Consider the following 56089-nt stretch of genomic DNA (forward strand, 5'->3'; position numbering starts at 1 on the left):
ATGTCCGCATCTATCAAAGTGATTTGTTCTCGAATGTTCATTCCTCAGCTGCTTTTGCCTCTATACTGACCAATCCCCCAATACGGGCAGGGAAGAAAGTTGTACATGCGATCTTTGAAAAAAGTGCTGATCATTTATTGCCGGAAGGTGAGTTGTGGGTGGTTATTCAGAAAAAGCAAGGTGGACCATCTGCGATTGAAAAATTAGAGCAGCTCTTTGAAGAAGTCGAGGTTGTGCTGAAAAAAAAGGGCTACTATATCATCAAAGCTAAAAAAGTTTGACGCAGTTTCCTAGCTGTGTTAACATTATAAAATGCCAATGTGTATATTTTGCTTGATAGGCTTAAAAAACAACTATTTTGTATAAATTATGCATACTTGGGAAAACTAATAAAATCGGTATTTGTTTTTGGATGTGGTTTTCTTATTTTAGAAACCCTTTTTTCTTTTGTCTTGTAAAAGTATTTCTTTACTGACATTTGAAAGACAGAAATACTTTTTACACATATAATACGCATGATTTGAGGGGTGAATCAGTTGACAGGTCAACTAGTTCAGTATGGACGACACCGCCAGCGCAGAAGCTACGCACGCATAAGCGAAGTGTTAGAATTACCAAATCTCATTGAAATTCAAACCTCTTCTTATCAGTGGTTTCTTGATGAGGGTCTTAGAGAGATGTTTCAAGATATATCCCCAATTGAGGATTTTACTGGTAACCTTTCTCTTGAATTCATTGATTACAGCCTAGGGGATCCTAAGTATCCTGTAGCAGAATCAAAAGAACGTGATGTAACTTACTCTGCTCCACTAAGAGTAAAAGTTCGTTTAATTAACAAAGAAACTGGAGAAGTAAAAGACCAAGATGTGTTTATGGGTGATTTCCCAATCATGACAGACACAGGTACTTTTATCATTAATGGTGCGGAACGTGTAATCGTTTCTCAGTTAGTGCGTTCTCCAAGTGTATATTTCAGTGGTAAAGTAGACAAAAACGGTAAAAAAGGTTTTACTGCGACTGTCATTCCAAACCGTGGCGCATGGTTAGAATACGAAACTGATGCGAAGGATGTAGTCTATGTACGCATCGATCGCACACGTAAGTTGCCGGTTACGGTTCTTTTGCGTGCTCTCGGCTTCAGCTCTGATCAAGAGATTCTTGACCTCATTGGCGAGAATGAATACTTACGCAACACGCTGGAAAAAGACAATACAGAGAATGCAGATAAAGCACTTCTCGAAATCTACGAGCGCCTCCGTCCTGGAGAGCCGCCAACTGTTGAAAATGCGAAAAGCTTGCTAGACTCTCGCTTCTTCGATCCGAAGAGATATGACCTAGCAAATGTTGGACGCTACAAGATTAATAAGAAGCTTCATATTAAAAATAGACTGTTCAATCAAAAATTGGCTGAAACGTTAGTTGACCCTGAAACAGGTGAAATTCTAGCAGAAAAAGGTCAAATTTTAGACAGAAGAGTTCTTGATAAAGTTCTTCCATACTTAGAAAACGGCATCGGATTTAGAAAGCTTTATCCTAATGGTGGCGTAGTAGAAGATGAAGTAGAACTTCAATCTATTAAGATTTATGCACCGACTGATCAAGAAGGCGAGCAAGTGATCAACGTGATTGGAAATGCATATGTAGAGGAAGCTGTGAAAAACATCACGCCTTCTGACATCATTGCATCAATCAGTTACTTCTTCAACCTTCTTCATGGTGTAGGTGACACAGATGATATCGACCACCTTGGTAACCGTCGTCTGCGTTCTGTAGGTGAACTTCTGCAAAACCAATTCCGTATTGGTTTAAGCAGAATGGAGCGTGTTGTTCGTGAAAGAATGTCGATTCAAGACACAAACACGATCACACCTCAGCAGCTGATCAACATTCGTCCTGTGATCGCTTCTATCAAAGAGTTCTTTGGTAGTTCTCAGCTTTCTCAGTTCATGGATCAAACAAACCCGCTTGCTGAATTGACGCACAAACGTCGTCTGTCAGCGCTTGGACCGGGTGGTTTGACACGTGAGCGTGCAGGAATGGAAGTTCGTGACGTTCACTACTCTCACTATGGACGTATGTGTCCGATTGAAACACCAGAGGGTCCAAACATTGGTTTGATCAACTCTCTATCTTCATTTGCAAAAGTGAATCGCTTCGGATTTATCGAAACACCTTACCGCCGGGTTGATCCTGAAACTGGTAAAGTGACACCGAGAATCGATTACTTAACTGCTGATGAAGAGGATAACTACGTAGTAGCACAAGCGAACGCTCAGTTAGCTGATGATGGTTCGTTTATCGATGATAATATCATTGCTCGTTTCAGAGGGGAAAACACCGTTGTTCCTCGAAACCGCGTTGACTACATGGACGTTTCGCCAAAGCAGGTTGTTTCTGCAGCGACAGCATGTATCCCATTCTTAGAAAACGATGACTCTAACCGTGCTCTAATGGGAGCAAACATGCAGCGTCAGGCTGTGCCTTTGATGCAGCCGGAATCACCGATTGTTGGTACAGGGATGGAGTACGTATCAGGTAAAGACTCTGGTGCTGCTGTCATCTGCCGCTATCCAGGTGTTGTAGAACGTGTAGAAGCAAAAAATATTTGGGTTCGCCGTTATGAAGACGTTGACGGACAACAAGTCAAAGGAAACCTAGACAAATACAGCCTGCTGAAATTTGTCCGCTCTAACCAAGGGACTTGCTACAACCAGCGTCCTATCGTAAGTGTTGGAGATGAAGTCGTTAAAGGAGAAATCCTTGCAGACGGACCTTCTATGGAAAAAGGTGAATTGGCTCTAGGACGTAATGTTATGGTCGGATTCATGACTTGGGACGGTTACAACTACGAGGATGCGATCATCATGAGTGAGCGCCTTGTAAAAGATGACGTCTACACGTCTATTCATATTGAAGAATATGAATCAGAAGCTCGTGATACAAAGCTTGGACCAGAAGAAATCACTCGTGATATTCCAAACGTTGGGGAAGATGCTTTACGCAACCTTGACGAGCGCGGAATCATCCGTATTGGTGCAGAAGTAAAAGATGGAGACCTTCTTGTAGGAAAAGTAACGCCTAAAGGTGTAACTGAACTAACAGCTGAAGAACGTCTATTACATGCAATCTTCGGTGAAAAGGCTCGTGAAGTTCGCGATACGTCACTGCGTGTTCCACACGGCGGCGGCGGAATTATCCACGATGTAAAAGTCTTCAACCGTGAAGATGGAGATGAATTACCTCCAGGTGTAAACCAATTAGTCCGCGTATACATCGTTCAGAAACGTAAGATTTCTGAAGGTGACAAAATGGCCGGACGACATGGTAACAAAGGGGTTATCTCTAAAATCCTTCCAGAAGAAGATATGCCTTATCTTCCAGACGGAACACCGATCGATATCATGTTGAACCCTCTAGGGGTACCATCTCGTATGAACATCGGTCAGGTACTTGAGCTTCATATGGGTATGGCTGCACGTTACCTTGGCATCCACATTGCGTCACCAGTATTTGATGGTGCGCGCGAGGAAGATGTTTGGGAAACGCTTGAAGAAGCAGGTATGTCCCGTGATGCGAAAACAGTCCTTTATGACGGTCGAACTGGTGAACCATTCGACAACCGTGTATCTGTCGGAATCATGTACATGATCAAACTGGCTCACATGGTTGACGATAAACTTCACGCTCGTTCAACTGGACCATACTCACTTGTTACGCAGCAGCCACTTGGCGGTAAAGCACAGTTTGGTGGTCAGCGTTTCGGAGAGATGGAAGTATGGGCACTTGAAGCTTACGGTGCAGCATATACACTTCAAGAGATCTTAACAGTTAAATCAGATGACGTTGTGGGTCGTGTGAAAACATACGAAGCCATCGTCAAAGGGGATAACGTACCTGAACCAGGTGTCCCTGAATCATTCAAAGTGTTAATCAAAGAACTTCAAAGTTTAGGTATGGATGTGAAAATCCTATCTGGCGATGAAGAAGAGATAGAAATGAGAGATTTAGAAGACGATGAGGAAACGAAGAAAGCAGACGGATTAGCGTTATCTAATGACGAAGATGCTGCAGACCTCGCACCTGTCGATCTTGAACGTGACGCAGTCACAAAAGAATAGCAGAAACGATTAGAGCAAGTGACTAGGGTATAACCCGAAGATTAAAAGGGAGGTAGGCCCCTTGCTAGATGTGAACAATTTTGAGTATATGAACATCGGTCTCGCATCACCTGATAAAATCCGTTCTTGGTCTTTTGGTGAAGTGAAAAAGCCTGAAACGATTAACTATCGTACACTGAAACCTGAAAAAGATGGTCTCTTTTGTGAACGTATCTTCGGACCGCAAAAAGACTGGGAATGTCATTGTGGGAAGTATAAACGCGTTCGGTATAAGGGTGTTGTATGTGACCGTTGTGGTGTAGAAGTAACACGGGCAAAAGTCCGTCGTGAGAGAATGGGGCATATCGAACTGGCTGCCCCAGTTTCCCACATTTGGTATTTCAAAGGTATCCCAAGCCGTATGGGTCTTGTTCTTGATATGTCACCACGTGCGTTAGAAGAAGTGATCTACTTCGCTTCTTACGTCGTGACAGATCCGGGCAACACACCGCTTGAGAAGAAACAACTTCTTTCTGAGAAAGAATTCCGTGCTTATTTAGATAAATACGGTAATACATTCCAAGCAGCTATGGGTGCAGAAGCAATCAACAAACTTCTTCAAGATATCGATCTTGTAAAAGAAGTAGATACACTGAAAGAAGAGCTGAAAACTGCTCAAGGACAACGCCGTACACGTGCGATCAAACGCCTTGAAGTATTAGAAGCCTTCCGTAACTCAGGAAACAAACCATCTTGGATGATTCTTGATGTACTTCCGGTTATTCCGCCAGAATTACGTCCAATGGTTCAGCTTGATGGTGGACGTTTTGCTACTTCTGACTTGAACGACCTTTATCGTCGTGTCATCAACCGTAACAATCGTCTGAAGCGTTTATTAGATCTTGGCGCGCCAAGCATCATCGTTCAGAACGAGAAGCGTATGCTTCAAGAAGCTGTCGATGCCTTGATTGATAATGGACGTAGAGGCCGACCAGTAACAGGACCAGGAAATCGACCATTGAAATCTCTTTCTCACATGCTGAAAGGGAAACAAGGACGTTTCCGTCAAAATTTGCTTGGTAAACGTGTTGACTATTCTGGACGTTCTGTTATCGTCGTAGGACCACATTTGAAAATGTATCAGTGTGGACTTCCGAAAGAAATGGCTCTTGAATTATTCAAACCATTCGTGATGAAGGAGCTTGTTGAAAAAGGATTAGCTCACAACATCAAGAGTGCGAAGCGTAAAATTGAGCGCGTGCAGCCGGAAGTATGGGATGTTTTAGAATCAGTTATTCGTGAGCATCCAGTCTTACTAAACCGTGCACCGACTCTTCACAGACTTGGTATTCAAGCGTTTGAACCTACACTTGTGGAAGGACGCGCAATTCGTCTTCATCCACTTGTATGTACAGCCTACAACGCTGACTTTGACGGTGACCAAATGGCGGTTCACGTACCATTATCTGCTGAAGCTCAAGCTGAAGCTCGTATCTTAATGCTTGCTGCTCAAAACATTTTGAACCCGAAAGATGGAAAACCAGTTGTTACGCCATCTCAGGATATGGTGCTCGGTAACTACTACCTTACACTTGAGCGCAAAGGTGCTATCGGAGAAGGTATGGTCTTCAAAGACACTGACGAAGCCCTTCTAGCTTATCAAAATGGTTATGTGCATCTTCATACACGTGTAGCTGTTGCAGCTAGCTCGTTGAAGAATGTGACATTCACTGATGAACAGCGTTCTAAATTGTTGATTACAACAGTTGGAAAACTAATCTTTAACGAAATCTTACCGGAATCATTCCCATACATGAATGAGCCGACAAAGAGCAATATTGAAGAAAAAACGCCTGATCGTTTCTTCCTTGAAAAAGGTGAGGATGTAAAAGCTGCGATCGAGAAACAAGAAATCAATGCGCCGTTCAAAAAAGGTATTTTAGGGAAAATCATTGCGGAAATCTTTAAGAGATTCCATATCACTGAGACATCTAAAATGCTTGACCGCATGAAAAATCTTGGTTTCAGATACTCTACTAAAGCCGGTATTACGGTTGGTGTGTCTGATATCGTCGTACTAGATGATAAGCAGAAGATCCTTGAAGAAGCACAAGCAAAAGTAGATAACGTCATGAAGCAATTCAGACGTGGTTTGATTACTGAAGAAGAGCGTTATGAGAGAGTTATTTCAATCTGGAGTTCTTCTAAAGATGTCATCCAAGGTAAACTGATGAAGTCCCTTGATGAAGTCAACCCAATCTACATGATGAGTGACTCTGGAGCGCGTGGTAACGCATCTAACTTCACTCAGCTGGCTGGTATGCGTGGTCTGATGGCCAACCCGGCTGGACGTATCATTGAACTTCCGATTAAATCTAGTTTCCGTGAAGGTTTAACCGTATTGGAATACTTTATTTCCACTCACGGTGCGCGTAAAGGTCTTGCCGATACAGCCCTTAAAACAGCTGACTCAGGTTACCTCACGCGTCGTCTCGTTGACGTTGCACAGGATGTCATCATCCGTGAAACAGATTGCGGTACAGACCGTGGAATCTTGGCGAAGTCCATTAAAGAAGGAAATGAAATTATTGAGAAACTTGAAGAACGTCTGATCGGGCGTTTTGCAAGAAAACCAATTGTTCATCCTGAAACAGGCGAAGTCATCGTAGCCGAAAACGAACTAATTGATGAAGATAAAGCACTTGAAGTAGTTGAAGCAGGAATTGAGGAAGTATGGATCCGTTCTGCATTTACATGTAACACGCCTCATGGTGTATGTAAACGATGCTACGGCCGTAACCTTGCAACTGGTACTGACGTTGAAGTCGGTGAAGCAGTTGGAATCATCGCTGCACAATCAATCGGTGAGCCAGGAACACAGCTTACAATGCGTACGTTCCACACCGGTGGGGTAGCAGGAGACGATATCACACAAGGTCTACCTCGTATCCAAGAGCTATTTGAAGCGCGTAATCCGAAAGGGCAAGCGACAATTTCTGAAATTGATGGTGTCGTTGCTGAAATTAACGATGTTCGTGACAAGCAGCAGGAAATTGTGGTTCAAGGCGAAGTTGAAACTCGTTCTTACACAGCTCCTTACAATGCACGTCTGAAAGTTGTTGAAGGTGACACAGTTACTCGTGGTCAAGTACTTACAGAAGGTTCGATCGATCCGAAAGAACTTCTTAAAGTGACTGACATGACAGCTGTTCAAGAATATCTGCTTCATGAAGTGCAAAAAGTATACCGTATGCAAGGGGTAGAAATCGGAGATAAGCACGTAGAGGTAATGGTTCGCCAAATGCTTCGTAAAGTGCGTGTCGCTGATGCAGGGGATACAGATGTATTACCAGGCACACTTCTTGATGTACATCAATTCACTGAAGCGAACAAAAAAGTACTATTCGAAGGCAAACGTCCTGCAACAGGCCGTCCAGTTCTTCTTGGTATTACAAAAGCTTCACTTGAAACAGACTCATTCTTGTCTGCGGCATCCTTCCAAGAAACGACTCGTGTCCTAACAGATGCGGCGATCAAAGGAAAACGTGATGAACTGCTTGGCTTGAAAGAGAATGTGATCATCGGTAAACTTGTTCCTGCTGGAACGGGAATGCCAAACTACCGTAAAGTTAAGCCGGTTTCGCAAGTGCAGCCGTCTGACGACATGGTTCCTGTAGAGTAATCTTTCTCGTGAGATTCCTATAAAATCATCAAAAAATGGTGAAGGATGTCAAGATAATCTGTCATACGATATTGACATCCTTCTGCCATGATGATAATATAACCAAGGTGCTCAAAATAAAACCTGTTACTTTGGAGGATATTCGATGTCTTATGATAAAGTATCACAGGCTCAATCCATTATTATTGGTACGAAGCAAACAGTAAAAGCTCTGAAACGAGATTCAGTTAAGGAAGTCGTCGTAGCGAAAGATGCTGATCCTGCTTTAACCGCTAGTGTATTGAAACTAGCGCAAGAGAAGGGTGTAGACATCTTAGTGGTAGATTCCATGAAAAAGCTCGGCAAGGCCTGCGGAATTGAAGTTGGGGCAGCAGCTGTTGCCATTATGTTATAGCGTACTTGTTTTGTTTTTGCATGTATAAAATGCAAAAGCATTGTTTTTTGCCTTTTGATGAACCACCTGGGTATGTGGGTTATAAAAAAAGTAATGAAGGGAGGAATAACAACATGCCTACAATTAATCAGCTAATACGCAAAGGACGCGTGAGTAAAGTTGAAAACTCAAAGTCACCTGCACTTAACAAAGGATACAACAGTTTCAAAAAAGAGCACACTAACGTAACATCTCCACAGAAGCGCGGGGTTTGTACTCGTGTCGGTACAATGACACCGAAAAAACCAAACTCAGCACTACGTAAATATGCTCGTGTACGTTTGTCTAACCTGATTGAGGTAACAGCTTACATTCCTGGTATCGGACATAACCTACAAGAGCACAGTGTAGTACTTATCCGTGGCGGACGTGTAAAAGACTTACCGGGTGTACGTTACCACATCGTTCGTGGTGCGCTTGATACTGCCGGAGTTGACGGTCGTATGCAAGGACGTTCTAAATACGGAACAAAACGCCCTAAACAAAGCAAATAATACAAACAAACATAAGGGTTTTTAGAAGTTGATATCAGATCAGTGGAGTCAGGCAGCTGACAATGATATTGAGATGAGAGACAGATAGAAATCCTTTTAAAAGAGAAGGGAGGCTATTCAGATGCCACGTAAAGGTCCTGTAGCAAAAAGAGACGTATTGCCAGATCCAATTTACAATTCTAAACTTGTATCTCGTTTGATCAACAAAATGATGATCGACGGTAAAAGAGGAAAGTCACAAACAATCCTCTACAAGTCATTTGATATCATCAAAGAACGTACTGGTAATGAAGCGATGGAGGTTTTCGAACAAGCCTTGAAAAACATCATGCCAGTTCTTGAAGTTAAAGCACGTCGTGTAGGTGGAGCTAACTACCAAGTTCCTGTAGAAGTTCGCCCAGACCGCCGTACTACTTTAGGTCTTCGCTGGTTAGTAAACTATGCTCGTCTTCGTGGAGAAAAAACGATGGAAGAGCGTCTTGCTAACGAAATCCTTGACGCAGCTAACAACACTGGTGCTGCTGTTAAGAAACGTGAAGATACACACAAAATGGCAGAAGCGAACAAAGCATTCGCTCACTACCGCTGGTAGGATTTATACCAAACTAAAAAAACTATTCCCTAATGAGGAAGGAGAAATTACCCAATGGCAAGAGAGTTCTCCTTAGACAAAACTCGTAATATTGGTATCATGGCTCACATCGATGCCGGTAAAACGACAACGACTGAGCGTATCTTGTACTACACTGGTCGTATCCATAAAATTGGTGAAACTCACGAAGGAGCTTCACAAATGGACTGGATGGAGCAGGAGCAAGAACGTGGTATTACAATCACTTCTGCTGCTACTACAGCACAATGGAAGGGTTACCGTGTAAACATCATCGATACACCAGGACACGTAGACTTCACTGTTGAAGTTGAACGTTCTTTACGTGTACTTGATGGTGCGGTTGCTGTTCTTGATGCACAATCAGGTGTAGAGCCACAAACTGAAACAGTTTGGCGCCAAGCAACAACTTACGGAGTACCTCGTATCGTATTCGTTAACAAAATGGATAAAACTGGTGCGGACTTCCTTTACTCTGTAAGCACATTAAGAGATCGTCTTCAAGCGAACGCTCATGCAATTCAATTGCCGATCGGCGCTGAAGATCAATTCGAAGGAATCATCGACCTTGTAGAAAACGTAGCATACTTCTACGAAGATGACCTTGGAACTCGCTCTGATGCTAAAGAAATCCCTGCTGAGTATAAAGACAAAGCTGAAGAGCTTCGCAGCAGCCTAATTGAAGCTGTTGCTGAGCTTGATGAAGAGCTTATGGAAAAATACCTTGAGGGTGAAGAAATCACAATTCCTGAATTGAAAGCTGCAATCCGTAAAGGAACATTGAATGTTGAATTCTACCCAGTTCTTGTTGGATCTGCTTTCAAAAACAAAGGTGTTCAGCTTGTACTTGACGCTGTGCTTGACTACCTTCCTGCACCAACTGATGTTGCTGCAATTAAAGGTATCCTGCCAGATTCAAATGAAGAGGTTGTTCGTGAGTCTACTGATGACGCACCATTCGCAGCTCTTGCATTTAAAGTTATGACTGACCCTTATGTTGGGAAACTAACTTTCTTCCGCGTATACTCTGGAACACTTGATTCTGGTTCATACGTGAAGAACTCTTCTAAGAACAAGCGTGAACGTGTTGGACGTATCCTTCAAATGCACGCAAACAGCCGTGAAGAAATCTCTACTGTATATGCAGGGGATATCGCAGCAGCTGTAGGTCTTAAAGATACATCTACTGGTGATACTCTTTGTGACGAGAAAAATCTTGTTATCCTTGAGTCTATGGAATTCCCAGAGCCAGTTATCGATGTAGCTATCGAGCCTAAATCTAAGGCTGACCAAGATAAAATGAGTATCGCTTTAGCTAAACTAGCTGAAGAGGATCCAACATTCCGTACACAAACAAACCCTGAAACTGGTCAAACGATCATCTCTGGTATGGGTGAGCTTCACCTTGATATCATTGTTGACCGTATGAAGCGTGAGTTCAAGGTTGAAGCTAACGTAGGTGCTCCTCAAGTTGCGTACCGTGAAACATTCCGTTCTGGTGCAAAAGTTGAAGGTAAATTCGTACGTCAGTCTGGTGGACGCGGTCAGTTCGGACACGTTTGGATTGAATTCGAACCAAACGAAGAAGGCGCAGGATTCGAATTTGAAAATGCAATCGTCGGTGGGGTTGTTCCACGTGAATACATCCCAGCAATTCAAGCAGGTCTTGAAGATTCACTTGAAAATGGTGTATTAGCTGGATTCCCATTAATCGACATCAAAGCAAAATTATTTGATGGATCTTACCACGATGTTGACTCTAACGAAATGGCGTTCAAAATTGCTGCATCTATGGCATTGAAAAATGCTGTCAGCAAATGTAACCCAGTTCTACTTGAGCCAATGATGAAAGTGGAAGTTGTTATCCCTGAAGAATACATGGGAGACATCATGGGTGATATCACATCTCGTCGTGGACGTGTAGAAGGTATGGAAGCTCGCGGTAACGCTCAAGTTGTTCGCGCTATGGTTCCACTTTCTGAAATGTTCGGATATGCTACTGCACTCCGTTCTAACACACAAGGACGCGGTACTTTCACTATGCACATGGATCACTACGAAGAAGTGCCTAAGAGCATCAGTGAAGAAATCATCAAAAAAAATAAAGGTGAATAATTGATTTTGCCTTTAAACTAAAGTATAACTACTATTGAAGATCAGAAAGTGAGAGGTAACTCTTCACTTTCTATCACTCTATACCAAATACAATGAACCTTTAAGGAGGATTTTTAGAATGGCTAAAGAAAAATTCGACCGTTCCAAATCGCATGCTAACATTGGTACAATTGGACACGTTGACCATGGTAAAACAACTCTAACTGCTGCTATCTCAACAGTTCTTCATAAGAAATCTGGTAAAGGTACAGCTATGGCTTATGACCAAATCGATGGTGCTCCAGAAGAGCGCGAGCGTGGAATCACAATCTCAACTGCACACGTTGAGTATGAAACTGAAACTCGTCACTATGCACACGTAGACTGCCCAGGACACGCTGACTATGTTAAAAACATGATCACTGGTGCTGCTCAAATGGACGGCGCGATCTTAGTAGTATCTGCTGCTGATGGTCCAATGCCACAAACACGTGAGCACATCCTACTTTCTCGTAACGTAGGTGTACCATACATCGTAGTATTCCTTAACAAATGTGACATGGTTGACGATGAAGAGTTACTTGAACTTGTTGAAATGGAAGTTCGTGACCTTCTTTCTGACTATGACTTCCCTGGTGACGATGTACCAGTTATCAAAGGTTCTGCTCTTAAAGCTCTTGAAGGAGATGCTGATTACGAAGCAAAAATCTTTGAACTTATGGATGCGGTTGATGAGTACATCCCAACTCCAGAGCGTGACACTGAGAAGCCATTCATGATGCCAGTTGAGGACGTATTCTCAATCACTGGTCGTGGAACAGTTGCTACTGGTCGTGTTGAGCGTGGACAAGTTAAAGTCGGTGACGAAGTTGAAATCATCGGTCTTCAAGAAGAAAACGGTAAAACAACTGTTACAGGTGTTGAAATGTTCCGTAAACTTCTTGACTACGCTGAAGCTGGTGACAACATCGGTGCACTACTTCGTGGTGTATCTCGTGAAGATATCCAACGTGGTCAAGTACTTGCTAAACCAGGTACAATCACTCCACACAGCCGTTTCAAAGCTGAAGTTTATGTACTTTCTAAAGAAGAGGGTGGACGTCATACTCCATTCTTCGCTAACTACCGTCCGCAGTTCTACTTCCGTACAACTGACGTAACTGGTATCGTACATCTTCCAGAAGGTACTGAAATGGTAATGCCTGGCGATAACACTGAGATGGAAGTTGAACTTATCTCTACTATCGCTATCGAAGAAGGAACTCGTTTCTCTATCCGTGAGGGTGGACGTACTGTAGGTTCTGGTGTCGTTTCAACTATCATTAAGTAATAAACATACAAAAGAGACTCCTTGCAAAAGGGTCTCTTTTTTTGCTTTTCCAGATCAGAACGGCTACTATAAGCTATAGAATCTAAATGGAACCGAGAGGATCGCTGGAATGGTAAAGACATACTTGAATAAATGGTCGATCGGCGGGATTGACCAATGGATTATGATGAAAGAAGACCAGTCGAGTGAAACGAAGCCTGTACTTTTATTTTTGCACGGCGGGCCCGGCTCGGCTCAAATCAGTTATATTGATTCCTTTCACGGGGAACTTGATCAGGACTTTACAGTTGTCCATTGGGATCAGAGAGGTGCAGGACTTTCCTATCAAGAGAATCTTCCCGATGCATCGATGACCATTCAGCAATTTATTGAAGACACGATTGAACTGACAGAAAAGCTTCTAACTTATCTAGGTCATTCAAAATTGTATATCGCAGGATACTCGTGGGGATCATTAATTGCCATACAAGCAGTACATAAGCGTCCAGATCTTTATCATGCATATTACGGGATTAGTCAGGTAGTAGATGTGTTAAAGGAAGATATCGTATCGTACGAGCTCCTTTTGAAGAAATATCATCGCAATCGTCTGTTTACTGGGTGTCTGCGATTACTGACGCCTCCTCCATGGAAACGGACATCAGCTCATGCCTTGTTTTCTCTATATAAAGAGTTTGCGAGCGTAGGTCTCACACATAGATGGAAGCCGGTTTTTCAAATACTAAAAGGGTTTCTTTTTAGTAAGCAATATCAGCTGAAAGATAAATGGAAGTTCATAAAAGGACAGAAGTTTAGTCAAGACAAGTTATGGGATCAGCTAATGAATGAGAGTATTCAATACCGAGTTTCTACTATATTAATACCGTGCTACTTTCTCATTGGCGATCACGACATGATTACACCAGCTGCTGTATCAAAACCATATGTTGATCAATTAAAAGCACCAATCAAAGAATGGTTTACCTTTAAAGACTCTGCACATTCTCCGCATATCGAAGAGCCAGATGAATTTATACGTATCATAAGAAAGACTGCTATACATCATCTTCAGGGAAAGCTTGATTTATAGGCTGAATCCCTGTATAATATGAAAAGTGTGCAAATCATAAATTTATCCGATTTATTATTGCAACACGCAGGCCAATTTGGTACAATAGTGCATGTTGGTCTTTGACTGCGATGAAGTGAGAGGTTGCTGACACACCCGGCCGCTTTGCCATGGCGAGGTGATCAGGTTTTTCTCACGGAGAACTGTCTAACGTAAGTAGGCGAAAAGGAGGGAAAATAATGGCAAAACAAAAAATTCGTATTCGTTTAAAAGCATATGATCATAGAATTCTTGATCAATCTGCTGAGAAGATTGTTGAAACGGCTAAGCGTTCTGGTGCTAGTGTATCTGGTCCAATTCCGCTTCCAACTGAAAAATCAGTTTACACAATCCTTCGTGCGGTGCATAAGTACAAAGATTCTCGTGAGCAATTCGAGATGCGTACTCACAAACGTCTAATCGACATCGTGAATCCAACTCCGCAAACAGTTGATGCACTTATGCGTTTAGATTTACCATCTGGTGTAGATATCGAAATCAAACTTTAATTCAAATAGAAAACACATATTATAGGAGGTGTGACGAATGACCAAAGGAATCTTAGGTAGAAAAATTGGTATGACGCAAGTATTCGCAGAAAACGGTGATCTTATCCCTGTAACTGTTGTTGAGGCTGCTGCTAACGTTGTTCTTCAAAAGAAGACTGTTGACACGGATGGCTATGAAGCAATCCAAATCGGTTTTGATGACAAACGTGAAAAGCTTTCTAACAAACCAGAGAAAGGCCACGTTGCTAAAGCGGAAACTGCTCCTAAGCGCTTCGTAAAAGAATTACGCGGTGCGGAGTTAGATGCGTATGAAGTTGGTCAGGAAGTCAAAGTTGATATTTTCGCAAATGGAGATATCGTAGATGTAACAGGAACATCAAAAGGTAAAGGATTCCAAGGGGCTATCAAACGCCACGGACAATCACGCGGACCAATGACTCACGGTTCACGTTACCACCGTCGTCCTGGTTCAATGGGACCTGTTGATCCAAACCGTGTATTCAAAGGTAAACTTCTTCCAGGTCGTATGGGCGGAGAGCAAATCACTGTCCAAAACCTTGAGATCGTTAAAGTTGATGCAGAACGCAATCTTCTATTGATCAAAGGAAACGTACCAGGAGCTAAAAAATCTCTAGTAACTGTAAAGAGTGCAGTTAAATCTAAATAACTCTCTTAGGAAAGGAGGAAACAAGTCATGCCAAAAGTAGCATTATATAACCAAAACGGTTCTACTAACGGTGAAATCGAATTAAACGCTTCTGTGTTTGGAATCGAGCCAAACGAAAGCGTAGTATTCGATGCTATTCTTATGCAAAGAGCTTCCTTACGTCAAGGAACTCACAAAGTAAAAACTCGTTCTGAAGTACGTGGCGGAGGTCGTAAGCCTTGGAGACAGAAGGGTACAGGTCGTGCTCGTCAAGGTTCTATCCGTTCACCACAATGGCGCGGAGGCGGTATCGTATTCGGTCCAACACCACGCAGTTATTCTTATAAATTACCTAAAAAAGTTCGCCGCTTGGCTATCAAGTCAGTATTGTCTTCTAAAGTAATCGACAACAACATCATCGTTCTTGAAGATCTGACTCTTGATGCAGTGAAAACGAAAGAATTCGCAGGCATCCTTAAAGGATTATCTGTCGAGAAGAAAGCGTTGATCGTCACTGCGGATGCAAACGAAACAGTTGCTTTATCTGCTCGTAACATCCCTGGAGTAACAGTTGTTGAAGCTAACGGTATCAACGTTCTTGACGTTGTCAACCACGACAAACTTCTGATCACTAAAGCAGCGGTTGAAAAAGTAGAGGAGGGACTTGCATAATGAAAGATCCTCGTGATGTTCTAAAGCGCCCTATCATTACTGAACGTTCTGCTGATCTAATGACAGAGAAGAAGTACACGTTCGAAGTTGATGTCAGAGCTAACAAAACAGAAGTGAAAGACGCTGTTGAAGAAATCTTTGGAGTGAAAGTTGAGAAAGTCAACGTTCAAAACTACAAAGGAAAATCAAAACGCGTTGGACGCTACACTGGTATGACTAGCCGTCGCAGAAAAGCGATCGTGAAATTAACTGCTGACAGCAAAGAAATCGAAATTTTTGAAGCGTAAATCTTAAAAAGAAGGAGGGAAATTCAAAATGGCGATTAAAAAGTATAAACCAACCAGTAATGGTCGTCGTGGCATGACTACTTCAGATTTTGCTGAAATCACGACTGACAAACCAGAAAAATCGTTGCTTGCACCGCTACACAAAAAAGGCGGACGTAACAACCAAGGTAGATTGACTGTTCGTCATCAAGGTGGCGGTCACAAACGTCAATACCGTATCATCGACTTTAAGCGTGATAAAGACGGTATACCTGGACGCGTTGCTACAATCGAGTATGATCCAAACCGTTCAGCTAACATCGCTCTTGTAAACTATGCAGATGGTGAGAAACGTTACATTCTTGCTCCGAAAGGAATCCAAGTTGGTACTGAAGTTACTTCTGGACCAGAAGCTGACATCAAACCAGGTAATGCTCTTCCACTTATCAACATCCCAGTTGGTACAGTTGTGCATAACATTGAATTAAAACCAGGTAAAGGTGGACAATTAGTTCGTTCTGCTGGTACTTCTGCTCAAGTTCTTGGTAAAGAAGGTAAATACGTTCTTGTACGTTTGAACTCAGGAGAAGTTCGCATGATTCTTTCTGCTTGCCGTGCGACTATCGGTCAAGTTGGAAACGAGCAACACGAATTAATCAACATCGGTAAAGCTGGACGTTCTCGCTGGAAAGGCGTACGCCCAACAGTTCGTGGTTCTGTAATGAACCCTAACGATCACCCACACGGTGGTGGTGAAGGACGCGCTCCAATCGGACGTAAATCACCAATGTCTCCATGGGGTAAACCGACTCTTGGATTCAAGACTCGTAAGAAAACCAACAAGTCTGATAAATTCATTGTACGTCGTCGTAAAAACAAGTAACGGGGTTGTCTACGGTTCATTTAGGACCGTAGTTCAATCACGAAGGGAGGTTCCACAATGGCTCGCAGCTTAAAAAAAGGACCATTTGTTGATGATCATTTGATGGCTAAAGTCGAGAAATTGAATGAAACTGACAAAAAGCAAGTCGTAAAAACTTGGTCTCGTCGTTCTACAATTTTCCCACAATTCATCGGTCACACAATCGCTGTCTATGATGGACGCAAACATGTACCTGTTTTCATTTCTGAAGATATGGTAGGTCACAAATTGGGCGAATTCGCACCAAGCCGTACTTACAAAGGTCATGCTAGTGACGATAAAAAAACAAGACGCTAATGAGAGGAGGCTTTTAAATGCAAGCTAAAGCTGTCGCAAGAACAGTCCGTATTGCTCCTCGTAAAGCACGTCTAGTAATGGACCTGATCCGAGGTAAGCAAGTAGGAGAAGCAGTTTCTATCTTAAACCTTACACCTAAGGCTGCTTCACCAATTATTGAAAAAGTATTAAAATCTGCTATCGCAAACGCTGAGCACAACTACGAGTTGGACGCTAACAGCCTAGTGATTACTCAAGCATTCGTTGACGAAGGTCCAACACTTAAGAGATTCCGTCCACGTGCTATGGGTCGTGCGAGCGCAATTAACAAACGTACTAGCCACATTACAATCGTTGTATCAGAAAAGAAGGAGGGATAATCCGTGGGTCAAAAGGTAAATCCAGTAGGTCTTCGTATTGGCGTCATTCGTGATTGGGAATCTAAATGGTTCGCAGGAAAAGATTACGCTGACTTCTTACATGAAGACTTGAAAATCCGTGAATTCATCAGCAAGCGTTTGTCTGACGCGTCTGTTTCTAAAGTAGAAATCGAACGTGCTGCAAACCGCGTAAATATCACAATCCACACGGCTAAACCAGGTATGGTAATTGGTAAAGGCGGATCTGAAGTTGAAGCACTTCGTAAAGCTCTTAACAGCCTAACTGGCAAACGTGTACACATCAACATTCTTGAAATCAAGAGAGCAGATCTTGATGCTCAGCTAGTTGCTGAAAACATCGCTCGTCAACTTGAAAACCGTATTTCATTCCGTCGTGCACAAAAACAAACAATCCAACGCACAATGCGTGCTGGAGCACAAGGAATCAAAACAATGGTTTCTGGTCGTCTTGGCGGTGCAGATATTGCTCGTTCTGAATATTACAGTGAAGGTACTGTTCCATTGCACACACTTCGTGCTGACATCGACTATGCTACTGCTGAAGCTGACACTACTTATGGTAAGCTTGGCGTAAAAGTATGGATCTATCGTGGAGAAGTCCTTCCAACTAAGAAGAATACTGCGGAAGGAGGAAAATAATATGTTATTGCCAAAACGCGTGAAGTATCGCAGAGAACATCGTGGAAAAATGCGTGGTCGTGCAAAAGGCGGTACTGAAGTACATTTCGGTGAGTACGGTATCCAAGCTCTTGAAGCTTCTTGGATCACAAACCGTCAAATCGAAGCTGCTCGTATTGCTATGACTCGTTACATGAAACGTGGCGGTAAAGTTTGGATTAAAATTTTCCCTTCTAAGCCATACACAGCTAAACCTCTAGAGGTCCGCATGGGTTCCGGTAAAGGTGCTCCAGAAGGATGGGTAGCTGTAGTGAAACCGGGCAAAGTTTTATTTGAAATTTCTGGTGTGTCTGAAGAAGTTGCTCGTGAAGCTCTTCGTCTTGCATCTCACAAATTGCCAATTAAAACGAAGTTCGTAAAACGTGAAGAAATTGGTGGTGAATCAAATGAAAGCTAATGAAATTCGTGACCTTACCACTGCTGAAATTGAACAAAAAGTAAAGTCTCTTAAAGAAGAACTTTTCAATCTTCGTTTCCAATTAGCGACTGGGCAGCTTGAAAATACTGCTCGCATTCGTGAAGTGCGTAAATCAATCGCACGCATGAAAACTGTGATTCGTCAAAGAGAAATCGCTGCTAATAAATAATAATTAGAGGGGAGGCCCCGCAAACATGAGCGAACGTAACCAACGTAAAGTGTATCAAGGTCGTGTTGTTTCTGACAAAATGGATAAAACCATCACTGTTGTAGTTGAAACATACAAAAAGCATTCACTTTATGGCAAACGTGTAAGATACTCTAAGAAGTTCAAAGCACATGATGAAAACAACCAAGCAAAAATCGGAGACATCGTAAAGGTCATGGAAACTCGTCCTTTATCTGCGACTAAACGCTTTCGTCTAGTTGAAGTTGTCGAAGAAGCCGTTATTATCTAATAAAGTTCGGATTTCTTTTTCCGAAAGGAGGTAACATTAATGATTCAACAGGAGACTCGTTTAAAAGTAGCTGACAACTCTGGCGCACGCGAAGTACTAACGATTAAAGTTCTTGGTGGCTCTGGACGTAAAACGGCTAACATCGGTGATGTCATTGTTTGTACGGTTAAACAAGCAACACCTGGAGGCGTTGTCAAAAAAGGTGAAGTTGTGAAAGCAGTTATCGTTCGTACTAAGAGCGGAGCTCGCAGAAACGATGGATCTTACATCAGTTTCGACGAAAATGCATGTGTCATCATTCGTGACGACAAGAGCCCACGTGGAACTCGTATCTTCGGACCAGTAGCACGTGAACTTCGTGAAAACAACTATATGAAAATTGTTTCTCTAGCACCAGAAGTACTTTAATGAATACAATCCGCGACTCAAGGAGGTGCGATTAAATGCATGTTAAAAAGGGCGATAAAGTAGTGGTTATCTCTGGTAAAGATAAAGGTAAACAAGGTGTCATCCTTGCTGCTTTCCCTAAAAAGGAACGTGTTTTAGTAGAAGGTATTAACCTTGTGAAAAAACACTCTAAACCAACCCAAGCTAACCCTCAAGGCGGAATTTCTGAACAAGAAGCGCCGATCCACGTATCAAACGTAATGCCGCTTGATCCTAAAACGGGTGAAGTGACACGTGTTGGGTATAAAGTTGAGGACGGAAAGAAAGTCCGTGTAGCGAAAAAATCTGGGCAAGTTCTAGATAAATAGTAAATAAGGAAGGGAGGTCTTTCTCATGAACCGCCTTAAAGAAAAGTATGTAAAAGAAATTACACCTGCATTAGTTTCTAAGTTTGAATACAAATCAGTAATGCAAGTGCCAAAAATCGAAAAAATCGTGATCAACATGGGTGTTGGTGACGCTGTTCAAAACGCTAAAGCAATCGATACTGCTGTTGAAGAATTAACGTTTATCGCTGGTCAAAAACCTGTCGTTACTCGTGCGAAGAAGTCTATTGCTGGATTCCGTCTACGTGAAGGAATGCCAATCGGTGCGAAAGTAACACTTCGCGGAGAGCGCATGTATGATTTCCTTGATAAACTTATTTCTGTGTCTTTACCACGTGTACGTGACTTCCGCGGGATTTCTAAGAAATCTTTCGACGGTCGTGGAAACTACACGCTTGGTATTAAAGAACAGTTAATCTTCCCAGAAATTGATTACGATAAAGTAACAAAGGTCCGCGGTATGGATATCGTTATCGTTACTACTGCCAATACGGACGAAGAAGCACGTGAGTTATTAACTCAAGTAGGTATGCCGTTCCAGAAATAATCAATGAAAGGGAGGCGAAATCGTGGCTAAAAAGTCTATGATTGCGAAACAACAACGCAAACAAAAGTTTAAAGTTCAAGAGTATACGCGCTGCGAACGATGTGGTCGTCCACATTCAGTTATTCGTAAGTTTAAACTTTGCCGTATTTGTTTCCGCGAACTTGCATATAAAGGACAAATTCCTGGCGTTAAAAAAGCCAGCTGGTAATCCCCATAAATGGGAAGGAGGTTATTAAATAATGGTTATGACAGATCCGATTGCAGATTTGCTGACTCGTATTCGCAATGCGAACATGGTACGTCATGAGAAGCTAGAAGTACCGGCTTCAAAAATCAAAAGAGAAATTGCTGAAATCTTAAAGCGTGAAGGTTTTATCCGTGACGTTGAGTACGTCGAAGACAGCAAACAAGGAATTATCCGTTTGTTCCTTAAATACGGCCAAAACAACGAACGTGTTATCACTGGTCTTAAAAGAATCAGTAAACCTGGTTTACGCGTATATGCGAAATCAAATGAAGTACCACGTGTACTTAACGGACTTGGAATCGCAATTATTTCTACATCACAAGGTGTTTTATCGGACAAAGAAGCCCGTGCTAAACAAGCTGGTGGAGAAGTACTTGCTTACGTATGGTAAAAAAAGTTTAAGATGAATGGAGGTGCTTGGTATGTCTCGTATAGGTAAAAAACTAATCGAGATCCCTTCAGGAGTTACTGTGACAAACAACGATAACACAGTGACAGTAAAGGGACCAAAAGGTGAACTAACTCGTGCATTTCACCCTGATATGGAAATTAAAATTGAGGACAACGTCTTAACTGTAAGCCGTCCGTCTGAAAATAAAGAACACCGTGCATTACATGGTACAACACGCAGCTTGATTGCAAACATGGTTGAAGGTGTATCTAAAGGTTTCGAAAGAGGTTTAGAACTTATCGGTGTCGGTTACCGTGCAGCTAAATCTGGAAACAAACTTGTTCTTAACGTTGGATACTCTCATCCAGTTGAAATCGTTCCTGAGGCTGGAGTTGAAATCGAAGTTCCATCTCAAACGAAAGTAATCATTAAAGGTATCGATAAAGAGCGTGTAGGAGCTCTAGCTTCTAACATCCGCGCTGTCCGTGCTCCAGAGCCTTACAAAGGTAAAGGAATTCGTTACGAAGGTGAATTCGTTCGCCGTAAAGAAGGAAAAACTGGTAAGTAAGATCGCTTAATGTGAAGAAAGGAGTGACTCGGATGATTACGAAAACTAGCAAAAACGCTACTCGTCTTAAAAGACATGCTCGTGTTCGTGCGAAACTTTCAGGTACTGCTGAAAGACCTCGCCTTAACGTTTTCCGTTCTAACAAGAATATCTACGCTCAAGTAATTGATGATGTTAACGGTGTAACACTTGTAAGTGCTTCTACTCTTGATAAAGAGTTAAAGATCGAGAATAGTTCTGACACTGCAGCTGCTAAGAAAGTTGGCGAACTTGTTGCAAAACGTGCTGTTGAAAAAGGAATCTCTAACGTGGTATTTGACCGCGGAGGATACCTATATCATGGACGTGTAAAAGCTCTAGCTGAAGCTGCTCGTGAGGCTGGACTTAAATTTTAATAAAAGAAGGAGGGACACATCCGAATGAGTCGTATTGACCCAAGCAAATTAGAGTTAGAAGAACGCTTAGTTACGGTTAACCGCGTAGCGAAAGTTGTTAAAGGTGGACGTCGTTTCCGTTTTGCAGCTTTAGTTGTTGTCGGTGACAAAAACGGTCATGTAGGTTTCGGTACTGGTAAAGCACAAGAAGTACCAGAAGCGATCCGCAAAGCTGTTGAAGATGCGAAAAAGAATTTAATTGAAGTACCAATGGTTGGAACTACAATTCCACATGAAATCATCGGTCGATTCGGTGCAGGAAACGTTCTATTGAAGCCTGCTTCAGAAGGTACAGGAGTTATCGCTGGAGGCCCAGTTCGTGCGGTACTTGAGCTTGCTGGTCTAGCTGATATCCTTTCTAAATCTCTAGGTTCTAATACACCGATCAACATGATCCGCGCAACACTTCAAGGTTTAAGTGAGCTTAAACGTGCTGAAGATGTAGCGAAGCTTCGTGGAAAATCTGTAGAAGACCTGTTAGGATAAGGAGGGAACAATAATGGCAAATAAATTAGAAATTACCCTCAAACGCAGTGTAATCGGTCGCCCTGAAGATCAGCGTGTCACTGTTCGTACTCTTGGTCTTAAGAAAACAAACCAAACAGTCGTACATGAAGACAATGCAGCGATCCGCGGCATGATTAACAAGGTGTCTCATTTAGTTTCTGTTAAAGAACAATAAAACATTTTTAATCGATAAGGAGGTGCCCAAATGAAACTTCATGAATTGAAGCCTTCAGAAGGTTCACGTAAAGTACGCAACCGTGTTGGTCGTGGTATTGGATCAGGTAACGGTAAAACTTCTGGTAAAGGTCATAAAGGTCAAAACGCTCGTTCTGGCGGCGGTGTACGCCCTGGTTTCGAAGGTGGTCAGATGCCTTTATTCCAACGCCTTCCAAAACGTGGTTTTACAAACATTAACCGTAAAGATTACGCGGTAATCAACTTAGACAGATTAAACAGTTTTGACGAAGGAACGGAAGTAACTCCTGAACTTCTTCTAGAGACTGGTGCAATAAGCAAGTTAAAAGCAGGAGTAAAAATTCTTGGCAACGGTAAATTAGAAAAAAAATTAACTGTAAAAGCCAATAAATTCTCTGCTTCTGCGAAAGAAGCGATTGAAGCTGCTGGCGGTACAGCCGAGGTGATCTAACTTGTTTAAGACAATCTCCAATTTTATGCGCGTGAAAGATATACGGAATAAGATTATATTCACACTTTTAATGTTAGTCGTCTTTCGTATAGGTGCTTTCATCCCTGTGCCTAATGTGAACGCCGAAGTTCTCCAGGCACAGGATCAAATGAGTGTTTTCGGAATCCTCAACACGTTTGGGGGCGGGGCACTTTTCCAATTCTCCATTCTTGCAATGGGGATTATGCCGTATATCACTGCTTCGATCATCATTCAGCTCTTGCAGATGGATGTTGTTCCGAAGTTTACTGAGTGGTCAAAGCAAGGAGAGGTTGGCCGCCGAAAATTAGCACAATTCACAAGGTATTTTACAATTGTTCTAGGATTTATCCAGGCGCTAGGAATGTCATATGGATTTAACAATATGGCAGGAGGCATGCTGATTGAAAACCCTGGTGTTTCAACGTATCTCTTAATTGCGGTCGTACTCACTGCGGGAACAGCATTTTTAATGTGGCTGGGTGAGCAGATTACTGCTCACGGTGTTGGTAACGGTATTTCGATTATTATCTTTGCCGGTATCATCGCTGGTATCCCTCAAACATTAAAACAAGTGTACGCTCAACAATTTGTAGGTGGAGATGGACAGCTGTTCATGCAAATCCTTAAAATTGCCCTTATTGTCATTGCCATTCTTGTCATTGTTATCGGTGTTATTTACATTCAAATGGCAGTGAGAAAGATTGCAATTCAATATTCAAAGGGAACTGGCCGTGCACAAATGTCTGCTAGTCAAGCAACGCACCTTCCATTAAAAGTGAATCCAGCAGGGGTGATTCCAGTCATCTTTGCCGTTTCTTTCATTATTACTCCGCAGACGATCGCATCGTTCTTCGGAACCAATAATGTAACAACTTGGATAACCAACAACTTTGACTATACTAAGCCAATCGGTATGACGATTTATGTAGCACTGATTGTTGCTTTCACATATTTTTATGCCTTTGTCCAAGTCAATCCTGAACAAATGGCTGAAAATCTGCAAAAGCAGGGTGGCTATATCCCGGGAGTTCGTCCAGGGAAAATGACTCAAGATAGAATTACGAGCATTTTGTACCGACTCACGTTTGTGGGCGCCATTTTCTTAGCCGTGATTTCAATACTTCCTATCTTTTTCATTCAATTCGCTGGATTACCTTCCGCTGCACAAATTGGCGGCACAAGTCTTCTCATTGTTGTAGGTGTTGCACTTGAAACAATGAAACAGCTTGAAAGCCAATTAGTGAAACGAAATTACCGTGGATTTATGAAATAAAACAGAGGGCTGGGCAGCTGCCCAACCTCTCTAAGTAAGGAAGGGGAAATCCGAAATGAACTTAGTCTTAATGGGGCTTCCGGGTGCTGGTAAAGGCACTCAGGCAGAACGAATTGTTGATGATTATGGGATCCCTCATATCTCAACAGGAGATATGTTCCGCGCTGCTATGAAAGAGGAGACACAACTTGGGCTCGAAGCAAAATCCTTTATCGATAAAGGAGAGCTTGTTCCTGATGAGGTCACAATCGGTATTGTTAGAGAAAGACTTGGCAAAAATGATTGTGAACAAGGTTTTCTTCTGGACGGATTTCCGCGAACAGTCGCTCAGGCTGAAGCTTTAGAAGAAATTCTAAAGGACCTTGGCAGAACGATTGATTATGTCATTAATATTAAAGTCGATAAAGATGCTTTGATGGAGCGTCTGACTGGCCGAAGAATTTGCAAAAATTGCGGAGCAACATATCATTTAGTATTCAATCCACCTGCGAAAGAAAATGTTTGCGACAAGTGTGGAGGCGAGCTTTATCAACGTGCAGATGATAATGCAGAAACCGTTTCGACTAGACTTGAAGTAAACTTAAAGCAGACTGAACCTTTACTGAACTTCTATTCAGAAAAAGGATATCTTGTAAACATTGATGGTGCGAAGCACATTAACGATGTGTATGCAGATATCAAGGACCTGCTTGGAGGATTAAATAAATGATTATCTGTAAAACTCCTCGCGAGCTTGAGATTATGAGAGAAGCTGGACGTATTGTCGCACTGACTCATGAAGAGCTGAAGAAACATATAAAACCAGGTATTTCGACAAAAGAATTGGATCAAATTGCCGAACGTTTTATTACAAAGCAGGGTGCAATCCCATCTTTTAAAGGGTATAATGGTTTTCGCGGGAGCATTTGCGTTTCGGTGAATGAAGAACTCGTTCACGGTATTCCTGGTAAACGGGTTTTACGTGATGGTGACATCATTAGTATCGATATTGGCGCAAAGTTAAATGGCTATCATGGTGACTCTGCTTGGACTTATCCAGTTGGGGTAATCAGTGATGAAGACCGCAAACTACTGGAAGTCACAGAGGAATCTCTATATAAAGGCTTACAGGAAGCAAAGCCAGGCGAACGTCTGTCGAACATTTCCCATGCCATACAAACGTATGTTGAAAATGAAAATTTTTCAGTTGTTAGAGAATATGTTGGACATGGGGTCGGACAGGATCTTCATGAGGACCCTCAAATTCCTCATTATGGTCCGCCCAACAAAGGCCCGCGGCTAAAACCTGGGATGGTGTTGGCCATCGAACCGATGGTGAACGCAGGCAGCCGATATGTGAAAACATTGGCTGATAACTGGACGGTTGTAACGGTTGATGGGAAAAAGTGTGCTCACTTTGAGCATACGATTGCGATTACAGATACAGGTTTTGATATACTGACTAAGATTTAGGTCTTCACTGAAGCCTTTCAGGCCCAAATCGGGCAGGTTGTCTGTATAGTCCAAAGAAAGAACAAGATCAGTATACAGGTGTCATCGGCATGTTCGTTGGCTGCCATGTACTAATCGCAGACGGAGAAAAGCGTAAATTTCATTCTCCTAAGAAAAAATATCAATCATATAACCTTTTATGATTGCGTATCTCCGGAAGTTCAGAACAGTATATTCAAAACAGGTCGGGTGATAGATGAACAATTGAGAGATTCTCATTTGGGCATTTGTCAGAGAGCAAGTTACTGATTTGAAGAAGGGAGAACACTTGAATGGCGAAAGACGATGTAATTGAAGTGGAAGGTACTGTAGCAGAAACTTTGCCAAACGCAATGTTCAAAGTTGAACTAGAGAATGGTCATACAGTTTTGGCTCATGTATCAGGAAAAATCCGTATGCACTTCATTCGCATTTTACCTGGAGACAAAGTTACGGTAGAATTATCTCCATATGACTTAACTCGTGGTAGAATTACGTACCGTTACAAATAAAGCAACTCCGGAAGAAGGAGGTTGGAAACACATGAAAGTGAGACCATCTGTTAAACCTATCTGTGAAAAATGTAAAGTGATTCGCAGAAAAGGAAAAGTAATGGTGATCTGTGAAAACCCAAAACATAAACAAAAACAAGGCTAATAACAAGGAGGTGCCCAAATCATGGCTCGTATTGCTGGTGTAGATATTCCACGTGATAAGCGTGTTGTCATTTCTTTAACATATGTTTTTGGAATTGGTCGTACGACTGCGCAACAAGTCCTTAAAGAAGCAGGTGTTTCTGAAGACACTCGCGTTCGCGATCTAACTGAAGACGAACTTGGTAAAATCCGTGATATCATTGACAAACTTAAAGTAGAAGGTGACCTTCGTCGTGAAGTTTCACTTAACATTAAGCGTCTAATTGAAATCGGAAGCTACCGCGGAATCCGTCATCGTAGAGGACTTCCTGTTCGTGGACAAAACACAAAAAACAACGCGCGTACTCGTAAAGGTCCGCGTCGTACTGTAGCTAACAAGAAAAAATAAGTAAAGGAGGTAGTTAAAGAATGGCTGCTGCTCGTAAACAAAATACGCGTAAACGTCGCGTGAAAAAGAATATTGAAGCTGGAATCGCTCATATCCGTTCCACTTTCAACAACACGATTGTAACGATTACTGATGTTCATGGAAACGCAATTTCTTGGTCAAGTGCTGGTGCATTAGGATTCAGAGGTTCTCGTAAATCTACTCCTTTCGCTGCACAAATGGCTGCTGAAACTGCTGCTAAAGGTTCTATCGAACATGGTCTTAAAACACTTGAAGTAACTGTTAAAGGTCCTGGTTCTGGTCGTGAAGCTGCAATTCGTGCACTTCAAGCTGCAGGTCTTGAAGTTACTGCAATTAGAGACGTAACTCCAGTTCCTCATAACGGATGCCGTCCACCAAAACGTCGCCGCGTGTAATTTGTTTGTATAGATTTTGTGTCCCTGTCAATAATGGGTTATGATACAGTTATTTATGAGACGAATACACGACTCGTTGCCTGAGCACATACGGGACTAAACAATGAGGAATTTCGGATGGAATCTCATATGATTCTATTCGAGGTTTCGACGTTTTGAAGGAGGGTTTTATTAGATGATCGAAATTGAAAAACCAAAAATCGAAACGGTTGAAATCAGCGACGATGCCAAGTATGGCAAGTTTGTCGTAGAGCCACTTGAGCGTGGATATGGTACCACTTTAGGGAACTCCCTTCGTCGTATCCTTTTATCCTCACTTCCTGGTGCAGCTGTAACATCGATCCAGATAGATGGTGTCTTACACGAATTCTCAACGATCGAAGGCGTGGTTGAAGATGTTACAACGATTATCTTAAACATTAAAAAGCTTGCACTCAAAATCTACTCTGAAGAAGAGAAGACGCTTGAAATTGATGTACAAGATGAAGGTACTGTAACAGCTGCTGATATTACACACGACAGCGATATTGAAATCTTAAATCCAGATCTTCACATCGCAACTCTTGGCAAGAATGCGAGCTTCCGTGTTCGCTTAACTGCACAAAGAGGTCGCGGGTATAATCCTGCTGATGCAAACAAAAGAGACGATCAGCCAATCGGTGTGATTCCGATCGACTCAATCTATACACCTGTATCTCGTGTGACTTATCAAGTGGAGAACACCCGTGTTGGGCAAATCACAAACTATGATAAATTAACACTAGATGTATGGACTGATGGAAGCACAGGACCGAAAGAAGCGATCGCTCTAGGTTCTAAGATTTTAACTGAACACCTGAATATTTTCGTTGGGTTAACTGACGAAGCTCAGCATGCTGAAATCATGGTTGAGAAAGAAGAAGACCAAAAAGAAAAAGTGCTTGAAATGACAATTGAAGAGCTTGATCTTTCTGTTCGTTCTTACAACTGTTTGAAGCGTGCGGGTATTAACACTGTTCAAGAGCTTGCTAACAAGACAGAAGAGGATATGATGAAAGTTCGTAACCTTGGACGTAAATCTCTTGAAGAAGTGAAAGCGAAACTAGAAGAACTTGGACTGGGTCTTCGTAAAGACGATTGACTAGTTTCATTGTGAACTAGGATTTTCGTGTGTTTTTTATTCATACAGCATCTCTAATTAAGGAGGGGACATCACATGGCATACAGAAAGCTAGGACGCACTAGTGCACAACGTAAAGCAATGCTTCGTGACCTAACGACTGATTTGATCATCAACGAACGCATCGAAACAACTGAAACACGTGCGAAAGAACTTCGCTCTGTAGTTGAAAAAATGATCACTCTTGGCAAACGCGGAGATCTTCATGCTCGCCGTCAAGCTGCAGCTTACATTCGTAATGAAGTAGCTAACGCTGAAACAAACCAAGATGCACTTCAAAAATTATTCGCTGACGTTGCAACTCGCTACGAAGATCGCCAAGGTGGATACACTCGTATCATGAAGCTTGGACCTCGTCGCGGCGATGGCGCACCAATGGCTGTCATTGAATTAGTTTAATCACATATCGTGTATCTAAGAAAGGGCGGGACAGTTCATAACTGGATCTATGCCCTTTTTTAGGTACTACGGCTTTTTTAAGAATAAGCAAAGAAGAGGTTGAGCTGAGAGGAGGTCCGGTAGAGATGGGGAAGACATTAATTGACGTAAAGGACATTGTATTTCGTTATCACAAGGATGTGGACAAGCCCGCTTTAGATCAAGTGTCACTGCATGTGAATCAAAATGAATGGCTCGCCATTGTTGGTCATAACGGTTCAGGTAAATCCACACTTGCCCGTGTGCTGAATGGGCTCATTTTACCGGATGCTGGTACGGTCAAGGTTGGAGAGATTGAGCTTAAAGAAGAAAGTGTGTGGGATATTCGCAAAAAGGTCGGAATGGTCTTTCAAAACCCAGATAACCAATTTGTGGGCTCAACGGTTCGTGATGATGTGGCTTTTGGTTTAGAAAATAACGGGGTTGAGCGGGAATTGATGATAGAACGTGTAGATTGGGCTGTCAAACAGGTCAATATGCAGGAGTTTCTTGATCAAGAGCCGCACCATCTATCAGGCGGGCAGAAGCAGAGAGTCGCCATTGCAGGTGTGCTTGCCGCAAGCCCTGACATCATGATCTTGGATGAAGCAACATCAATGCTTGATCCGATTGGCCGTGAAGAAGTGTTAGAGACTGTTAGACTACTGAAGGAACAAGGAACGGTCACAGTCATTTCCATCACACATGATTTAGACGAGGCTGCCAAAGCAGACCGCGTCATTGTGATGAATGGCGGGAAGAAATTTTCCGAGGGAACGCCAGAGGAAGTATTTGAACTAGATGAACAGCTGGTTCAGATTGGACTTGATCTGCCATTTTCCTATCGATTGAGCAAGCAATTGAAGCAGCAAGGTGTGCCGCTTGCAAATGCCCATTTGACACAAGAAGGATTGGTGAAAGAGCTATGGACATTACGATCAAAGAATTAGAGCATCGTTATCAAATGAAAACGCCGTTTGAGCGTCTCGCTTTGTATGATGTCAATGCTTCCATCAAAGAGGGCAGCTATGTCGCTGTCATTGGTCATACGGGCTCTGGTAAGTCTACATTGCTGCAGCATTTAAATGGATTGCTCAAACCAACGAAGGGGAGCATTGCGCTTGGAGAGACAGTTTTACAAGCCAATAAAAAGCAGAAGGATATGAAACCCCTCCGGAAAAAGGTAGGCATCGTGTTTCAGTTTCCTGAGCATCAGCTCTTTGAGGAAACCATCCTCAAGGATATCTGCTTTGGCCCGATGAACTTCGGTGTTCCTCAAGAGAAGGCAGAAGCGAAGGCGAAGGAGATGCTGAAACTGGTTGGTCTTCCTGAGTCCCTATTATCTCGATCTCCCTTTGAACTAAGCGGTGGTCAAATGAGACGTGTGGCGATTGCAGGCGTTTTAGCGATGGAGCCAGAAGTGCTTGTGCTTGATGAGCCGACTGCTGGGCTGGATCCACGCGGGCGGAAGGAAATCATGGACATGTTCTATGACCTTCATCAAAAGGCAAACCTCACCACGATTCTGGTCACACACAGTATGGAAGATGCCGCTCATTATGCGGATCAAATGATTGTGATGCATAAAGGGACAGTGAAGGCGACAGGTACGCCGAGAGAGTTGTTTGCCAATCGTACAGATATGTCTTCGTTTGGTCTCGACCTCCCAGAAACGATTAAATTCCAGCAGACTGTAGAAGAAAAGCTTGGTATTACGTTTCCAAGGCCGCTCCTGACGATGGATGAAATGGCAGAAGCCTTAACAGCTCTTTATCAGGAGGACACGACATCATGATGGATAGTATGATTATCGGCAAATATGTGCCAGGTTCATCCTTTGTCCATCGTCTTGATCCAAGGACAAAGCTGTTATCAATTTTCTTTTTTGTCTTTATTGTTTTTTTTGCTAATAATTACATCACTTACGGGCTTTTAGGTGTCTTTACCATCCTTGTGGTGATGGTTTCTCAGGTGCCGCTATACTTTATTCTCAAGGGAATGAAGCCGATCCTATGGATTGTCCTGTTTACCTTTATTCTGCATATTTTCATGACAAAGGATGGCGCCTTGCTATTCCACTTTGGTTTTCTGAATATTTATGAAGAAGGTTTAAAGCAAGGAATATTCATTTCACTCCGTTTTGTCTATCTCATCATGATGACGACACTTCTTACGTTAACCACAACGCCTATAGAAGTGACAGACGGGATGGAGAAGCTTCTGCACCCATTCCGTAAAATCAAACTGCCTGTTCATGAGCTTGCTCTCATGATGTCCATCTCTCTTCGGTTTATTCCGACGTTATTAGAAGAGACGGATAAAATCATGAAGGCACAAATGGCACGAGGTGTTGATTTTACAAGCGGGCCTTTAAAGGATCGCATGAAAGCCATCGTTCCTTTGCTTGTTCCGCTTTTCGTCAGTGCGTTTAAGCGTGCAGAAGAACTGGCGACCGCGATGGAAGCGAGAGGCTACCGCGGGGGAGAAGGACGGACGAAGTACCGTCAGCTTGTCTGGGGCATGAAGGACACGTTCACGCTGCTTTTATTCATCCTGTTAACAGCACTCCTTGTGCTGCTTAGAAATTAGGTGATTCCTAGATGAAGGTCAAATGTACCGTATCCTACGATGGGACACATTTTAAAGGCTATCAGGTGCAGCCAGGGCAGCGAACCGTTCAGACGGAGATAGAGTCAGCCCTTGCAAGAATGCACAAACAGGATGAACTGATTCCGATTGTGGCTTCCGGCCGGACGGACAGCGGTGTCCATGCAAAGGGACAGGTCATCCATTTTGACACCCCGCTCTCGATCCCGATGGAGAGATGGCCTTTTGCCCTTAACAGCTTGCTGCCGGATGATATCCGTGTTCTAAAGGCTGAGGAGGTCGATGACTCGTTTCATGCCAGATTTGGTGTTGTTTCGAAGGAGTACCGTTATAAGGTCTCAACGGAAACACACCAAAATGTGTTCACGAGACAGTATGCCTGCCACTATCCTTACCGGCTGGATATCGATAAAATGAGAGAAGCCGCTGAGCACCTGATTGGGACGCATGACTTTACAAGCTTCTGTGCGGCCAATACGGAGGTTCAGGACAAGGTGAGGGTTATTTATGCCCTTGAGTGGAAAAACGTCTCAGGTGGGCTTGAAATGCGTGTGAGAGGGAATGGCTTTTTATACAACATGGTGCGGATTATCGCTGGAACGTTGCTTGAAATCGGTTCTGGTAAATTTCACCCTGAGGAGATAAAAGCTATGCTTGCCGCCCGAAATCGCGAAGCGGCAGGCAAGACTGCGCCTAGTCACGGACTGTATTTATGGGAAGTTTTCTATGACAACTAAACCAGGTGTAACATGTTCTTGACACAGGAAGCAGAAAGTTATAAGATATCATATGGTATGTATTTCAACCCCACAAATAAGCCCCGGAAGACTTATCTTGTGTTTTGAAATAGAACGTAGCATTTGATTCAAGGAAAATTCATTGATTTATTTAGGAGGGAAACTCATGCGTACAACACCAATGGCGAACGCAAGCACAATTGAGCGCAAATGGCTAGTTGTTGATGCGGCAGGCAAGACTCTAGGTCGTCTTTCTACTGAAGTAGCATCACTTTTGCGCGGTAAGCACAAACCAACTTATACACCACACGTTGATACAGGTGATCACGTCATCATCATCAATGCTGAGAAAATTGAATTAACAGGTAAGAAATTGACGGACAAAATTTACTACCGTCACACGATGCACCCAGGTGGTTTGAAACAAAGAACTGCTCTTGAGATGCGTACAAACTACCCTGAAAAAATGCTGGAGCTTGCTATCAAAGGTATGCTTCCAAAGGGTCCACTAGGTCGTCAAATGTTCAAAAAATTAAATGTGTACCGTGGTTCTGAGCATCCACATCAAGCACAACAACCTGAAGTTTACGAACTTCGCGGTTAATTATAAGGGAGGTTAACAATTTGGCACAGGTTCAATATTACGGTACAGGTCGTCGTAAAAGTTCTGTAGCGCGCGTTCGCTTAGTTCCAGGTGAAGGCCGTATCGTCGTTAATAATCGTGAAATTACTGAATACATTCCATTCGCTGCTTTAATCGAAGACGTGAAACAGCCTTTGAACATCACAGAAACAGCTAACAGCTACGATGTTCTTGTAAATGTTCACGGTGGTGGATTCTCTGGTCAAGCTGGAGCAATTCGTCACGGTATCTCTCGTGCTCTTCTAGAAGTAGATCCTGAGTACCGTACATCACTTAAACGTGCTGGACTTCTTACTCGTGACCCACGTATGAAAGAGCGTAAGAAATACGGTCTTAAAGGCGCACGTCGCGCACCTCAGTTCTCAAAACGTTAATCAATTTTATATTGTATGGACGTTTTACAAAGGTTTGTTACAGACAAACCTTATAAAAAAAGCATCAGCATCCTGCTGGTGCTTTTTTATTTGTGTTTTTTTCTGTTTGGAAACATATAAAATAGGATCATAGCAAGGTTTCTATTTAAAAAATGAAGTCTATGGAGGGTGTCATATGAATCTAACAACAGAAAGGTGTATCATTCGATCATTTGCTGAGGATGATTGGCAGGATGTCTATGCATATACATCTAATGAGACGGTGATGAAGTATATTCCGGAAGATGTATTTTCTAAAGAAGATGCGAAGGAATTTGTCAAAAATAATTGTCATGAAGATGCTAAGTATGTTGCTGTCCTTTTAAAAGAAGATCATACATGTATCGGGCATATCGTGTTTCATCCTTACTTTGGTGAGCACACATATGAAATTGGCTGGGTTTTCAATCCTGCCTATCAAAACAAGGGCTATGCATCAGAAGCGGCTTATGCCGTTCTGCATCATGGTTTTCACACAATGAATTTACATCGAATCATTGCGACTTGTCAGCCTGAAAATGTGTCATCGTGGAGAGTGATGGAGAAATTGGAGATGAGGAGAGAGGGGTATTTTAAAAAATGTATACCACAAGGAAATGAGTGGTGGGATGAGTTTTACTATGCCATCTTACAAGAGGAATGGTTCGTGAAGAGGGCTTGATCAGTTTTCATGGTATGAAATACTTTGATGAAAAAGCAGCTGATCAAATCTTATATGAACACTCTTAACTGGTATTTTGGTAAGTGAAAACAATCTTCCATCCATCATAGGAGGTGCTTTCATTGAATTTAAATCAATTGACATTGAGAGAAGCCGTGCAAGAAGACCTCGACAAAATCGTCTTCATGCTTTCAGATGATAAGTTAGGTCAAAAGAGAGAGCGTTACACTCGCCCATTATTAGAAAGTTATATCAAAGCCTTTCGTTCAATCGATGCTGATCCAAATATTGAACTCATTGTTGCGTGTGACCAGGAAGAAGCAGTTGGTGTTCTTCAGTTAACCATGACGCCATTTCTTACACATCAAGGGGGATGGAGAGCATCCATCGAAGGAGTTCGTACGGCTTCGAGTCATAGAGGAAAAGGAGTCGGTTCGCTGCTTATAAAGTGGGCCATTCAACGCGCAAGCGACCGCGGCTGTCATATAATTCAACTGACAACAGATAAACAGAGGCCAGAAGCACGCCATTTTTATGAGAAATTAGGATTTGAAGCCACTCATGAAGGAATGAAGCTGCATTTGCCTCATGAATAAGGATATCAAGAAGCGGAGGATTCACGTACCTCTGCCTTTTTTGTGCCTTTATTAGGAATATTTGCTATATTTAATATATAAATCCTCTGTTATTTGGAAAGGAGAAACATGTTACTCAAAATCGGTCTAGTTGTCATAGGTGTGGTCATACTTTACGTGGTGGTTCAAGTCTTGCTGTATAAAAGAGATATGAAGAAAACGAAGGAAGATCTTTTGACATTTGTCGCAAAAAACAAAAAGGATGTTTCAGTGACAATCATTGAAAATGATGATGTGGTGTTAGAATGGAATGCTGATCAAAAAACACCACTTGCAAGTACGGTGAAATTAGTAGTTTTATTTCATTTTGTTAAAGCTGTATCGAGCGGCGCCATCAAGCTAGAGGAAAAAGTGGCATTGTCTGATATAGAGCGGTTTTATATTGATAGAACAGACGGTGGTGCGCACGCGTACTGGCTGGAGGTCAATGATTTTTCTGAGCATGCGGCTTTATTAGATGTTGCCAAAGGGATGATGCAATTCAGTTCGAATGCTTGTACGGATTATTTGATTGACCGGCTGGGCTTAGAAAAGATCAATGATCAGATGAAACAAGCAGGTCTTACAGAACATGATGAACTCATGCCGCTGACGCCAATGATTTTGTGGTCCGCTTATGTATCTGATCGTCGGCGGGATGCATTCAAGAAAATGAGCGGTGTATCCGAAGAACAATACAAATCTCTAATGAATGAGATTTTTAATATCATGAAAAATGACCCAGAGTATAAAAAGGCGTTAGAAGAAAAAATGAAAAAAAAGAACTTATTAGGCTGGCGTATACAATCATTACTGACGCAAAAGCTGACAAAGTCTACAACCAATCAATATGCACAATTTATGAAACGTCTCCAGGATGAGCTGTTAACAATAGAAGAAAAGAGTCTTTTTAGCCAAATCGTACTGGGAGAAACATTGAAAAAGGAAACAGATCAATATCTTTGGTATAAAGGCGGAGCAACATTGTTCGTTTTCACAGGTGCTTTATATCGAAGAACAGATACATCTTCTATATCCATTTCTCTTTTTATCAATGATCTGAAAGCGAACAATTCTCACTGGATTGGGGGAGTATTCAACGAATTTATGCTTACTGCAGCAGTGGATCAAAACTTTCGACAACGATTGATACAGGCTTTCACTACATAAACATCAAAAAACAGAGGGAAACACCCCTCTGTTTTATTATTTCTGCATTGGAAACGTTTTGTATACATCTTGGCGTTTCTCTTTTGACTTCACAACTCCATCAACCAGTTCCTTTTGCCAAAGTGTTGTATCGTCTTTGTACTTTTTAAAAGGGTGAGGGAGTTTTTTTTCTATCTGTTTTCTTTTAAACGTGACGGACGGCTCGTCTTTCGAGCTCATGTTAAGTGTCACTTGCTCTACGTTATCGACAAGAATAAAAAGTGCGATGGCGTTGTATAAATACGTTTTTTCGATCGTATCCTTTTGATCAAACCAGAAGGCGTCAAACTGTTCTTCTGTATAGCCTGCATTTTCTTTTACTCCATACGTGACGTCTAATGCTTTCCCATCGATGATTTCAAATTCACGTATTACGCCTCCAGGAAGATCTGATAAGATTTCACGAATGGCTGAATTGTCACCGAGATACGTGTTTTTGTGTGTTGAAAGTTGTTTTAAGGATATGTCTTCTATTCCTTTTATACCGCTCTTTTTCTCTGCGGCTTGACTGCTGCATGCAGATAAGACGACAGTTAATAGCAGCAGGATATACATCCATTTCTTCATTGATTTTGCCCCTTTATTGTTTCTTTCTATATGTAAATATCTATTTTATCACAATTTTCCATTCCGATCGTTCACTGACCGTCATTTCCATTTACTGAACTGCATGTTTTGTTCAAACCAACGAACAATACAAAGAAAAAAGGAGTTCAGTCCATGGCAGAAGTGCTTTCATTTTATCAACTAAAAACAAAACGAGATGTCACGCTTGAAAAGAAGCTTTTGCGTACATTGTCTCTTCAACAAGTAACGGCCGCTTCTGAGAAATTCACAAAGAAGCTGTTTCCATTTGCAGATGATCCAGCCGGTATAATGAGTGATGGCTGCATCGATTTCGCCATTGAAGCTTTCTTAGCTGGCGGGAGATACGGTGAGTCGAGTAAATACGGCGAATCATTCGACGATATCAAAAAGCGGTCCTCCCAGGAGGAAGCTGAGCTGATTGAAGAGCTCGCAGGGTGCTTGCAATCGTGGGGGAATATGTTCCGTATGGAGCGGAAGATGTCATGTTTATATCCATTTGCGAAGGATTTTTTAAGCATGTGGTGGCAGGAAGGCTTTCGTGAATCAGAAAAAAGACACAAGCTTCGGCTGCACTAAGCATATTTCCAGTCCTTGTCCCATATCTATAAAATAATGGTGTATGGGAGGGACAGGGATGAAAAGAAAGCTGAAGTGGACAGGGTTTTTAATTGGGTTTATTGTCCTCTTATTCTTATTCAGGTTTCAATTTCTAAATGATGATTCATGGAAATCGTGGAATTTGCCTCTAAGCGGGAAGATCATCTATTTAGATCCGGGTCACGGCGGTCCAGATGGAGGGGCTGTAGGAGGAGAACTGCTTGAGAAAGAGATTGCACTGGATGTATCCATGAAGATACGTGACTATTTGCAGGAGCAGGGAGCGCTTGTTCTCATGACCCGAGAGGATGATTCTGATTTATCATCAAAGAATACAAGGGGATATGCCAGAAAGAAAGCGGAGGATTTAAGGAACCGCGTCAAAGTCATCAATGAATCTGAAGCGGATCTCTATTTAAGCATTCATTTAAATGCGATACCATCAAACAAATGGAGCGGGGCTCAGACGTTTTTTTATGGAAAGTATGAAGAGAATGAAAAGGCAGCGAAGTTTATTCAAGATGAATTACGCAGAAATCTTGAAAACACGGATCGAAAGGCGAAGCGGATTAATGGCATTTATTTAATGCAAAATGTCACAAAGCCAGGAGCTCTTGTGGAAATTGGATTTCTCTCCAACCCGAAAGAGGCTGGCCAGCTGGCAACACCTAAATATCAGGATCAAATTGCTGCCTCTATTTATAAAGGGATTTTAAGATATTTAACAGAGCAAAAAGAGCCTCCTGAATAAGGGGCTTTTTCCTTTTGATCGCAGGCAAACAGGACAGACATTGTAAGGATATGTATGATATACTTGGATTGTAAACGAATTCAATAAAGGGTGAGGTTCTGCTATGATCGGACAAGATGATGTGAGAAAACTAGTTGGGAAGATGGACGAACCTTTCCTTCATATACCGCTTGGTGAGCTGGATGCCATCAAGGAAATCAGCCTAAAGCCTGAGAAAGAGCATGTGAGCCTAAAGGTGGCCATTGCTAAAACAGGCACTGCTGAGCAGATGAAGCTGCAGCAAGACATCGTACAAGCCTTGAAAGCAGCAGGTGCTAACACAGTAGGACTTCGTTTTGAGGAACTGCCTCAGGAAACACTTGAAAAGTTTATGCCATCACAAGATGAGGAAGAAACTCTGCTTAACTCTAAAAATCCGCCTGAGTTCTTAGCGATTGCGAGTGGAAAGGGCGGCGTTGGTAAATCGACTGTTTCTGTTAACCTTGCTGTAGCGCTGGCTCGTCTAGGGAAAAAAGTCGGGCTGATTGATGCTGATATTTATGGCTTTAGTGTACCGGATATGATGGGAATCACTGTTAGACCAACAGTTAAAGGGGAAAAAATTATTCCTGTGGAGCGCTTTGGTGTCAAAGTGATTTCAATGGGCTTTTTTGTTGAAGAAAATGCACCGGTTATTTGGAGAGGACCGATGCTTGGAAAAATGTTAAATAACTTCTTCCATGAAGTTGAGTGGGGAGAATTAGATTACTTACTATTAGACCTTCCGCCTGGAACGGGAGATGTGGCGCTTGATATTCATACAATGCTGCCTAGCTGTAAAGAAATCATTGTCACTACACCGCATCCGACAGCTGCCTTCGTTGCAGCAAGAGCAGGCGCAATGGCACTGCAAACAGATCATGAGGTGCTCGGGGTCGTTGAGAATATGAGCTATTATGAAAGCAAAAAAACAGGTGAAAAGGAATACGTCTTTGGAAAAGGCGGCGGGGACAAGCTGGCTGAAGAGCTGCGTGTATCAGTCCTTGGCCAAATTCCTTTAAGACAGCCTGATTGGAATGAGGATGATTTTGCGCCTTCTGTCTATGATGCAAGTCATCCGACAGGAGAAGTGTATCAACACATTGCGAATAAAGTCATTGAACAATTAGCAGTGAAAGCATAATGAAAGCCCGAGTGGATGAATGCCACTCGGGTGATGTTTAACTGTCGCTTCCTTGTGATCCGGATTCACTGCTGCTTTCGGATGCTGCCTTTTTGAGCTCATCTTCGAATTTCTTCTTATAAAGAGGGCTGCTTAATGTTTCCGTAATGACTTTTTCTAAGTGTTTTCTAAACTCTTTGCTTTTTACCAATTCACCGTATTTCTTTTCCATCTCAGGATCCTTGAGAATATCCATCATCAGCTGTTGATAGTCAGGATCCTTCATTAGCTGTTTTAACATTCTTTCATGCTGTTGCTGCATGGATTTTGCGAAAGTCTCGGCAAATTTAGAATCCTCAAAGACCTTCTTCCAGAACTCTTTGCCTTTATCAGAAGTCAGTGTTTTCTCTATCGTTTTTTTCACAGTTTGTTCATCCATTACCAAAGCTTCATTCATTGCCTCGTCATTTAATAACTGTTGAATGGCCTTTTTACCGTCATCTGTCTTTAATATATCGACGACCATTTTTTTTGTTTCGTCATAGTCCATATTAGATGAGGATTGGGTTTTGGGAGCACAAGCTGTTAGAGATAAAAGAAGAAAACAGCTCATTATACGCAAGATGCCTTTTGACATACTGTGGCTCCTTTCGTTACATGTCTTACTTTTAATATGAATGTTTCACGTAAATTTATACATAACAAAAATAGGGGTTGGATCAATTCAATGAAAAGTCGGGATTTAGTTCGTTTTTTCTTCTCTGTGCTAGCTGTTGGAGCGGTCATTACAAGCGTGGTAGGCTTTGCGCTGGAGTGGGGGAAATATCAGAAGCTTTTTATATCGTTTGAAATTCTAGAGATCGCATCTGTGTTGTTTTGGTTCATTGGTGTAGGGATGATCTTTAGTGTCATTAGCCAGATGGGGTTTGTTGTCTTCTTGACGGTGCACCGGTTTGCGTTAGAGATTTTCCGGTCACATTCTTTATGGAATACCATTCAGCTGTTTCTTGTGATTTTTGTGCTGTTTGATTTAGCTTACTTGCGATTTTTGTTTTTCGGGGAGAATGATTCATTTCTTCCATACTTGTGGCTGCCTGTTTTTATCGGTGTGTTTGCATTGATCGTGGCTTATTTTAAACAGCAGCAGTCCTCTAAGAAAACATTTGTTTCTGCAATGTTTCTCATGGTTGTCATCACGTCGTTAGAATGGTTCCCGGCGCTCAGAGTCAATGAAGAGGACTGGCTGTATTTAATGCTGTTCCCGCTATTAGGCTGTAATGCGTTTCAGCTGTTAGCGATGCCGCGGTTTTCAAAAGCGAAAGCTACTTAACTTCTGATGACTTTGTTTTCGTGTTGGAGATCAGTTCGCCAACCGTCACATTTTTTAAATGCTTTTCTTTTATTTGTTTCAAAATAGCTGGTAAGGCTTGAGCGGTTTGGGTTGCTGAATCTGAGGCGTGAAGGAGAACAATGTCTCCGCTTTTCATTCGATCATTTACATTTTGAACAATTTGGTCGACACCCGGATTCAGCCAATCCTGTGAATTGATGCTGTAATGAACAACGGTATAACCGTACTGTGTGGCAATTTTCAGTGCTGTTTCGTTAAACTGTCCAGTTGGCGGTCTTAATAGTTGAATGTCATCTAGTCCAAGCTTTTGAAATGTATTTTGTGCACGGACAAGATCTTGCTTGATTTCACTATCTTCAAGCTGGCTATAATTTTTATAAGCATAGCCGAGGCTTCCAATTTGATGGCCGTCCTCCCTAATTTGTTTCACGATATCAGGATGACGCTCAGCCCAAGAAGCAGACAGAAAGAAAGTGGCGTTCTTTATACCGTACTCTCGAAGGACATTTAAAATAGGAACAGCCTTCTCATCCCCCCAGCCAATATTAAAAGTGAGAGAGACATGTTTTGATGAAGTCTCTCCTTTATAAATGGCTCGGGGTCCATGTTCAGTTTTAAATACCGACAGCGGCGGTGCCTTTTGTACATAAAAAAAGGTTGCAGCTGCAAGGGCTGCTACAAGAATAATGACAACTTGCTTCAGCCGTTTAATAGGCAACACATATAATCGACTCAATTCAAACACTCCTGCCTTGTCCAAGATTGTTACTTGATTGTATGCAGGACAAGGGTTTAAGATGCTTAATAAAACTATTTCAAAAAAAGTTTCGAAAAGGCGTTGACCGATAGAATGTTTTCGTGATATATTATTAATCGTCGCTGACACACAGTGACAAACACAAAACGCTTCGGGAAATAAACTTGAAAAAAGTTGTTGACATAAGATGAAGCGAAATGTTATATTATTAAAGCCGCTAAGAACGGCGGAGATGATCTTTGAAAACTAAACAAGACAAAACGTACCTGTTAATTCGAGTTTTTATAAAAAAATCCTATGATACTTCATAGGTAGTCAGTCAAACTGGCGAAAAGCAAAACTTCGGTTTTGTATTTTTTCGGAGAGTTTGATCCTGGCTCAGGACGAACGCTGGCGGCGTGCCTAATACATGCAAGTCGAGCGGACAGAAGGGAGCTTGCTCCCGGATGTTAGCGGCGGACGGGTGAGTAACACGTGGGTAACCTGCCTGTAAGACTGGGATAACTCCGGGAAACCGGAGCTAATACCGGATAGTTCCTTGAACCGCATGGTTCAAGGATGAAAGACGGTTTCGGCTGTCACTTACAGATGGACCCGCGGCGCATTAGCTAGTTGGTGGGGTAATGGCTCACCAAGGCGACGATGCGTAGCCGACCTGAGAGGGTGATCGGCCACACTGGGACTGAGACACGGCCCAGACTCCTACGGGAGGCAGCAGTAGGGAATCTTCCGCAATGGACGAAAGTCTGACGGAGCAACGCCGCGTGAGTGATGAAGGTTTTCGGATCGTAAAGCTCTGTTGTTAGGGAAGAACAAGTGCGAGAGTAACTGCTCGCACCTTGACGGTACCTAACCAGAAAGCCACGGCTAACTACGTGCCAGCAGCCGCGGTAATACGTAGGTGGCAAGCGTTGTCCGGAATTATTGGGCGTAAAGGGCTCGCAGGCGGTTTCTTAAGTCTGATGTGAAAGCCCCCGGCTCAACCGGGGAGGGTCATTGGAAACTGGGAAACTTGAGTGCAGAAGAGGAGAGTGGAATTCCACGTGTAGCGGTGAAATGCGTAGAGATGTGGAGGAACACCAGTGGCGAAGGCGACTCTCTGGTCTGTAACTGACGCTGAGGAGCGAAAGCGTGGGGAGCGAACAGGATTAGATACCCTGGTAGTCCACGCCGTAAACGATGAGTGCTAAGTGTTAGGGGGTTTCCGCCCCTTAGTGCTGCAGCTAACGCATTAAGCACTCCGCCTGGGGAGTACGGTCGCAAGACTGAAACTCAAAGGAATTGACGGGGGCCCGCACAAGCGGTGGAGCATGTGGTTTAATTCGAAGCAACGCGAAGAACCTTACCAGGTCTTGACATCCTCTGACAACCCTAGAGATAGGGCTTTCCCTTCGGGGACAGAGTGACAGGTGGTGCATGGTTGTCGTCAGCTCGTGTCGTGAGATGTTGGGTTAAGTCCCGCAACGAGCGCAACCCTTGATCTTAGTTGCCAGCATTCAGTTGGGCACTCTAAGGTGACTGCCGGTGACAAACCGGAGGAAGGTGGGGATGACGTCAAATCATCATGCCCCTTATGACCTGGGCTACACACGTGCTACAATGGACAGAACAAAGGGCTGCAAGACCGCAAGGTTTAGCCAATCCCATAAATCTGTTCTCAGTTCGGATCGCAGTCTGCAACTCGACTGCGTGAAGCTGGAATCGCTAGTAATCGCGGATCAGCATGCCGCGGTGAATACGTTCCCGGGCCTTGTACACACCGCCCGTCACACCACGAGAGTTTGCAACACCCGAAGTCGGTGAGGTAACCTTTATGGAGCCAGCCGCCGAAGGTGGGGCAGATGATTGGGGTGAAGTCGTAACAAGGTAGCCGTATCGGAAGGTGCGGCTGGATCACCTCCTTTCTAAGGATATATGGAGCAGCGTGCGTTTTCGTCTTGTTTAGTTTTGAAGGATCATTCCTTCAAAACATGTCTCTAGCGAGACAGGATTGTTCTTTGAAAACTAGATAACAATAAGTAATACATTCACATTGAATGCAATGCAAAGTTCATCACACATAGTGATTCTTTCTAAAGTAAGAAATGGTTAAGTTAGAAAGGGCGCACGGTGGATGCCTTGGCACTAGGAGCCGATGAAGGACGGGACGAACACCGATATGCTTCGGGGAGCTGTAAGCAAGCTTTGATCCGGAGATTTCCGAATGGGGAAACCCACTGCTCGTAATGGAGTAGTATCCATACTTGAATACATAGAGTATGAGAAGGCATACCCGGGGAACTGAAACATCTAAGTACCCGGAGGAAGAGAAAGCAAATGCGATTCCCTGAGTAGCGGCGAGCGAAACGGGAACAGCCCAAACCAAGAGGCTTGCCTCTTGGGGTTGTAGGACACTCTATACGGAGTTACAAAGGAACGATATAAGCGAAGAGGTCTGGAAAGGCCCGCCAAAGAAGGTAACAGCCCTGTAACTGAAATGTTGTTCTCTCCAGAGTGGATCCTGAGTACGGCGGAACACGTGAAATTCCGTCGGAATCCGGGAGGACCATCTCCCAAGGCTAAATACTCCCTAGTGACCGATAGTGAACCAGTACCGTGAGGGAAAGGTGAAAAGCACCCCGGAAGGGGAGTGAAATAGATCCTGAAACCGTGTGCCTACAAGTAGTCAGAGCCCGTTAACGGGTGATGGCGTGCCTTTTGTAGAATGAACCGGCGAGTTACGATCCCGTGCAAGGTTAAGCAGAAGATGCGGAGCCGCAGCGAAAGCGAGTCTGAATAGGGCGCATGAGTACGTGGTCGTAGACCCGAAACCAGGTGATCTACCCATGTCCAGGGTGAAGTTCAGGTAACACTGAATGGAGGCCCGAACCCACGCACGTTGAAAAGTGCGGGGATGAGGTGTGGGTAGGGGTGAAATGCCAATCGAACCTGGAGATAGCTGGTTCTCTCCGAAATAGCTTTAGGGCTAGCCTCAAGGTAAGAGTCTCGGAGGTAGAGCACTGATTGGACTAGGGGCCCCTACCGGGTTACCGAATTCAGTCAAACTCCGAATGCCGATGACTTATCCTTGGGAGTCAGACTGCGAGTGATAAGATCCGTAGTCGAAAGGGAAACAGCCCAGACCGCCAGCTAAGGTCCCAAAGTATACGTTAAGTGGAAAAGGATGTGGAGTTGCTTAGACAACCAGGATGTTGGCTTAGAAGCAGCCACCATTTAAAGAGTGCGTAATAGCTCACTGGTCGAGTGACTCTGCGCCGAAAATGTACCGGGGCTAAACGTATCACCGAAGCTGCGGACTGTTCTTACGAACAGTGGTAGGAGAGCGTTCTAAGGGCTGTGAAGCCAGACCGGAAGGACTGGTGGAGCGCTTAGAAGTGAGAATGCCGGTATGAGTAGCGAAAGACGGGTGAGAATCCCGTCCACCGAATGCCTAAGGTTTCCTGAGGAAGGCTCGTCCGCTCAGGGTTAGTCGGGACCTAAGCCGAGGCCGAAAGGCGTAGGCGATGGACAACAGGTTGATATTCCTGTACCACCTCCTCACCATTTGAGCAATGGGGGGACGCAGGAGGATAGGGTAAGCGCGGTATTGGATATCCGCGTCCAAGCAGTTAGGCTGGGAAATAGGCAAATCCGTTTCCCGTAAAGGCTGAGCTGTGATGGCGAGCGAAATTTAGTAGCGAAGTTCCTGATTCCACACTGCCAAGAAAAGCCTCTAGCGAGGTGAGAGGTGCCCGTACCGCAAACCGACACAGGTAGGCGAGGAGAGAATCCTAAGGTGATCGAGAGAACTCTCGTTAAGGAACTCGGCAAAATGACCCCGTAACTTCGGGAGAAGGGGTGCTTCTTAGGGTGTTAAAGCCCCGAGAAGCCGCAGTGAATAGGCCCAGGCGACTGTTTAGCAAAAACACAGGTCTCTGCGAAGCCGTAAGGCGAAGTATAGGGGCTGACGCCTGCCCGGTGCTGGAAGGTTAAGAGGAGCGCTTAGCGTAAGCGAAGGTGCGAATTGAAGCCCCAGTAAACGGCGGCCGTAACTATAACGGTCCTAAGGTAGCGAAATTCCTTGTCGGGTAAGTTCCGACCCGCACGAAAGGCGCAACGATCTGGGCACTGTCTCAACGAGAGACTCGGTGAAATTATAGTACCTGTGAAGATGCAGGTTACCCGCGACAGGACGGAAAGACCCCGTGGAGCTTTACTGCAGCCTGATATTGAATGTTGGTACAGCTTGTACAGGATAGGTAGGAGCCTTGGAAACCGGAGCGCTAGCTTCGGTGGAGGCATCGGTGGGATACTACCCTGGCTGTATTGACCTTCTAACCCGCTGCCCTTATCGGGCAGGGAGACAGTGTCAGGTGGGCAGTTTGACTGGGGCGGTCGCCTCCTAAAATGTAACGGAGGCGCCCAAAGGTTCCCTCAGAATGGTTGGAAATCATTCGCAGAGTGTAAAGGCACAAGGGAGCTTGACTGCGAGACCTACAAGTCGAGCAGGGACGAAAGTCGGGCTTAGTGATCCGGTGGTTCCGCATGGAAGGGCCATCGCTCAACGGATAAAAGCTACCCCGGGGATAACAGGCTTATCTCCCCCAAGAGTCCACATCGACGGGGAGGTTTGGCACCTCGATGTCGGCTCATCGCATCCTGGGGCTGTAGTCGGTCCCAAGGGTTGGGCTGTTCGCCCATTAAAGCGGTACGCGAGCTGGGTTCAGAACGTCGTGAGACAGTTCGGTCCCTATCCGTCGCGGGCGCAGGAAATTTGAGAGGAGCTGTCCTTAGTACGAGAGGACCGGGATGGACGCACCGCTGGTGTACCAGTTGTTCTGCCAAGGGCATCGCTGGGTAGCTATGTGCGGACGGGATAAGTGCTGAAAGCATCTAAGCATGAAGCCCCCCTCAAGATGAGATTTCCCATTCCGCAAGGAAGTAAGATCCCTGAAAGATGATCAGGTTGATAGGTCTGAGGTGGAAGCGTGGTGACACGTGGAGCTGACAGATACTAATAGATCGAGGACTTAACCTATATTCTAATGTGAAGCATGAACATTGTTATCTAGTTTTGAGAGAACATTCTCTCCATCAGGTTTGGTGGCGATAGCGAAGAGGTCACACCCGTTCCCATACCGAACACGGAAGTTAAGCTCTTCAGCGCCGATGGTAGTTGGGGGTTTCCCCCTGTGAGAGTAGGACGCCGCCAAGCTTTTTGTTTATATCCTTCCAATGGAAGAAGTTACTTTATTATTCCGCAGTAGCTCAGTGGTAGAGCTATCGGCTGTTAACCGATCGGTCGTAGGTTCGAGTCCTACCTGCGGAGCCATGCTTCCATAGCTCAGTAGGTAGAGCACTTCCATGGTAAGGAAGAGGTCAGCGGTTCGAGCCCGCTTGGAAGCTTTCCTCTATATGTTGATATGACAAGGTTTCTCGATGATGAGAAGGCTTTTTTTGTTTGTTTACATATATATTAAATTGCTCGATGATCAATAGACTGATGACTTTAGGAAAGCGAAGAAAACGGCTTGCACAGCATTGTTGCATCGCTTTTTTACTTATCTCCTTCTTTTTGTTCTTGATTCTTCAGTCTCTTTCTTTTATTCTTACTAAAGTGATATCCTCTATATCAAAAGACTCTGTACGTTCCTCTTTTCCCCCGAAAGTGAAGTATCGTTTGTTTTTCCTTTCTTCATCTCCAGGTATAGTTGATCTTCTTTTTCCATGTACGGAATGTATATAAAAAGGAGTAGATGGTTTGAAAGATTTATTTGTAAAGCAAGAATGGTTTGGACATGTACGTCAGGACGTTCTTGCGGGTATATTAGTCGCACTGGCTTTAATTCCTGAGGCCATTGCGTTTTCGATTATTGCGGGCGTTGATCCGAAAGTCGGGTTGTATGCATCTTTTTGTATTGCGATTGTGATTTCGTTTGTTGGTGGACGTCCAGGCATGATTTCGGCTGCAACAGGGGCTATGGCTCTCGTCATGGTTAATTTGGTTGCTGATCATGGGTTGCAATATTTGTTTGCAGCTACGATTTTGACGGGTTTGATTCAAATTGTGTTCGGATTGTGCCGAGTGTCTCGTTTGATGAAATTTATTCCGAGGTCCGTCATGGTTGGCTTTGTCAATGCGTTGGCTATTATGATCTTCATGGCTCAGCTTCCACATTTCGTTGGGGAATCATTAGCCATGTATATGATGACAGGTGGTGCCCTGCTGATCATTTATTTATTGCCTATGGTGATAAAGGTGATACCTTCCCCACTCATTGCCATTATTGTAATGACGATATTGGCTGTATTTGGACATATTGATGTTAGAACAGTTGGAGATATGGGAGAGCTTCCTAGTTCTTTGCCTGTTTTTCTGATTCCTCAAGTTCCGTTTAGCTGGGAAACACTTGCTATCATTTTTCCTTATTCTTTAGCACTTGCGATGGTTGGTTTACTTGAGTCTCTTTTAACCGCACAGATTGTCGATGATATGACAGAGACGTCTAGTAATAAGAACAAGGAAGCGAGAGGTCAAGGGATTGCCAATGTGGTTGCGGGATTCTTTGGCGGTATGGCTGGTTGTGCGATGATTGGCCAATCTGTGATTAATACGAAGGCAGGAGGACGAGGCCGGCTTTCTACCTTTGTAGCGGGTGCTTTTTTAATGGTGCTGATTTTTGTACTAGGTGATGTCGTGGTTCAAATTCCGATGGCTGCTCTAGTGGCTGTGATGTTCATGGTTTCCATTGGCACATTTGATTGGAGTTCCTTTCAGCAGCTAAAAAAGAATCCGAAAACAGATTCTATTGTGATGGTTGTCACGGTCGTGACGGTGGTGTTGACTCATGATTTATCAAAAGGCGTTTTTGCAGGTGTACTGCTTAGTGCGGTATTCTTTGTCGCAAAGATATCGAAGCTTCATATTACGTCTAAAGAAAGCCAGGCAGGTACTTGGGAATATCGAGTTAAAGGACAAATTTTCTTTGCTTCTGTCACTGATTTGATCCAAGCTTTCCATCAGGGGAAAGAACTTCAATCTGTTGTGATTGATTTGTCTGAAGCACGTATATGGGATGAATCAGGCGTAGCAGCGATAGAACGTATAAAGGAAAGGTATCAAGCAAATGGCGTCCAGGTGGACGTAGTTGGAATGGATACATCAAGTCAAAAGCTTGTGAAACAAGTGAATGGTTCTTAAAAAGACCTTTCTGTCTGTTACAATAGAAAAGGTAAGAAAGTGAAGGGATGGAGGTGGCCGGCATGCTTGTGCGTTTGAATCAAGTGCTCGGCCGGATGATGCCGCTCATTACACCTTTTAGTGTGTTACTCGGTGTTTTGTTGGCGGCCTATTTAAAGGATTTTACGTTTTTGGTGCCATGGGTATTTGCTGTGATGACCTTTGCAGGGAGTTTGTCTTCTACTTTTTCGGCTTTAAAGCATACGGTGATGCACCCATTGCCTTTGATTTTATCGTTTATGATTTTACACGTGTTGATGCCTCTTTATGCTTGGTCAGCGGGACATCTCATATTTGCGGGTGATGCCATGACCATCACCGGTTTGACACTGGCAATGGTGATTCCCACTGGAGTTTCTAGTTTAATATGGGCGGCAATGTATAAGGGGAATGTTGGGTTAACATTATCCATTATTTTAATTGATACATTGCTTTCGCCATTGATTGTGCCAGCCAGTTTGTCACTTTTAGCCGGTACACAGGTTCATATGGACATGGTCGCGATCATGAAAGGGCTGTTTGGGATGGTGGTGCTTCCATCTATTTTAGGCATGCTCGTTCGTCACTATGCAAAGCCTGCTGTGACGAAAATGATCAGTCAGACACTGTCACCTTTTTCAAAAATAGGCTTGTTTGTAGTGGTGTCGATTAACAGTTCTGTTGTTGCGCCATACTTGCGTGAACTGGATGCCGCATTTTTTAGCAAGGCAGCGACTGTGTTTCTCATTGCGATGAGCGGATATGCGTTTGCATGGTTGATTGGAAAGACGATGAAATGTACTCAAGGAGAGATTGTGGCCATCGTGTATACGGGCGGTATGAGAAACATTAGTGCGGGGGCTGTGCTTGCCATTAGCTTTTTCCCGCCTGCTGTCGCTGTTCCTGTGGTGATTGGCATGCTGTTTCAGCAAGTGCTTGCTGCCTTGTTTGGTTTCTTACTCAATCGTTTTGAGCTGAAAGCACCTGCTGTGACCAAATCTTTCTCATAAAAAAAACCTCCATCCTTTGATAGATGGAGGTTTTTTCTGTGATTTAATAGATGAGATATTTTTTTCGCTTCTTTTCGAATGTTTTAAGGTCGTGATGATAGCGTTTCATAATGTGTTTGACGGAAGTTCCTTTATTGATCTCTTCTTTCATCCAGCCATTCCCGATGAGTTTGTCAAAGCTGCCTGTTTGAAGGAACTGAAAGTCATTAGGGTATAAATCATGTATTGCTTTGATAATGGATAACCCCGTTTTCACCGCTTCGAAGGATGAGCGGTCTGTGACGTATAACTGCACACCATGAGATAGTGTACCGGCATGTTTAGAAAATGTGGGGGTGAATGACACAGGTCTAAATTGAACGCCTTTTAGTTTTAGCTGATTTAAGTGATCTGCCAGCTCGCTGCTATTGATATATGGTGCACCAATGAGCTCGAATGGTTTTGTCGTTCCTCTGCCTTCAGAGACATTTGTGCCTTCAATTAATCCTGTGGCAGGATATACAAAGGTACTATCCACTGTTGGCATGTTAGGAGAAGGAAGGACGAACGGCAGCTTTGTATCATCGAATGTCATGGACCGCTTCCAATTTTTCATTTTGATGACTGTTACATCAGCATTGATATGAAACTCTTTGTTAAACAGTTTTGCAAGCTCACCAGTGGTCATTCCATGTCTTAATGGGATTGGATAGAGCCCTACAAATGAGGCGTGTTCAGGCTCTAAAACAGGTCCTTCTACTTTTAGTCCGCCAATGGGATTTGGGCGGTCTAGGACAACAAAGGGAATGTTGTTTTCTTTAGCGGCTTCCATCGCATAGGCCATTGTGTAAATATAGGTGTAATAACGAGCACCAACGTCTTGAATATCAAACAGCAGGACATCTACATTTTTCAGCATTTCAGGAGTTGGTTTTCTTGTTTTTCCATAAAGAGAGTAAACAGGAAGACCTGTTTTTTCATCGGTATAGGATTCGACGCCTTCTCCTGCTTGTGCATCGCCGCGCACGCCGTGTTCAGGTCCATATAAAGCAGTGAGCTTGATATTTGGATGTTCAAATAGGAGATCGACACTGCTTTTCATATTTTCATCAATGCCAGTCGGGTTGGTAATGAGACCAACTCTTTTCCCTTTTAGCCATGAAAGGTTGCTTGAGAGAAGTGTTTCGATCCCTGTTTTGACTGCTGCTTTTTTTCCTTTTGTATCTGTTCGTTCTTCTGCGGGAGAGGCGGCGGTCAATGTGCTCATCATGAGAAAGCTTGCGAGTATGAAACTGACTGTTTTCTTCAAGAGAATCCCTCCTATTTGATCTGTTTCCCTTTCAAGTTGAGGCCATAGCCGAATGGGTAAAGGGTTTGATTTGGATGAGTGACAGATGGGATATCAACTGGCAGTTTCCCTTTAGGTGATGCAGCTCCAAATATCACTTCTAGTCCAGCAGGAATATTTGGCTGATTGAATTGTCCGTTTGAGTAGCCTTTAAAACCGTACACAGCTAGTAAGGCATCGGCTTCTTCAAAATTTGCCGCATCATAAGGATTTCTAAGACTCATGATGACCATTTTTTTGTTTTGTGCTGCTGCTTCTTTCATGACAGCACGAGGGAAGGCAGTAGCCCATTTTTTCGGATCCTGGACATTGTCATCAATTACGCCATCATTCACAGCTGGATCATTTTGGACAACGTAAGAGCCAGTGATGACATAGTTAGCTTCTTGAATCAGTTTGGCTGTATCTTTGGTGAACGTTTTATCCGCAAAAGCATATGACTGGATGCGTACAGGCTTGATCTTTTTTTGTTTCATGAGAGATTCGACTGTGACAGACATTGCTTTAGTCTGATCTTCGTAAGGTGCCATGACCACGATTTTGTCATTCTTTTTAGGCTTGAAAGGTAAGGTCTTTTTGTTGTTTTTAAGCAGGGTGATTCCTTCACGTGCCATTTTTTGTTCTGCTTTAAGGTGCGACTTTTTCCCGACGACTTGAGTGGCTTTTTTGATTTTTTTCTCAAGACTGATTGGTTTTTTGGAGGAAATAATGCCGCGTTTGATTTTCAATTGAAGAATTTTTTCGACAGATTCGTTAATCTGCGACATCGGAATCTCTTTCTTTAAAATCGCTTGTTTGACAGCATTGAATACATTCTCTAGGTTTTTCTCTGTTTTTAATGAGGTGATTGGTGCTGGCATGAGAGCGATGTCGACGCCTGCTTTAATGGCCATCACTACGGCTTCTTCCTGTCCAAAATTATCTGCAATCGCTTTCATATTTAGAGCGTCTGTCACAACAACACCTTGAAAGCCCATCTCTTCTTTTAATAAGTTTGTGATAACTTTTTTTGATAAGGTTGCTGGAACCATGATGTCCTCGCCATCTTTTTTGCTTCGATACGTTGTGTCATCAATGGCAGGAAATTGCACATGAGCGGTCATGACCATATCTGCACCAGCATTGATCGCTTGTTGGAACGGATACAGCTCAACCCTTTTTAAACGATCTAGGTCATGCTCTACGAGCGGCAAGCCGTAGTGACTATCGACGGCTGTATCACCATGTCCCGGGAAATGTTTTAGTGTGGAAATGGTCTTTTCCTTTTGAAGTCCTTTCATGGTTTGAAGGCCAAGTCTAGAGACAAGAGCAGGATCAGAGCTAAAGGAACGGACACCAATGACGGGGTTGTTTGGGTTATTATTCACATCAAGCACAGGAGAGAAGTTTGTATTGATGCCTAAGGCGTTTAATTCTTTTCCGATGATTTTTCCTGTGTCATATGCATTTTTTTTGCTTCTAGAGGCACCAATCGACATATTTCCTGGGAAATGTGTTCCCTTTTGTAACCTTGTGACGATTCCGCCTTCTTGATCAATGGAAATGAGTAAAGGAATGTTTGGTGATGCTTTTTGAAATTCATGGGTGAGTTTCACGGTTTGTTCCGTATCAACGACATTTTCGGCAAATAAGATGACACCGCCTAGATGATATTTTTCTACAAGATGAGATACTTCGTTATTCATCTTTGTGAAGCCTGTAGGTGTGGAGTCATCTTTTGTTTGCCAATTGCGAAAGTCCGGCATGAGCATTTGACCTATCTTTTCATCCAGTGACATGTCTTGAACCATTTGTTTAGCGGTTGGCAGAGAGGCAGAGCTAACCTTTTCCGTTGGAATGGAAGAGGTTAGCAGGGCTAAAACCAGTGCAGCGGGGAAGAGAGCTTTCAACATCGAATTCCTCCTTTTACTGAAAAGATTCGTAGATTGCGGTCATGATGCTTCCATAAGTACCAGTTGGGAACAGGTCGCCTTCAAATTGATTAGGATTTGTTTCTGGTGAAACAACGGGTGAATGTTTCTTATTCGTCAGCAACACGACACCTAAATTGTGTTTAGGATCAATCAACGTCATTGTGCCGGTCCAGCCAGTATGCCCATAGGCTTCGTTACTTGCATATTTTCCAAACATCCATTCCATGTCAGTATGACCGTTTTTTCGCCAGCCTAGCCCGTAAGTTGGGTTCGTATCAGATGAGGCTGTAAAGAGATCGATAGAAGCCTGATCAAAAATGGTTGTTTTTCCATAGCCTCCTTTATTAAGCATCAGCTGAAGCAGCACGGCCATATCTGAGGTGTTCGAGAAAAGTCCAGCGTGGCCGGAGATACCTGCCATTGAGTAATATGCTTTCTCGTCGTGTACTTCACCTAGCAGGGTGTACCGTCGGATGTTTTCAAAATCGATGACACCGTCTCGTGAATTGCCTAAACGTTCAGTTGCTGCAAAATGCTTCGGCTTGAACCCTTTTTGCAGCGGATTGAACATGGTATGTTTGAGACCTAGCGGCCGATAAATTGTTGACTCTACATATTGATCAAGAGGCATGCCTGTTTTCTTCTCGATGATCATGCCTAGCAGCATGTAATCAATGTCACTATAAATGTGCTGGGTACCTGGCTTGTATTGCAGCGGTACCTTTGGCAGCCATTTCATCGTTGTTTTTCTGTCTTGAGAATAAAAAGAGCCAGCTGATTCTTTGCTATAAAATAAGACACTGGAAGGGAGACCCGCAGAATGGGTGAGAAGATCTTTTACCCGAAGCTGGTCTTTACCGGTTACCTTTGCATCAGGTTCATCCTGAAAATCTGGAAGGATGGTCTGTACTTTTTCGCTGACATCAAGTTTTTTCTCGTAGACAAGCTTTTGCAGGGCATAGTTGGTCGCATACATTTTTGTATTGGATGCCAAATCGAATAGTGTATCTTTTTTCATTTTTTTATACGATTTGAGTTCTGTTGTGCCATCATATTTTTGCCGGTAGCCATAGGCTTTTTGATGGACGATCTTTCCGTCCTTGATAATGATGAGAGCGGCTCCTGGAAATCCTGCTTTGATGTCATTTTGAATCATTTGATCAACCTTCCTCAGCTGCCTGGAAGAAACACCTACTTGTTCCGGTCGTTTTGCTTTTTTTAAGACGGGATATTCTTCATGAGCTGTTTTAGACAAAGACGATACAGGATGGGAGCTAGTTGCAAATGTTTGTACTGGTAACCCAAGGAGCATGAGCAGACATGTGATCAAAAGAAAACATTTCTTCAAGGTCTAGACCTCCTTATTGATTGTGATCCTCGAATTCAACAGCCATATCATCATGAAACCCAAATAAGTATGTGAAGAAAAATCCAGCAACATATGCGATGAATAGTCCAATTAAGTAAAGAAGCATTTGATGTGTGTGAACAATAAAGGTTAATGGAAGACCGGATACCCCGATGGCTTTCGTCGCAATTTGGAAGTAGGCTTGAAATGCGCCGCCGATTCCTGCACCAAGACAAGCGGTGAGAAATGGTCGTCCCAGCGGGAGTGTGACACCGAAAATGAGTGGTTCGCCAATCCCCAGCATCCCTGAAGGAAGTCCGCCAGCGATGGCTCTTTTGAGCTTTTTCTTTTTTGTTTTCATATAAATGGCGAATGCAGCGCCGACCTGTCCTGCACCGCCCATAGCGAGAATTGGCAGAAGCGGGTCATCTCCAATTGAATTGATGAGTTCCATATGAATTGGTGTCAGCCCTTGGTGAAGTCCTGTTACAACAAGTGGGAGGAAGGTAGCACCAAGAACAAATCCTGCGAAAATTCCGCCCATATTCAATAGATAAGTCAGTCCTGAGGTGATGGCATCAGATATAAATCCGCCGACTGGCATGAAGACAACGTACGTGAAAATGCCTGTAATGAGCAGTGTGATGGTTGGTGTGACGATGATATCAAGTGATTGCGGGACGAAGCGTCTAATTCGGGTTTCCACAAGTGCCATAAAGATGGCGGCTAGAAGAACACCGATGAGTCCGCCTCTGCCTGGTAGAATATTTGTGCCAAATAACATAATGTCTGCGGAGGCTGGGTTAATAATGAGGATACCAGCTAATGCGCCTAATGCAGGAGAGCCTCCAAATTCCTTTGCGGCATTTGTTCCGACTAATATCCCGAGATAAGCGAAAAGTCCAGAACCGATAACCGTTAAAATAATCGCAGCTTGAGATTTTTCGTCAAGCCAGCCTGCTTGCACAATTGCTTTTGTTATTCCGGTAATCAGACCTGAGGCAACTAGTGCCGGAATAATTGGAATGAAAATGCTGGCAATCCGCCGTAAGAACAGCTTGAACGGTGTGCGGTTCTTTTGTGAAATGGCTTGCTTGTTTTTTTGTGCTTCGTTGTTTAAATCATAAGAGCCAGAGGCATTTAGCAGCTCTTCAAACGCACTTGATACTTGGTTGACAACGCCAGTGCCTAAAATGATTTGAAGCGTTTCTGCTTCGACGACGCCAATGACGCCATCGAGTTCTTTGATTGCTGTGATGTGAACTTTTTCATTGTCGATCGGTGTAATTCGGAGCCTTGTCATACAATGTGTATGGGAAGAGATATTTTCAGAACCACCACAGAGTGAAAGAATATCTTTCGCCAACTGCTGATATTTCTTTTGATGACTCATGTTGAATCCCCCTTTGATTTTCGTTTCATGGAGCGGATGGCATGCCTTGTCTTGTCAATATATTGCGCTGTCTCTTCATATTGACGAGAAGCTAAACTGAGGAACAAGACATCAATTAAGTAGAGCTGTGCCATTCTAGAGGAAGTGGCAGCACTGCGAAAAGGTGCTTCATTGGAACCGGACGTCGATAGGTGAACATCACATAAAGCAGAAACGCTTGTATGACCTGGATGTGTTAAAGCAATGGTTTTCACTTGGTTGTCTTTTGCAAGCTGAAGGGCTTGAATGATGTCTAACGTTTCTCCTGAAAAGGAGATACCAAACACAATGTCATTCTCTCCCGCATTTGCAATGACCGTAGATGCAATGTGCATGTCAGTGAAGGCTGTCGCTGCATAGTTAATTCTGAGAAATTTCTGCTGGGCATCAGCTGCGACGATGCCAGATGCACCAACACCGATAAAATGAATTTGATTTGCATGCAGCAGTAATTGAACAGCCTTTTCTAAAGCTTCTGGATTTAAAATAGAAGCGGTGTCCTTGATCGATTGAATCGAGTTTCCTGCTGTTTTTTGAATAATGGATTGAAGCGGTTCATCTTGTTCGATATCTCTGTAGCCTTGTTTATCGTCATGCATCAAATCTCCAGCGATCCGCATTTTTAAATCGTGATAGCCATCCAGCCCGAGAGATTTACAAAGACGGATGACTGCAGAGCTGCTTGCGCCGGCTGCCTGACTGATTTCGTGTACTGTACTTTTAATGACTTTGTCAGGATGGGCAAGGATATAGTCTGCAATGATTTTTTCAGATTGGGGAAGCTTTGATTTGATTGTGTGTAGTAG

General features: G+C 43.2%; 62 protein-coding genes, 2 tRNA genes, 3 rRNA genes and 1 pseudogene (2 of these 68 cut by a window edge). 60 read left to right on the top strand and 8 right to left on the bottom strand.

Translation table 11 applies throughout. The features are described 5' to 3' along the window. The 49 genes and pseudogenes from AAYR28_RS00650 to AAYR28_RS00890 form a co-directional block, all read left to right on the top strand. Window positions 1-281 carry the 3' portion of a class I SAM-dependent methyltransferase gene (locus AAYR28_RS00650; RefSeq protein WP_034283897.1) on the top strand. Its footprint begins 325 nt before the window's first position, so the window shows 281 of its 606 coding nt (coding positions 326-606); its start codon lies beyond the left edge, outside the window; it ends in the stop codon at window positions 279-281. Between the two features lie 255 nt (window positions 282-536). Then, window positions 537-4118 (top strand): DNA-directed RNA polymerase subunit beta, encoded by a 3582-nt coding sequence (gene rpoB, locus AAYR28_RS00655; RefSeq protein ID WP_024425866.1) that lies wholly within the window; start codon window positions 537-539, stop codon window positions 4116-4118. 61 nt (window positions 4119-4179) lie between these two features. Then, complete coding sequence (gene rpoC / locus AAYR28_RS00660; RefSeq protein WP_041115160.1) at window positions 4180-7779, top strand: DNA-directed RNA polymerase subunit beta'; 3600 nt, start codon at window positions 4180-4182, stop codon at window positions 7777-7779. 145 nt (window positions 7780-7924) lie between these two features. Next, on the top strand, window positions 7925-8173 hold the full coding sequence (locus AAYR28_RS00665) for a 50S ribosomal protein L7ae-like protein (protein WP_024425593.1): 249 nt from the start codon (window positions 7925-7927) through the stop codon (window positions 8171-8173). A 113-nt stretch (window positions 8174-8286) separates the two neighbouring features. Then, a complete protein-coding gene (gene rpsL / locus AAYR28_RS00670; RefSeq protein WP_003216962.1) occupies window positions 8287-8706 on the top strand; it encodes a 30S ribosomal protein S12 in 420 nt (139 codons plus the stop codon). 121 nt (window positions 8707-8827) lie between these two features. Beyond that, complete coding sequence (gene rpsG, locus AAYR28_RS00675) at window positions 8828-9298, top strand: 30S ribosomal protein S7 (RefSeq protein WP_003216884.1); 471 nt, start codon at window positions 8828-8830, stop codon at window positions 9296-9298. A 54-nt stretch (window positions 9299-9352) separates the two neighbouring features. Next, window positions 9353-11431 (top strand): elongation factor G, encoded by a 2079-nt coding sequence (gene fusA, locus AAYR28_RS00680; protein WP_024425594.1) that lies wholly within the window; start codon window positions 9353-9355, stop codon window positions 11429-11431. 118 nt (window positions 11432-11549) lie between these two features. Continuing rightward, window positions 11550-12740 carry an elongation factor Tu gene (tuf, locus tag AAYR28_RS00685; RefSeq protein WP_034283892.1) on the top strand — a complete coding sequence of 397 codons (1191 nt, stop codon included), beginning with the start codon at window positions 11550-11552 and terminating at the stop codon, window positions 12738-12740. A 109-nt stretch (window positions 12741-12849) separates the two neighbouring features. Continuing rightward, complete coding sequence (locus AAYR28_RS00690; RefSeq protein ID WP_041115158.1) at window positions 12850-13809, top strand: alpha/beta fold hydrolase; 960 nt, start codon at window positions 12850-12852, stop codon at window positions 13807-13809. 218 nt (window positions 13810-14027) lie between these two features. After that, the gene (rpsJ, locus tag AAYR28_RS00695) at window positions 14028-14336 is read left to right on the top strand and encodes a 30S ribosomal protein S10 (protein ID WP_003156464.1); all 309 of its coding nucleotides are present in this window, start codon (window positions 14028-14030) and stop codon (window positions 14334-14336) included. Window positions 14337-14373: 37 nt separating this feature from the next. Further along, window positions 14374-15003, top strand: a complete 630-nt coding sequence (rplC, locus tag AAYR28_RS00700) for a 50S ribosomal protein L3 (RefSeq protein WP_024425597.1) — start codon at window positions 14374-14376, stop codon at window positions 15001-15003. A gap of 27 nt (window positions 15004-15030) precedes the next feature. Further along, complete coding sequence (gene rplD, locus AAYR28_RS00705) at window positions 15031-15654, top strand: 50S ribosomal protein L4 (RefSeq protein WP_024425598.1); 624 nt, start codon at window positions 15031-15033, stop codon at window positions 15652-15654. Continuing rightward, on the top strand, window positions 15654-15941 hold the full coding sequence (gene rplW / locus AAYR28_RS00710) for a 50S ribosomal protein L23 (protein WP_003217016.1): 288 nt from the start codon (window positions 15654-15656) through the stop codon (window positions 15939-15941). The genes rplD and rplW overlap by 1 nt, the downstream gene beginning before the upstream one ends. Window positions 15942-15969: 28 nt before the next feature. Next, the gene (gene rplB / locus AAYR28_RS00715; protein ID WP_024425599.1) at window positions 15970-16803 is read left to right on the top strand and encodes a 50S ribosomal protein L2; all 834 of its coding nucleotides are present in this window, start codon (window positions 15970-15972) and stop codon (window positions 16801-16803) included. Between the two features lie 57 nt (window positions 16804-16860). Continuing rightward, window positions 16861-17139: a 30S ribosomal protein S19 gene (gene rpsS, locus AAYR28_RS00720; RefSeq protein ID WP_003216920.1), complete on the top strand. Its 279-nt coding sequence runs from the start codon at window positions 16861-16863 to the stop codon at window positions 17137-17139. A 17-nt stretch (window positions 17140-17156) separates the two neighbouring features. Then, window positions 17157-17498, top strand: a complete 342-nt coding sequence (rplV, locus tag AAYR28_RS00725; protein WP_007496316.1) for a 50S ribosomal protein L22 — start codon at window positions 17157-17159, stop codon at window positions 17496-17498. Window positions 17499-17501: 3 nt separating this feature from the next. Beyond that, the gene (gene rpsC, locus AAYR28_RS00730; protein WP_003217241.1) at window positions 17502-18158 is read left to right on the top strand and encodes a 30S ribosomal protein S3; all 657 of its coding nucleotides are present in this window, start codon (window positions 17502-17504) and stop codon (window positions 18156-18158) included. A gap of 1 nt (window position 18159) precedes the next feature. Beyond that, complete coding sequence (gene rplP / locus AAYR28_RS00735) at window positions 18160-18594, top strand: 50S ribosomal protein L16 (protein ID WP_003156478.1); 435 nt, start codon at window positions 18160-18162, stop codon at window positions 18592-18594. After that, window positions 18584-18784: a 50S ribosomal protein L29 gene (rpmC, locus tag AAYR28_RS00740; RefSeq protein WP_003217155.1), complete on the top strand. Its 201-nt coding sequence runs from the start codon at window positions 18584-18586 to the stop codon at window positions 18782-18784. The genes rplP and rpmC overlap by 11 nt, the downstream gene beginning before the upstream one ends. A 25-nt stretch (window positions 18785-18809) precedes the next feature. Further along, a complete protein-coding gene (rpsQ, locus tag AAYR28_RS00745; RefSeq protein ID WP_003216906.1) occupies window positions 18810-19073 on the top strand; it encodes a 30S ribosomal protein S17 in 264 nt (87 codons plus the stop codon). A gap of 39 nt (window positions 19074-19112) precedes the next feature. Next, the gene (gene rplN, locus AAYR28_RS00750; RefSeq protein ID WP_003216882.1) at window positions 19113-19481 is read left to right on the top strand and encodes a 50S ribosomal protein L14; all 369 of its coding nucleotides are present in this window, start codon (window positions 19113-19115) and stop codon (window positions 19479-19481) included. Between the two features lie 35 nt (window positions 19482-19516). Further along, on the top strand, window positions 19517-19828 hold the full coding sequence (gene rplX / locus AAYR28_RS00755) for a 50S ribosomal protein L24 (protein WP_008356538.1): 312 nt from the start codon (window positions 19517-19519) through the stop codon (window positions 19826-19828). A gap of 25 nt (window positions 19829-19853) precedes the next feature. After that, on the top strand, window positions 19854-20393 hold the full coding sequence (gene rplE, locus AAYR28_RS00760) for a 50S ribosomal protein L5 (protein WP_003217159.1): 540 nt from the start codon (window positions 19854-19856) through the stop codon (window positions 20391-20393). Between the two features lie 22 nt (window positions 20394-20415). Further along, a complete protein-coding gene (gene rpsN, locus AAYR28_RS00765; RefSeq protein ID WP_008356542.1) occupies window positions 20416-20601 on the top strand; it encodes a 30S ribosomal protein S14 in 186 nt (61 codons plus the stop codon). 31 nt (window positions 20602-20632) lie between these two features. Next, entirely contained in the window at window positions 20633-21031 is a 399-nt protein-coding gene (rpsH, locus tag AAYR28_RS00770) for a 30S ribosomal protein S8 (protein ID WP_007496327.1), read from the top strand. Between the two features lie 31 nt (window positions 21032-21062). Then, window positions 21063-21599 (top strand): 50S ribosomal protein L6, encoded by a 537-nt coding sequence (rplF, locus tag AAYR28_RS00775; RefSeq protein WP_024425602.1) that lies wholly within the window; start codon window positions 21063-21065, stop codon window positions 21597-21599. A 32-nt stretch (window positions 21600-21631) separates the two neighbouring features. Beyond that, window positions 21632-21994, top strand: coding sequence for a 50S ribosomal protein L18 (gene rplR / locus AAYR28_RS00780; RefSeq protein WP_120209052.1), 363 nt, complete (start codon window positions 21632-21634; stop codon window positions 21992-21994). A 24-nt stretch (window positions 21995-22018) separates the two neighbouring features. Continuing rightward, on the top strand, window positions 22019-22519 hold the full coding sequence (gene rpsE / locus AAYR28_RS00785) for a 30S ribosomal protein S5 (protein ID WP_007496332.1): 501 nt from the start codon (window positions 22019-22021) through the stop codon (window positions 22517-22519). A gap of 13 nt (window positions 22520-22532) precedes the next feature. Continuing rightward, window positions 22533-22715 carry a 50S ribosomal protein L30 gene (gene rpmD, locus AAYR28_RS00790; protein ID WP_003217067.1) on the top strand — a complete coding sequence of 61 codons (183 nt, stop codon included), beginning with the start codon at window positions 22533-22535 and terminating at the stop codon, window positions 22713-22715. 30 nt (window positions 22716-22745) lie between these two features. Continuing rightward, complete coding sequence (gene rplO / locus AAYR28_RS00795) at window positions 22746-23186, top strand: 50S ribosomal protein L15 (protein WP_003216888.1); 441 nt, start codon at window positions 22746-22748, stop codon at window positions 23184-23186. Between the two features lies 1 nt (window position 23187). Continuing rightward, window positions 23188-24480, top strand: a complete 1293-nt coding sequence (secY, locus tag AAYR28_RS00800; RefSeq protein WP_007496334.1) for a preprotein translocase subunit SecY — start codon at window positions 23188-23190, stop codon at window positions 24478-24480. Between the two features lie 55 nt (window positions 24481-24535). Beyond that, window positions 24536-25189, top strand: coding sequence for an adenylate kinase (locus tag AAYR28_RS00805; RefSeq protein ID WP_034283883.1), 654 nt, complete (start codon window positions 24536-24538; stop codon window positions 25187-25189). After that, complete coding sequence (gene map / locus AAYR28_RS00810; RefSeq protein ID WP_003217210.1) at window positions 25186-25932, top strand: type I methionyl aminopeptidase; 747 nt, start codon at window positions 25186-25188, stop codon at window positions 25930-25932. Before AAYR28_RS00805 ends, map begins: the two co-directional genes overlap by 4 nt. 27 nt (window positions 25933-25959) lie before the next feature. Further along, window positions 25960-26266, top strand: a pseudogene (locus tag AAYR28_RS00815) (KOW domain-containing RNA-binding protein). Continuing rightward, entirely contained in the window at window positions 26244-26462 is a 219-nt protein-coding gene (infA, locus tag AAYR28_RS00820; protein ID WP_003217190.1) for a translation initiation factor IF-1, read from the top strand. The pseudogene AAYR28_RS00815 and the gene infA overlap by 23 nt, the downstream one beginning before the upstream one ends. 31 nt (window positions 26463-26493) lie before the next feature. Then, window positions 26494-26607, top strand: coding sequence for a 50S ribosomal protein L36 (gene rpmJ, locus AAYR28_RS00825; protein WP_003156543.1), 114 nt, complete (start codon window positions 26494-26496; stop codon window positions 26605-26607). A gap of 21 nt (window positions 26608-26628) precedes the next feature. Next, window positions 26629-26994: a 30S ribosomal protein S13 gene (gene rpsM / locus AAYR28_RS00830; RefSeq protein ID WP_003217023.1), complete on the top strand. Its 366-nt coding sequence runs from the start codon at window positions 26629-26631 to the stop codon at window positions 26992-26994. Window positions 26995-27014: 20 nt separating this feature from the next. Continuing rightward, window positions 27015-27410, top strand: coding sequence for a 30S ribosomal protein S11 (gene rpsK, locus AAYR28_RS00835; RefSeq protein ID WP_003217231.1), 396 nt, complete (start codon window positions 27015-27017; stop codon window positions 27408-27410). Window positions 27411-27585: 175 nt separating this feature from the next. Beyond that, window positions 27586-28530 carry a DNA-directed RNA polymerase subunit alpha gene (locus AAYR28_RS00840; RefSeq protein ID WP_003217009.1) on the top strand — a complete coding sequence of 315 codons (945 nt, stop codon included), beginning with the start codon at window positions 27586-27588 and terminating at the stop codon, window positions 28528-28530. 75 nt (window positions 28531-28605) lie between these two features. Continuing rightward, the gene (gene rplQ, locus AAYR28_RS00845) at window positions 28606-28968 is read left to right on the top strand and encodes a 50S ribosomal protein L17 (protein ID WP_003216944.1); all 363 of its coding nucleotides are present in this window, start codon (window positions 28606-28608) and stop codon (window positions 28966-28968) included. 125 nt (window positions 28969-29093) lie between these two features. Beyond that, complete coding sequence (locus AAYR28_RS00850; protein ID WP_120209055.1) at window positions 29094-29936, top strand: energy-coupling factor ABC transporter ATP-binding protein; 843 nt, start codon at window positions 29094-29096, stop codon at window positions 29934-29936. Then, window positions 29912-30781 carry an energy-coupling factor ABC transporter ATP-binding protein gene (locus tag AAYR28_RS00855; protein WP_039175989.1) on the top strand — a complete coding sequence of 290 codons (870 nt, stop codon included), beginning with the start codon at window positions 29912-29914 and terminating at the stop codon, window positions 30779-30781. The genes AAYR28_RS00850 and AAYR28_RS00855 overlap by 25 nt, the downstream gene beginning before the upstream one ends. Beyond that, entirely contained in the window at window positions 30778-31575 is a 798-nt protein-coding gene (locus AAYR28_RS00860) for an energy-coupling factor transporter transmembrane component T family protein (RefSeq protein WP_034283880.1), read from the top strand. Before AAYR28_RS00855 ends, AAYR28_RS00860 begins: the two co-directional genes overlap by 4 nt. A gap of 11 nt (window positions 31576-31586) precedes the next feature. Continuing rightward, window positions 31587-32330, top strand: coding sequence for a tRNA pseudouridine(38-40) synthase TruA (gene truA, locus AAYR28_RS00865; RefSeq protein WP_061110680.1), 744 nt, complete (start codon window positions 31587-31589; stop codon window positions 32328-32330). 166 nt (window positions 32331-32496) lie between these two features. Beyond that, a complete protein-coding gene (rplM, locus tag AAYR28_RS00870; protein ID WP_003217042.1) occupies window positions 32497-32934 on the top strand; it encodes a 50S ribosomal protein L13 in 438 nt (145 codons plus the stop codon). A 20-nt stretch (window positions 32935-32954) separates the two neighbouring features. Next, on the top strand, window positions 32955-33347 hold the full coding sequence (gene rpsI, locus AAYR28_RS00875; protein ID WP_039175996.1) for a 30S ribosomal protein S9: 393 nt from the start codon (window positions 32955-32957) through the stop codon (window positions 33345-33347). 175 nt (window positions 33348-33522) lie between these two features. Next, window positions 33523-34047: a GNAT family N-acetyltransferase gene (locus AAYR28_RS00880; protein WP_061110681.1), complete on the top strand. Its 525-nt coding sequence runs from the start codon at window positions 33523-33525 to the stop codon at window positions 34045-34047. Window positions 34048-34169: 122 nt separating this feature from the next. Beyond that, window positions 34170-34643: a GNAT family N-acetyltransferase gene (locus tag AAYR28_RS00885; protein ID WP_041115149.1), complete on the top strand. Its 474-nt coding sequence runs from the start codon at window positions 34170-34172 to the stop codon at window positions 34641-34643. A gap of 108 nt (window positions 34644-34751) precedes the next feature. Then, window positions 34752-35831: a serine hydrolase gene (locus AAYR28_RS00890; protein WP_241770648.1), complete on the top strand. Its 1080-nt coding sequence runs from the start codon at window positions 34752-34754 to the stop codon at window positions 35829-35831. 36 nt (window positions 35832-35867) lie between these two features. On the opposite strand, the gene AAYR28_RS00895 is transcribed toward AAYR28_RS00890, so the two are convergent. Continuing rightward, on the bottom strand, window positions 35868-36437 hold the full coding sequence (locus AAYR28_RS00895; RefSeq protein ID WP_046314389.1) for a DUF4825 domain-containing protein: 570 nt from the start codon (window positions 36435-36437) through the stop codon (window positions 35868-35870). Window positions 36438-36590: 153 nt separating this feature from the next. On the opposite strand from AAYR28_RS00895, the gene AAYR28_RS00900 reads away from it, so the two are divergent. From AAYR28_RS00900 to AAYR28_RS00910, 3 genes are all read left to right on the top strand, one after another. Continuing rightward, window positions 36591-37034 (top strand): DUF2521 family protein, encoded by a 444-nt coding sequence (locus AAYR28_RS00900; protein ID WP_044333888.1) that lies wholly within the window; start codon window positions 36591-36593, stop codon window positions 37032-37034. Between the two features lie 58 nt (window positions 37035-37092). Continuing rightward, window positions 37093-37806, top strand: a complete 714-nt coding sequence (gene cwlD / locus AAYR28_RS00905; protein WP_034283867.1) for an N-acetylmuramoyl-L-alanine amidase CwlD — start codon at window positions 37093-37095, stop codon at window positions 37804-37806. A 103-nt stretch (window positions 37807-37909) separates the two neighbouring features. Continuing rightward, complete coding sequence (locus AAYR28_RS00910) at window positions 37910-38968, top strand: Mrp/NBP35 family ATP-binding protein (protein ID WP_024425873.1); 1059 nt, start codon at window positions 37910-37912, stop codon at window positions 38966-38968. A 37-nt stretch (window positions 38969-39005) separates the two neighbouring features. Here AAYR28_RS00910 and gerD read toward each other — a convergent pair whose 3' ends face one another. Continuing rightward, window positions 39006-39584, bottom strand: coding sequence for a spore germination lipoprotein GerD (gerD, locus tag AAYR28_RS00915; RefSeq protein ID WP_065215438.1), 579 nt, complete (start codon window positions 39582-39584; stop codon window positions 39006-39008). A 90-nt stretch (window positions 39585-39674) separates the two neighbouring features. Between gerD and AAYR28_RS00920 the strand changes: the two genes are divergently transcribed. Beyond that, on the top strand, window positions 39675-40277 hold the full coding sequence (locus AAYR28_RS00920; protein WP_034283864.1) for a KinB-signaling pathway activation protein: 603 nt from the start codon (window positions 39675-39677) through the stop codon (window positions 40275-40277). Here the strand turns inward: AAYR28_RS00920 and pdaB are convergent. Then, on the bottom strand, window positions 40270-41034 hold the full coding sequence (pdaB, locus tag AAYR28_RS00925) for a polysaccharide deacetylase family sporulation protein PdaB (protein WP_024425619.1): 765 nt from the start codon (window positions 41032-41034) through the stop codon (window positions 40270-40272). The genes AAYR28_RS00920 and pdaB overlap by 8 nt on opposite strands. Before the next feature lie 376 nt (window positions 41035-41410). Here pdaB and AAYR28_RS00930 point away from each other — a divergent pair. The 7 genes from AAYR28_RS00930 (at window position 41411) to AAYR28_RS00960 (ending at window position 49263) form a co-directional block, all read left to right on the top strand. Then, window positions 41411-42959, top strand: a 16S ribosomal RNA gene (locus AAYR28_RS00930). 182 nt (window positions 42960-43141) lie between these two features. Beyond that, window positions 43142-46072: ribosomal RNA gene (locus tag AAYR28_RS00935) — 23S ribosomal RNA — on the top strand. 61 nt (window positions 46073-46133) lie between these two features. Beyond that, window positions 46134-46249, top strand: a 5S ribosomal RNA gene (gene rrf / locus AAYR28_RS00940). The 16S, 23S and 5S rRNA genes sit together here with 2 tRNA genes alongside, the layout of an rRNA operon. Window positions 46250-46291: 42 nt before the next feature. Further along, a tRNA-Asn gene (locus tag AAYR28_RS00945) sits at window positions 46292-46366 on the top strand. Between the two features lies 1 nt (window position 46367). Beyond that, window positions 46368-46440, top strand: a tRNA-Thr gene (locus AAYR28_RS00950). A 355-nt stretch (window positions 46441-46795) separates the two neighbouring features. Next, on the top strand, window positions 46796-48235 hold the full coding sequence (locus AAYR28_RS00955; RefSeq protein ID WP_120208549.1) for a SulP family inorganic anion transporter: 1440 nt from the start codon (window positions 46796-46798) through the stop codon (window positions 48233-48235). A 62-nt stretch (window positions 48236-48297) separates the two neighbouring features. Then, window positions 48298-49263, top strand: a complete 966-nt coding sequence (locus AAYR28_RS00960; RefSeq protein WP_024424456.1) for a bile acid:sodium symporter family protein — start codon at window positions 48298-48300, stop codon at window positions 49261-49263. Between the two features lie 43 nt (window positions 49264-49306). On the opposite strand, the gene AAYR28_RS00965 is transcribed toward AAYR28_RS00960, so the two are convergent. The 5 genes in view from AAYR28_RS00965 to AAYR28_RS00985 are tightly spaced (at most 50 nt apart) and all read right to left on the bottom strand, a layout consistent with a single transcriptional unit that may run on beyond the window. Beyond that, entirely contained in the window at window positions 49307-50512 is a 1206-nt protein-coding gene (locus tag AAYR28_RS00965) for an exo-beta-N-acetylmuramidase NamZ family protein (RefSeq protein ID WP_416807725.1), read from the bottom strand. Window positions 50513-50562: 50 nt separating this feature from the next. Continuing rightward, window positions 50563-52482 carry a glycoside hydrolase family 3 protein gene (locus tag AAYR28_RS00970; protein ID WP_120208544.1) on the bottom strand — a complete coding sequence of 640 codons (1920 nt, stop codon included), beginning with the start codon at window positions 52480-52482 and terminating at the stop codon, window positions 50563-50565. A 13-nt stretch (window positions 52483-52495) separates the two neighbouring features. Next, entirely contained in the window at window positions 52496-53851 is a 1356-nt protein-coding gene (pbp4b, locus tag AAYR28_RS00975) for a penicillin binding protein PBP4B (RefSeq protein WP_120208542.1), read from the bottom strand. Between the two features lie 13 nt (window positions 53852-53864). Next, complete coding sequence (locus AAYR28_RS00980) at window positions 53865-55244, bottom strand: PTS transporter subunit EIIC (protein WP_041115368.1); 1380 nt, start codon at window positions 55242-55244, stop codon at window positions 53865-53867. Then, window positions 55241-56089, bottom strand: the 3' portion of a protein-coding gene (locus tag AAYR28_RS00985) for a MurR/RpiR family transcriptional regulator (RefSeq protein WP_041106088.1). It continues 21 nt past the right edge of the window; only the last 849 of its 870 coding nucleotides appear in the window; its start codon lies beyond the right edge, outside the window; its stop codon occupies window positions 55241-55243. The genes AAYR28_RS00980 and AAYR28_RS00985 overlap by 4 nt, the downstream gene beginning before the upstream one ends.

The sequence above is a fragment of the Bacillus safensis genome (assembly GCF_039619585.1).
GTDB lineage: Bacteria > Bacillota > Bacilli > Bacillales > Bacillaceae > Bacillus > Bacillus safensis.

What these genes read in the sequence shown, in the direction of transcription:
- rplF (WP_024425602.1), top strand. Translation starts at nt 21,063, where the DNA reads ATGTCTCGTATAGGTAAAAAACTAATCGAGATCCCTTCAGGAGTTACT.
- fusA (WP_024425594.1), top strand. Translation starts at nt 9,353, where the DNA reads ATGGCAAGAGAGTTCTCCTTAGACAAAACTCGTAATATTGGTATCATG.
- rpmD (WP_003217067.1), top strand. Translation starts at nt 22,533, where the DNA reads ATGGCAAATAAATTAGAAATTACCCTCAAACGCAGTGTAATCGGTCGC.
- rplW (WP_003217016.1), top strand. Translation starts at nt 15,654, where the DNA reads ATGAAAGATCCTCGTGATGTTCTAAAGCGCCCTATCATTACTGAACGT.
- cwlD (WP_034283867.1), top strand. Translation starts at nt 37,093, where the DNA reads ATGAAAAGAAAGCTGAAGTGGACAGGGTTTTTAATTGGGTTTATTGTC.
- AAYR28_RS00980 (WP_041115368.1), bottom strand. Translation starts at nt 55,244, where the DNA reads ATGAGTCATCAAAAGAAATATCAGCAGTTGGCGAAAGATATTCTTTCA.
- AAYR28_RS00920 (WP_034283864.1), top strand. Translation starts at nt 39,675, where the DNA reads ATGAAAAGTCGGGATTTAGTTCGTTTTTTCTTCTCTGTGCTAGCTGTT.
- AAYR28_RS00895 (WP_046314389.1), bottom strand. Translation starts at nt 36,437, where the DNA reads ATGAAGAAATGGATGTATATCCTGCTGCTATTAACTGTCGTCTTATCT.
- rpmJ (WP_003156543.1), top strand. Translation starts at nt 26,494, where the DNA reads ATGAAAGTGAGACCATCTGTTAAACCTATCTGTGAAAAATGTAAAGTG.
- AAYR28_RS00665 (WP_024425593.1), top strand. Translation starts at nt 7,925, where the DNA reads ATGTCTTATGATAAAGTATCACAGGCTCAATCCATTATTATTGGTACG.
- rpsQ (WP_003216906.1), top strand. Translation starts at nt 18,810, where the DNA reads ATGAGCGAACGTAACCAACGTAAAGTGTATCAAGGTCGTGTTGTTTCT.
- AAYR28_RS00690 (WP_041115158.1), top strand. Translation starts at nt 12,850, where the DNA reads ATGGTAAAGACATACTTGAATAAATGGTCGATCGGCGGGATTGACCAA.
- AAYR28_RS00960 (WP_024424456.1), top strand. Translation starts at nt 48,298, where the DNA reads ATGCTTGTGCGTTTGAATCAAGTGCTCGGCCGGATGATGCCGCTCATT.
- rpmC (WP_003217155.1), top strand. Translation starts at nt 18,584, where the DNA reads ATGAAAGCTAATGAAATTCGTGACCTTACCACTGCTGAAATTGAACAA.
- AAYR28_RS00855 (WP_039175989.1), top strand. Translation starts at nt 29,912, where the DNA reads ATGGACATTACGATCAAAGAATTAGAGCATCGTTATCAAATGAAAACG.
- rplB (WP_024425599.1), top strand. Translation starts at nt 15,970, where the DNA reads ATGGCGATTAAAAAGTATAAACCAACCAGTAATGGTCGTCGTGGCATG.
- AAYR28_RS00850 (WP_120209055.1), top strand. Translation starts at nt 29,094, where the DNA reads ATGGGGAAGACATTAATTGACGTAAAGGACATTGTATTTCGTTATCAC.
- AAYR28_RS00890 (WP_241770648.1), top strand. Translation starts at nt 34,752, where the DNA reads ATGTTACTCAAAATCGGTCTAGTTGTCATAGGTGTGGTCATACTTTAC.
- rplM (WP_003217042.1), top strand. Translation starts at nt 32,497, where the DNA reads ATGCGTACAACACCAATGGCGAACGCAAGCACAATTGAGCGCAAATGG.
- rpsL (WP_003216962.1), top strand. Translation starts at nt 8,287, where the DNA reads ATGCCTACAATTAATCAGCTAATACGCAAAGGACGCGTGAGTAAAGTT.
- rpsH (WP_007496327.1), top strand. Translation starts at nt 20,633, where the DNA reads ATGGTTATGACAGATCCGATTGCAGATTTGCTGACTCGTATTCGCAAT.
- rpsK (WP_003217231.1), top strand. Translation starts at nt 27,015, where the DNA reads ATGGCTGCTGCTCGTAAACAAAATACGCGTAAACGTCGCGTGAAAAAG.
- gerD (WP_065215438.1), bottom strand. Translation starts at nt 39,584, where the DNA reads ATGTCAAAAGGCATCTTGCGTATAATGAGCTGTTTTCTTCTTTTATCT.
- rpsJ (WP_003156464.1), top strand. Translation starts at nt 14,028, where the DNA reads ATGGCAAAACAAAAAATTCGTATTCGTTTAAAAGCATATGATCATAGA.
- rpsG (WP_003216884.1), top strand. Translation starts at nt 8,828, where the DNA reads ATGCCACGTAAAGGTCCTGTAGCAAAAAGAGACGTATTGCCAGATCCA.
- tuf (WP_034283892.1), top strand. Translation starts at nt 11,550, where the DNA reads ATGGCTAAAGAAAAATTCGACCGTTCCAAATCGCATGCTAACATTGGT.
- rplR (WP_120209052.1), top strand. Translation starts at nt 21,632, where the DNA reads ATGATTACGAAAACTAGCAAAAACGCTACTCGTCTTAAAAGACATGCT.
- rplE (WP_003217159.1), top strand. Translation starts at nt 19,854, where the DNA reads ATGAACCGCCTTAAAGAAAAGTATGTAAAAGAAATTACACCTGCATTA.
- rplP (WP_003156478.1), top strand. Translation starts at nt 18,160, where the DNA reads ATGTTATTGCCAAAACGCGTGAAGTATCGCAGAGAACATCGTGGAAAA.
- truA (WP_061110680.1), top strand. Translation starts at nt 31,587, where the DNA reads ATGAAGGTCAAATGTACCGTATCCTACGATGGGACACATTTTAAAGGC.
- infA (WP_003217190.1), top strand. Translation starts at nt 26,244, where the DNA reads ATGGCGAAAGACGATGTAATTGAAGTGGAAGGTACTGTAGCAGAAACT.
- rplV (WP_007496316.1), top strand. Translation starts at nt 17,157, where the DNA reads ATGCAAGCTAAAGCTGTCGCAAGAACAGTCCGTATTGCTCCTCGTAAA.
- AAYR28_RS00840 (WP_003217009.1), top strand. Translation starts at nt 27,586, where the DNA reads ATGATCGAAATTGAAAAACCAAAAATCGAAACGGTTGAAATCAGCGAC.
- rplN (WP_003216882.1), top strand. Translation starts at nt 19,113, where the DNA reads ATGATTCAACAGGAGACTCGTTTAAAAGTAGCTGACAACTCTGGCGCA.
- rplO (WP_003216888.1), top strand. Translation starts at nt 22,746, where the DNA reads ATGAAACTTCATGAATTGAAGCCTTCAGAAGGTTCACGTAAAGTACGC.
- map (WP_003217210.1), top strand. Translation starts at nt 25,186, where the DNA reads ATGATTATCTGTAAAACTCCTCGCGAGCTTGAGATTATGAGAGAAGCT.
- AAYR28_RS00805 (WP_034283883.1), top strand. Translation starts at nt 24,536, where the DNA reads ATGAACTTAGTCTTAATGGGGCTTCCGGGTGCTGGTAAAGGCACTCAG.
- AAYR28_RS00965 (WP_416807725.1), bottom strand. Translation starts at nt 50,512, where the DNA reads ATGATGAGCACATTGACCGCCGCCTCTCCCGCAGAAGAACGAACAGAT.
- AAYR28_RS00970 (WP_120208544.1), bottom strand. Translation starts at nt 52,482, where the DNA reads ATGTTGAAAGCTCTCTTCCCCGCTGCACTGGTTTTAGCCCTGCTAACC.
- rplC (WP_024425597.1), top strand. Translation starts at nt 14,374, where the DNA reads ATGACCAAAGGAATCTTAGGTAGAAAAATTGGTATGACGCAAGTATTC.
- AAYR28_RS00910 (WP_024425873.1), top strand. Translation starts at nt 37,910, where the DNA reads ATGATCGGACAAGATGATGTGAGAAAACTAGTTGGGAAGATGGACGAA.
- rpsE (WP_007496332.1), top strand. Translation starts at nt 22,019, where the DNA reads ATGAGTCGTATTGACCCAAGCAAATTAGAGTTAGAAGAACGCTTAGTT.
- rpsM (WP_003217023.1), top strand. Translation starts at nt 26,629, where the DNA reads ATGGCTCGTATTGCTGGTGTAGATATTCCACGTGATAAGCGTGTTGTC.
- AAYR28_RS00880 (WP_061110681.1), top strand. Translation starts at nt 33,523, where the DNA reads ATGAATCTAACAACAGAAAGGTGTATCATTCGATCATTTGCTGAGGAT.
- AAYR28_RS00860 (WP_034283880.1), top strand. Translation starts at nt 30,778, where the DNA reads ATGATGGATAGTATGATTATCGGCAAATATGTGCCAGGTTCATCCTTT.
- rplD (WP_024425598.1), top strand. Translation starts at nt 15,031, where the DNA reads ATGCCAAAAGTAGCATTATATAACCAAAACGGTTCTACTAACGGTGAA.
- AAYR28_RS00900 (WP_044333888.1), top strand. Translation starts at nt 36,591, where the DNA reads ATGGCAGAAGTGCTTTCATTTTATCAACTAAAAACAAAACGAGATGTC.
- rplQ (WP_003216944.1), top strand. Translation starts at nt 28,606, where the DNA reads ATGGCATACAGAAAGCTAGGACGCACTAGTGCACAACGTAAAGCAATG.
- rplX (WP_008356538.1), top strand. Translation starts at nt 19,517, where the DNA reads ATGCATGTTAAAAAGGGCGATAAAGTAGTGGTTATCTCTGGTAAAGAT.
- rpsS (WP_003216920.1), top strand. Translation starts at nt 16,861, where the DNA reads ATGGCTCGCAGCTTAAAAAAAGGACCATTTGTTGATGATCATTTGATG.